This is a genomic window from Vibrio sp. 1159 (assembly GCF_033340395.1).
Taxonomy (GTDB): Bacteria; Pseudomonadota; Gammaproteobacteria; order Enterobacterales; family Vibrionaceae; genus Vibrio; species Vibrio alginolyticus.
This window is the reverse complement of sequence record NZ_JAWOWL010000001.1, coordinates 1-57,671: the sequence shown is the minus strand read 5'-3', so window position 1 is coordinate 57,671 and position 57,671 is coordinate 1. Positions and strand designations below refer to the sequence as shown.

The 57,671-nt window shown below is 46.1% G+C and carries 50 protein-coding genes (1 of these 50 running past the window's edge); 19 read left to right on the top strand and 31 right to left on the bottom strand.

The genetic code is table 11. The annotated features are described in order from the left end of the window. Window positions 1-1,244: the 3' portion of an ATP-dependent DNA helicase RecG gene (recG, locus tag R7127_RS00250; RefSeq protein ID WP_318148271.1), read on the top strand. It extends 838 nt beyond the left edge of the window; only the last 1,244 of its 2,082 coding nucleotides appear in the window; its start codon lies beyond the left edge, outside the window; the stop codon is at window positions 1,242-1,244. A gap of 233 nt (window positions 1,245-1,477) precedes the next feature. Next, window positions 1,478-2,866, top strand: a complete 1,389-nt coding sequence (locus R7127_RS00245) for a uracil-xanthine permease family protein (RefSeq protein ID WP_046874138.1) — start codon at window positions 1,478-1,480, stop codon at window positions 2,864-2,866. A gap of 73 nt (window positions 2,867-2,939) precedes the next feature. Here R7127_RS00245 and envZ read toward each other — a convergent pair whose 3' ends face one another. The 5 genes from envZ to R7127_RS00220 all read right to left on the bottom strand — a co-directional run bounded on the left by envZ (window position 2,940) and on the right by R7127_RS00220 (window position 8,174). Next, window positions 2,940-4,232, bottom strand: coding sequence for a two-component system sensor histidine kinase EnvZ (gene envZ, locus R7127_RS00240; RefSeq protein WP_258680409.1), 1,293 nt, complete (start codon window positions 4,230-4,232; stop codon window positions 2,940-2,942). Between the two features lie 102 nt (window positions 4,233-4,334). After that, entirely contained in the window at window positions 4,335-5,054 is a 720-nt protein-coding gene (gene ompR, locus R7127_RS00235) for a two-component system response regulator OmpR (protein WP_005379333.1), read from the bottom strand. A 129-nt stretch (window positions 5,055-5,183) separates the two neighbouring features. Beyond that, entirely contained in the window at window positions 5,184-5,579 is a 396-nt protein-coding gene (locus R7127_RS00230) for a DUF1090 domain-containing protein (protein WP_017635004.1), read from the bottom strand. Between the two features lie 105 nt (window positions 5,580-5,684). Continuing rightward, entirely contained in the window at window positions 5,685-6,176 is a 492-nt protein-coding gene (gene greB / locus R7127_RS00225) for a transcription elongation factor GreB (RefSeq protein ID WP_053307281.1), read from the bottom strand. A 117-nt stretch (window positions 6,177-6,293) separates the two neighbouring features. Then, window positions 6,294-8,174 carry an ATP-dependent zinc protease gene (locus R7127_RS00220; RefSeq protein WP_270007201.1) on the bottom strand — a complete coding sequence of 627 codons (1,881 nt, stop codon included), beginning with the start codon at window positions 8,172-8,174 and terminating at the stop codon, window positions 6,294-6,296. Window positions 8,175-8,403: 229 nt separating this feature from the next. Here R7127_RS00220 and R7127_RS00215 point away from each other — a divergent pair, with 229 nt between their 5' ends. Further along, entirely contained in the window at window positions 8,404-10,725 is a 2,322-nt protein-coding gene (locus R7127_RS00215) for a Tex family protein (RefSeq protein ID WP_301949466.1), read from the top strand. A gap of 104 nt (window positions 10,726-10,829) precedes the next feature. On the opposite strand, the gene R7127_RS00210 is transcribed toward R7127_RS00215, so the two are convergent. Further along, window positions 10,830-11,294, bottom strand: coding sequence for a hypothetical protein (locus R7127_RS00210; RefSeq protein WP_005379316.1), 465 nt, complete (start codon window positions 11,292-11,294; stop codon window positions 10,830-10,832). A 124-nt stretch (window positions 11,295-11,418) separates the two neighbouring features. Continuing rightward, a complete protein-coding gene (bioH, locus tag R7127_RS00205; protein WP_005384724.1) occupies window positions 11,419-12,186 on the bottom strand; it encodes a pimeloyl-ACP methyl ester esterase BioH in 768 nt (255 codons plus the stop codon). Between the two features lie 84 nt (window positions 12,187-12,270). Here bioH and R7127_RS00200 point away from each other — a divergent pair, with 84 nt between their 5' ends. The 4 genes from R7127_RS00200 to cysQ all read left to right on the top strand — a co-directional run bounded on the left by R7127_RS00200 (window position 12,271) and on the right by cysQ (window position 15,296). Next, window positions 12,271-12,996, top strand: coding sequence for an amidophosphoribosyltransferase (locus tag R7127_RS00200; RefSeq protein ID WP_033905914.1), 726 nt, complete (start codon window positions 12,271-12,273; stop codon window positions 12,994-12,996). A 97-nt stretch (window positions 12,997-13,093) separates the two neighbouring features. Next, entirely contained in the window at window positions 13,094-13,678 is a 585-nt protein-coding gene (nfuA, locus tag R7127_RS00195; RefSeq protein WP_005379313.1) for a Fe-S biogenesis protein NfuA, read from the top strand. A gap of 176 nt (window positions 13,679-13,854) precedes the next feature. After that, window positions 13,855-14,424 carry an ADP compounds hydrolase NudE gene (gene nudE / locus R7127_RS00190; RefSeq protein WP_005379309.1) on the top strand — a complete coding sequence of 190 codons (570 nt, stop codon included), beginning with the start codon at window positions 13,855-13,857 and terminating at the stop codon, window positions 14,422-14,424. Between the two features lie 44 nt (window positions 14,425-14,468). Continuing rightward, a complete protein-coding gene (gene cysQ / locus R7127_RS00185) occupies window positions 14,469-15,296 on the top strand; it encodes a 3'(2'),5'-bisphosphate nucleotidase CysQ (RefSeq protein WP_005379308.1) in 828 nt (275 codons plus the stop codon). A gap of 302 nt (window positions 15,297-15,598) precedes the next feature. Here the strand turns inward: cysQ and R7127_RS00180 are convergent, their stop codons facing one another. Genes R7127_RS00180 through gspC form a run of 12 tightly spaced genes read right to left on the bottom strand, consistent with a single transcriptional unit; the run spans window position 15,599 to window position 26,907 of the window. Beyond that, a complete protein-coding gene (locus R7127_RS00180; RefSeq protein ID WP_104979931.1) occupies window positions 15,599-16,360 on the bottom strand; it encodes a type II secretion system protein N in 762 nt (253 codons plus the stop codon). 1 nt (window position 16,361) lies between these two features. Beyond that, window positions 16,362-16,853, bottom strand: coding sequence for a type II secretion system protein M (locus R7127_RS00175; RefSeq protein WP_005383002.1), 492 nt, complete (start codon window positions 16,851-16,853; stop codon window positions 16,362-16,364). Between the two features lie 7 nt (window positions 16,854-16,860). Then, complete coding sequence (gene gspL / locus R7127_RS00170; RefSeq protein WP_213964973.1) at window positions 16,861-18,063, bottom strand: type II secretion system protein GspL; 1,203 nt, start codon at window positions 18,061-18,063, stop codon at window positions 16,861-16,863. After that, window positions 18,032-19,042: a type II secretion system minor pseudopilin GspK gene (gspK, locus tag R7127_RS00165; protein WP_005379302.1), complete on the bottom strand. Its 1,011-nt coding sequence runs from the start codon at window positions 19,040-19,042 to the stop codon at window positions 18,032-18,034. Before gspK ends, gspL begins: the two co-directional genes overlap by 32 nt. Continuing rightward, window positions 19,035-19,712: a type II secretion system minor pseudopilin GspJ gene (gene gspJ, locus R7127_RS00160; RefSeq protein WP_054574181.1), complete on the bottom strand. Its 678-nt coding sequence runs from the start codon at window positions 19,710-19,712 to the stop codon at window positions 19,035-19,037. Before gspJ ends, gspK begins: the two co-directional genes overlap by 8 nt. Beyond that, window positions 19,699-20,088 (bottom strand): type II secretion system minor pseudopilin GspI, encoded by a 390-nt coding sequence (gene gspI, locus R7127_RS00155; protein WP_017635009.1) that lies wholly within the window; start codon window positions 20,086-20,088, stop codon window positions 19,699-19,701. The genes gspJ and gspI overlap by 14 nt, the downstream gene beginning before the upstream one ends. Then, entirely contained in the window at window positions 20,075-20,674 is a 600-nt protein-coding gene (locus R7127_RS00150; RefSeq protein WP_248487229.1) for a prepilin-type N-terminal cleavage/methylation domain-containing protein, read from the bottom strand. Before R7127_RS00150 ends, gspI begins: the two co-directional genes overlap by 14 nt. A 29-nt stretch (window positions 20,675-20,703) precedes the next feature. Continuing rightward, window positions 20,704-21,147, bottom strand: coding sequence for a type II secretion system major pseudopilin GspG (gene gspG / locus R7127_RS00145; protein WP_005379298.1), 444 nt, complete (start codon window positions 21,145-21,147; stop codon window positions 20,704-20,706). Between the two features lie 59 nt (window positions 21,148-21,206). Further along, a complete protein-coding gene (gspF, locus tag R7127_RS00140; protein ID WP_005382993.1) occupies window positions 21,207-22,424 on the bottom strand; it encodes a type II secretion system inner membrane protein GspF in 1,218 nt (405 codons plus the stop codon). Continuing rightward, window positions 22,424-23,926: a type II secretion system ATPase GspE gene (gspE, locus tag R7127_RS00135; protein WP_005379296.1), complete on the bottom strand. Its 1,503-nt coding sequence runs from the start codon at window positions 23,924-23,926 to the stop codon at window positions 22,424-22,426. The genes gspF and gspE overlap by 1 nt, the downstream gene beginning before the upstream one ends. Next, a complete protein-coding gene (gene gspD / locus R7127_RS00130; protein WP_005379295.1) occupies window positions 23,926-25,944 on the bottom strand; it encodes a type II secretion system secretin GspD in 2,019 nt (672 codons plus the stop codon). The genes gspE and gspD overlap by 1 nt, the downstream gene beginning before the upstream one ends. A gap of 36 nt (window positions 25,945-25,980) precedes the next feature. Then, window positions 25,981-26,907: a type II secretion system protein GspC gene (gspC, locus tag R7127_RS00125; protein ID WP_115385654.1), complete on the bottom strand. Its 927-nt coding sequence runs from the start codon at window positions 26,905-26,907 to the stop codon at window positions 25,981-25,983. A 253-nt stretch (window positions 26,908-27,160) separates the two neighbouring features. Here gspC and hslR point away from each other — a divergent pair, with 253 nt between their 5' ends. The 4 genes from hslR (at window position 27,161) to R7127_RS00105 (ending at window position 32,727) form a co-directional block, all read left to right on the top strand. Next, the gene (hslR, locus tag R7127_RS00120) at window positions 27,161-27,547 is read left to right on the top strand and encodes a ribosome-associated heat shock protein Hsp15 (RefSeq protein ID WP_005379292.1); all 387 of its coding nucleotides are present in this window, start codon (window positions 27,161-27,163) and stop codon (window positions 27,545-27,547) included. Between the two features lie 31 nt (window positions 27,548-27,578). Beyond that, window positions 27,579-28,454 carry an Hsp33 family molecular chaperone HslO gene (gene hslO, locus R7127_RS00115; RefSeq protein WP_005379290.1) on the top strand — a complete coding sequence of 292 codons (876 nt, stop codon included), beginning with the start codon at window positions 27,579-27,581 and terminating at the stop codon, window positions 28,452-28,454. 336 nt (window positions 28,455-28,790) lie between these two features. Beyond that, window positions 28,791-30,419: a phosphoenolpyruvate carboxykinase (ATP) gene (pckA, locus tag R7127_RS00110; RefSeq protein ID WP_053307278.1), complete on the top strand. Its 1,629-nt coding sequence runs from the start codon at window positions 28,791-28,793 to the stop codon at window positions 30,417-30,419. A gap of 190 nt (window positions 30,420-30,609) precedes the next feature. Then, complete coding sequence (locus tag R7127_RS00105) at window positions 30,610-32,727, top strand: AsmA family protein (RefSeq protein WP_005379285.1); 2,118 nt, start codon at window positions 30,610-30,612, stop codon at window positions 32,725-32,727. Here R7127_RS00105 and R7127_RS00100 read toward each other — a convergent pair. The 3 genes from R7127_RS00100 to R7127_RS00090 form a co-directional block, all read right to left on the bottom strand. Further along, on the bottom strand, window positions 32,713-33,630 hold the full coding sequence (locus R7127_RS00100; RefSeq protein WP_005379283.1) for a bifunctional GNAT family N-acetyltransferase/hotdog fold thioesterase: 918 nt from the start codon (window positions 33,628-33,630) through the stop codon (window positions 32,713-32,715). The genes R7127_RS00105 and R7127_RS00100 overlap by 15 nt on opposite strands. A gap of 106 nt (window positions 33,631-33,736) precedes the next feature. Beyond that, window positions 33,737-34,171 (bottom strand): D-aminoacyl-tRNA deacylase, encoded by a 435-nt coding sequence (gene dtd / locus R7127_RS00095; RefSeq protein WP_005379282.1) that lies wholly within the window; start codon window positions 34,169-34,171, stop codon window positions 33,737-33,739. Further along, on the bottom strand, window positions 34,143-35,087 hold the full coding sequence (locus R7127_RS00090) for a virulence factor BrkB family protein (RefSeq protein WP_005379281.1): 945 nt from the start codon (window positions 35,085-35,087) through the stop codon (window positions 34,143-34,145). The genes dtd and R7127_RS00090 overlap by 29 nt, the downstream gene beginning before the upstream one ends. A gap of 34 nt (window positions 35,088-35,121) precedes the next feature. Between R7127_RS00090 and R7127_RS00085 the strand changes: the two genes are divergently transcribed. Further along, window positions 35,122-35,763 carry a DUF2959 domain-containing protein gene (locus tag R7127_RS00085; protein ID WP_005382972.1) on the top strand — a complete coding sequence of 214 codons (642 nt, stop codon included), beginning with the start codon at window positions 35,122-35,124 and terminating at the stop codon, window positions 35,761-35,763. A 31-nt stretch (window positions 35,764-35,794) separates the two neighbouring features. On the opposite strand, the gene R7127_RS00080 is transcribed toward R7127_RS00085, so the two are convergent. Both R7127_RS00080 and typA read right to left on the bottom strand, forming a co-directional pair. Then, window positions 35,795-36,337: an AAA family ATPase gene (locus R7127_RS00080; RefSeq protein ID WP_031779018.1), complete on the bottom strand. Its 543-nt coding sequence runs from the start codon at window positions 36,335-36,337 to the stop codon at window positions 35,795-35,797. A gap of 72 nt (window positions 36,338-36,409) precedes the next feature. Beyond that, on the bottom strand, window positions 36,410-38,239 hold the full coding sequence (typA, locus tag R7127_RS00075) for a translational GTPase TypA (protein WP_005379276.1): 1,830 nt from the start codon (window positions 38,237-38,239) through the stop codon (window positions 36,410-36,412). Window positions 38,240-38,769: 530 nt separating this feature from the next. On the opposite strand from typA, the gene glnA reads away from it, so the two are divergent. From glnA to add, 6 genes are all read left to right on the top strand, one after another. Beyond that, entirely contained in the window at window positions 38,770-40,179 is a 1,410-nt protein-coding gene (glnA, locus tag R7127_RS00070; RefSeq protein ID WP_005379275.1) for a glutamate--ammonia ligase, read from the top strand. Window positions 40,180-40,374: 195 nt separating this feature from the next. Next, window positions 40,375-40,956 carry a DUF4124 domain-containing protein gene (locus tag R7127_RS00065; RefSeq protein WP_047103732.1) on the top strand — a complete coding sequence of 194 codons (582 nt, stop codon included), beginning with the start codon at window positions 40,375-40,377 and terminating at the stop codon, window positions 40,954-40,956. A gap of 132 nt (window positions 40,957-41,088) precedes the next feature. Beyond that, the gene (glnL, locus tag R7127_RS00060) at window positions 41,089-42,135 is read left to right on the top strand and encodes a nitrogen regulation protein NR(II) (RefSeq protein ID WP_017821940.1); all 1,047 of its coding nucleotides are present in this window, start codon (window positions 41,089-41,091) and stop codon (window positions 42,133-42,135) included. A 57-nt stretch (window positions 42,136-42,192) separates the two neighbouring features. After that, window positions 42,193-43,596, top strand: coding sequence for a nitrogen regulation protein NR(I) (glnG, locus tag R7127_RS00055; RefSeq protein WP_258483343.1), 1,404 nt, complete (start codon window positions 42,193-42,195; stop codon window positions 43,594-43,596). A gap of 102 nt (window positions 43,597-43,698) precedes the next feature. Further along, complete coding sequence (locus R7127_RS00050) at window positions 43,699-46,245, top strand: EAL domain-containing protein (protein ID WP_053303413.1); 2,547 nt, start codon at window positions 43,699-43,701, stop codon at window positions 46,243-46,245. Between the two features lie 147 nt (window positions 46,246-46,392). After that, complete coding sequence (gene add, locus R7127_RS00045) at window positions 46,393-47,397, top strand: adenosine deaminase (protein WP_005379257.1); 1,005 nt, start codon at window positions 46,393-46,395, stop codon at window positions 47,395-47,397. A 68-nt stretch (window positions 47,398-47,465) separates the two neighbouring features. Here add and hemN read toward each other — a convergent pair whose 3' ends face one another. From hemN to R7127_RS00020, 5 genes are all read right to left on the bottom strand, one after another. After that, window positions 47,466-48,857, bottom strand: coding sequence for an oxygen-independent coproporphyrinogen III oxidase (hemN, locus tag R7127_RS00040; RefSeq protein WP_054729102.1), 1,392 nt, complete (start codon window positions 48,855-48,857; stop codon window positions 47,466-47,468). 184 nt (window positions 48,858-49,041) lie between these two features. Next, window positions 49,042-49,530: a DUF2489 domain-containing protein gene (locus R7127_RS00035; RefSeq protein ID WP_005379254.1), complete on the bottom strand. Its 489-nt coding sequence runs from the start codon at window positions 49,528-49,530 to the stop codon at window positions 49,042-49,044. A gap of 7 nt (window positions 49,531-49,537) precedes the next feature. Next, a complete protein-coding gene (yihI, locus tag R7127_RS00030; RefSeq protein WP_005379252.1) occupies window positions 49,538-50,080 on the bottom strand; it encodes a Der GTPase-activating protein YihI in 543 nt (180 codons plus the stop codon). Continuing rightward, window positions 50,080-50,718 carry a class I SAM-dependent methyltransferase gene (locus R7127_RS00025; RefSeq protein ID WP_064353517.1) on the bottom strand — a complete coding sequence of 213 codons (639 nt, stop codon included), beginning with the start codon at window positions 50,716-50,718 and terminating at the stop codon, window positions 50,080-50,082. Before R7127_RS00025 ends, yihI begins: the two co-directional genes overlap by 1 nt. A gap of 838 nt (window positions 50,719-51,556) precedes the next feature. Then, on the bottom strand, window positions 51,557-52,174 hold the full coding sequence (locus R7127_RS00020; RefSeq protein WP_005379248.1) for a c-type cytochrome: 618 nt from the start codon (window positions 52,172-52,174) through the stop codon (window positions 51,557-51,559). Window positions 52,175-52,333: 159 nt separating this feature from the next. Between R7127_RS00020 and yihA the strand changes: the two genes are divergently transcribed. Continuing rightward, complete coding sequence (gene yihA / locus R7127_RS00015) at window positions 52,334-52,993, top strand: ribosome biogenesis GTP-binding protein YihA/YsxC (protein WP_017635019.1); 660 nt, start codon at window positions 52,334-52,336, stop codon at window positions 52,991-52,993. A 747-nt stretch (window positions 52,994-53,740) separates the two neighbouring features. Here the strand turns inward: yihA and polA are convergent. Together polA and R7127_RS00005 are read right to left on the bottom strand one after the other, a co-directional pair. Continuing rightward, window positions 53,741-56,527: a DNA polymerase I gene (polA, locus tag R7127_RS00010; protein WP_005379246.1), complete on the bottom strand. Its 2,787-nt coding sequence runs from the start codon at window positions 56,525-56,527 to the stop codon at window positions 53,741-53,743. Between the two features lie 619 nt (window positions 56,528-57,146). Beyond that, window positions 57,147-57,581, bottom strand: a complete 435-nt coding sequence (locus R7127_RS00005) for a GNAT family N-acetyltransferase (protein ID WP_005379245.1) — start codon at window positions 57,579-57,581, stop codon at window positions 57,147-57,149. Window positions 57,582-57,671 lie beyond the last annotated feature (90 nt).

Genomic DNA, 57,671 nt, shown 5'->3' with positions numbered 1-57,671 from the left:
TTGAAACCGATTTAGAAAAACCCCACCCAATGATGCGCCTAGTGCAAGGTGATGTGGGATCGGGGAAAACATTGGTTGCCGCTCTGGCCGCCGTTCGTGCCATTGAGCACGGCTATCAGGTGGCACTCATGGCACCAACCGAACTATTGGCTGAGCAACACGCGATCAACTTCGCCAACTGGTTTGAAACAATGGGCATTCAAGTCGGTTGGTTAGCGGGCAAACTCAAAGGTAAAGCAAAGGAAGCCGAGCTGGCTCGCATTGCCAGTGGTGAAGCGCAAATGGTAGTGGGTACTCACGCGCTATTCCAAGAGCACGTTGAATTTCATCACCTTGCTTTGGTCATCATTGATGAACAGCACCGCTTTGGTGTCCATCAGCGATTAGAGTTACGTGAAAAAGGTGCTAAACAAGGCGCCTACCCACATCAGTTGATCATGACGGCAACGCCCATTCCTCGTACATTAGCGATGACCGCATACGCTGACCTGGAAACTTCCGTGATTGACGAACTGCCTCCGGGTCGAACGCCGATTCAAACCGTCGCCATTCCTGACACAAAACGTGACGACATCGTCGAGCGTGTCCAAAATGCCTGCTTAAACGAAGGTAAGCAGGCATATTGGGTGTGTACTCTGATTGATGAGTCGGAAGTATTAGAAGCACAAGCCGCGGCTGATACCGCTGAAGAGCTTCAACGTAAGCTACCGGACGTAAAAATTGGTCTAGTACACGGCCGAATGAAGCCGGCAGAGAAACAAGCGGTGATGCAAGATTTCAAAGACAATAAACTGCATTTGCTGGTCGCAACGACGGTGATCGAAGTTGGCGTGGATGTGCCAAACTCTAGCTTGATGATCATCGAAAACCCCGAACGTCTTGGTTTGGCACAATTACACCAGCTAAGAGGTCGTGTGGGCCGAGGCTCCGTTGCTAGCCATTGTGTGCTGCTGTACCACTCTCCACTGTCGAAAACCGCGCAAAAACGTCTGGGAGTACTACGTGAAAGTAACGATGGCTTCGTCATCGCACAGAAAGACTTAGAGATTCGTGGTCCAGGCGAACTATTGGGTACAAAACAGACTGGTCTTGCTGATTTCAAAATCGCAGACTTAGTTCGAGATCAACGTCTGATTCCCGAAGTTCAGCGCATTGCGCGTCATATTCATGACAATTACCCGACTAACGCAACAGCAATTATTGATCGCTGGTTGGGTGAGCGGGATATTTACTCCAAAGCATAGTGATTAAAAGCGAGCCAAATGGCTCGTTTTTTAATACGCTAAAAACCAAAGCAATCGTTTGCTTTTTAGGTAGATCTCTCTATAATCGCGCACAAATTTTTAAGTGTGTTGCATCACACTCCACCAACCTGAGTTGACTCTGATTAACAGCAATCACAGGTAACGACGTCAACTCCACCCTGCTCTCCCATTCAGCGAGATCTGGGAATATATTGCGACTAGCGAGACAAACAATGACAACTTCAAACCGATCTTCGGAACTGGTCTATCAACTCAATGATCGACCACCTTTGCCTCAAACCATTTTTGCCGCACTTCAGCACTTATTGGCGATGTTCGTCGCGGTTATCACTCCGTCACTGATCATCTGTCAGTCTTTGGGTGTACCAGCAGACCAAACGAATACCATCATCAGCATGTCTTTATTTGCGTCAGGCGTGTCTTCGTTTATTCAAATTCGCACCTTTGGCCCAATTGGCTCTGGTTTACTCTCTGTTCAAGGCACCAGCTTTAACTTTTTAGGTCCTATTATTGGTGCAGGCCTATCGCTGAAAGCCGGTGGAGCAGACATCAGCACCATGATGGCAGCCATTTTTGGTACGATTTTAGTGGCATCATTTGCAGAGATTTTCCTATCTCGCGTATTAGAGCATGCCCGTCGCATTATCACTCCGCTCGTTTCAGGCATTGTCGTCACTCTTATCGGCCTCACACTGATTCAGGTCGGCTTAGTATCAATGGGCGGTGGCTACGCAGCATTAAATGAAGGAACCTTCGGCAGCTTAGACAAACTGGCGCTCGCTGGAACGGTACTTGGCTTAATTGTGATATTAAACCGCTCTAAAAACCCATACATCCGTGTGGCTTCGATTGTGATTGCGATGCTAGTAGGCTACATCATGGCGTATTTTATGGGGATGGTAGATACTTCTCAGCTGGGCACAACCGAGATCGTAGCACTGCCCGTACCAATGCAATATGGCTTATCGTTTGACTGGTCTCTGTTCATTCCGCTGGTGCTGATTTTCTTTATTACCGCACTAGAAGCCATCGGCGATATTACCGCCACATCCGAAGTGTCTGGCGAGCCAGTAAAAGGCCCTGTGTACATGAAACGCATTAAGGGGGGTGTACTAGCAGACGGCTTAAACTCTGCAATCGCAGCCGTGTTTAACAGTTTCCCGAACTCAACGTTTAGCCAGAATAACGGCATCATTATGCTAACAGGGGTTGCGAGCCGTTACGTGGGTTACTTTATTTCTGGCATGTTAGTGATTCTTGGCTTGTTTCCTGGTGTCGCTAGCTTTGTTCAGCTGATTCCTGAGCCAGTACTTGGTGGCGCAACGATTGTCATGTTTGGTACGATTGCTGCCGCTGGTGTACGTATTATCTCTCGTGTTGAGCTCGATCGCCGCGCAATTCTGATCATGGCCTTATCCTTCTCAATGGGGCTTGGTATCGCGCAAAAACCAGAGATTCTGCAATTCATGCCAGAATTTATTAAGAGTATTTTCTCCACTGGCGTTGCTGCAGGTGGTATCACAGCGATCATTTTAAACCTACTTCTGCCAGAGAAACTGGAAGACGAAGATGAACTTCCTCAAGAAGTAAAAGAGTCTTAATAAGATTGTAGAGAAAAGCAAAGCCCAACCTGTTTAGGTTGGGCTTTTTGTTTTAAATGGTACAGTCACCGACTTACTTGGTAGGAAAGCTGATTTGAGCGATTAAACCGCCTTCACTGCGATTACGCATCACCACAGAGCCTGAGTGCTGGCTGATTATACGCTTCACTATCGCCAGCCCAAGCCCTGTACCTTCACTGCCGCGAGCTGTATCACCACGCGTAAAGGGTTCAAATAATTTTGCGATTTGAGAATGCTCGATACCCGGTCCGTTGTCTTCTACCGATATCCACACTAGCTGCTTATCTGCTGTCACACCGGTACTGATTTTGACCCAGCCATTGCCGTAACGCAGTGCATTGACAACTAAATTACTGATCGCCCGTTTAATCGCAATGGCGCTTCCTTTGGCTGGTGGCAGGTTAGGATTAAGATCCGTTTCAATTTCAGCCTCATAGCCACCCTCTGAACTGGCGACATCACTGGCAATCGTACTGATATCCACAGGTTCAAACGATTCTTTGTTCACCGGTTTGAGGTAGTCCATAAACTGACTGATGATCTCATTACATTCTTCCGTATCGCTAATGATCCCCTCCGCAAGATAGCTGTCCTCGGGAGACATCATTTCTGTCGCTAAGCGAATGCGCGTCAGCGGTGTTCGTAAGTCATGGCTAATCCCCGCCATTAATAGGGCGCGATCTTCTTCGAGCTCCTGAATGCCTTTGGACATTTGATTAAACGCTCGGGTTACAGAGCGAATTTCCGATGCGCCTTTTTCTGCCAACGGTGGCGGGATTTCACCTCGACCGACGTCTTTCGCGGCTCTCTCTAAAGCCAAAAGTGGGCGATTTTGTAAACGAATAAACAACCAACCACCAGCAATGATCAGCAACGCCATAATCAAGCTGTTACGAAATAGCGGTGCAAAATCTTCTTCTTGCAGCTCAGATAAAGGAATACGAATAATGGAGTTCGGCAACTTTTCGATGTGCATCCACAAAATGTAACTTTCATCGCCAAGCAATAAGCGCACTTCGGTGGGCGAACCTAGCTCTTGGCTCATTTCTTCAGACATCAAATCAATCGACATTGCGTGATGAAATTCAATCGCCTTATCGCTATCGAGACTATGAACCGTCACCCCTAGTCTTTCTAATAATTGACGTCTTAACGGTGCATCAGACTTTAAAGGTCCTTCATCATCAAGCACTAAATTGAGCTCATGGGCGAGAATTTTATTGAACTGCTGCAAACTCGGCATCAACGCGTAGTTAAAAACGGCGTAATAAGAGAAAACTTGGCTCGCGAGAAGCAAAGAGATGAACAGCAGAATAGATTGTGTCAGTGAACTTCGGATGCGCATGGAACGTTCCTAGTGGTCCTAATCGCGAAATTTCAGCCTTCAAAGGGAAGGTAATGAAGGCTGAAGTTGCTATAGCCAAGTGCTAGCTATGGAGTGAAGAGGTTACACCTCTTTGCCGTCTGGGACGAAAACATAACCTAGGCCCCATACGGTTTGAATGTAGCGCGGCTTGCTCGGATCGTCTTCTAACATGCGACGTAAACGTGAGATTTGTACGTCAATAGAACGTTCCATTGCAGAATATTCACGGCCACGCGCCATGTTCATCAATTTGTCTCGTGACATTGGCTCACGTGCATTCATCACGAGCGCCTTTAGGACAGCAAACTCTCCAGAGGTGAGTGGCATTGCCTCATCACCGCGGAACATCTCGCGAGTGCCTAGATTGAGTCGGAACTCCCCGAACTCCACCACTTTTTCTTCCGTGCTTGGTGCACCCGGCAACTCTACAGTTTGGCGGCGTAATACGGCCTTGATGCGAGCCAACAATTCGCGTGGGTTAAACGGTTTTGGCAAATAATCATCCGCCCCTACCTCAAGACCCACGATGCGGTCCACTTCATCACCTTTCGCGGTGAGCATTAAAATTGGCAACATATTGTTCGCGTGGCGTAGACGACGACAAATTGACAAGCCATCTTCACCAGGCAACATTAAGTCTAGCACCATTAAGTGAAAGTTTTCGCGCGTTAGTAGGCGATCCATCTGTTCGCCATTGGCGACACTTCGTACCTGAAAACCTTGCTCAGAAAGGTAACGCTCCAATAGAGCACGTAAACGAGCATCGTCATCAACCACTAAAATTTTATGATTTTCTTGCATTGAAACATCCTTTCAGAAGCGTCTATTGTCGAAAATGTATCACTGTTTTTCCTAACGTGCTCAAGCAAATTGTTACTCTTTTTATCTTAAGCGCGTTATTCTCTCTCTAGCAGGTATTTTCAGCACCTACTATTGACCATAATTCCATTCCAGTTCACGTTTGGCCTCAAGCAGCTCTTGCTGTGCCTCAGCAAGCTTGTGACGTTTTTTCTCAATTTTGTCTGCTTTCCCTGAATGCTGAGCTTCGACTAATTCTTCCTCTCGCTCCTCAACTTCTTTAGTCTTTTCTTCCACTTCTGCTTGCAGCTCTTGCCGCAGCTCACCTTCCGAGCATTCATTCTGGATAGCGGAAAGTGCTTGCTCCAAGCCTTTAATGCGATGTTCATTACCTTGCGCTTTTGCATACTCGAGCTGCTGCTCTACCGCTAACTCTTTAGCGTCACAGCCTTTCACTTCATCTTGAGCAAAAACTGAAAGTGAGAAACCTATTGTTAGTGCAGCACTACACATGACTGCTTTGTTCATTTTACTTCTCCGAGAAAGGCACCATGCCTTTATACCAAATATTCTGACGTTGAGACCCAAGTCACTCCTAGTGAGCTTCATGAGACTTGAATCGGTGATAAAGCCTCAGTCTTCCGAGGCCGGTTGAATATATTCAATTGAGTTGATGAACCACTCTTTTTCACCTTCTGGGGTGCGTACCGTGAACTCTTCATCCACTTGTTTTTTCAACATCGCTCGCGCCATAGGTGAATCGATAGAGATGTAGTCTTTCGCATCGCCATAAATCTCTTCAGGCCCGACAATACGAAACTTTTTCACTTCTCCTGCCTCATTTTCTATTTCCACCCATGCACCAAAAAAGACTTTGCCTTCTTGTTGCGGAGAATAGTCAACGATCGTGACTTCTGGCAGGAATTTACGAAGGAAGCGGACACGACGGTCGATCTGACGGAGTAAACGTTTATTGAAGGTGTAATCCGCATTTTCTGAGCGATCGCCTAGGCTCGCCGCCCAAGTGACGATCTTGGTGATTTCCGGGCGCTTTTCATTCCAAAGGTAATCATGCTCTTGTTTGAGTTTGTTGTAACCTTCTCGTGTAATCAGCTTAGTTTTCAAATTAACTCCTATCTCAACTAAAAAATGCTGCTCTTTGGCAGCATTAAGGAGATGATATACCCAAAGATCCAATGTTGTTCAGGCTTTGGGTATCAAGGTGATAAGGCGGCCAGAGTGTTACTTTTCGTAATCCGGTTTTTGCGTCACGATGTAATTCGTATCACTCGAAACAACCGCGCCATGTTTTAGAAAGTTTTTACCTAAAATCATGCTGTAATGGAAGCGACCTCGGTCCTGTAAGTTGACTCGGATCTTCTTCTCTAATTCGCCAAGCTTAACATGCATTTCAACCACAGGGCGTACGTTCGCTTTCTCACCTTTCTTAGCTTTAATACGCATGACATCAACAACAGGCTTGGTAAACGCCTGTTTCATGCCAAGATCGTTCTCATAGGTAAAGCTCACCATGTCTTTGCCGTCTTTCTTAAACTGCTTGATGTTCTTAGCATTGATTGAGCTTACATCTGCACCCGTGTCTAACTTCACAGGGAAAGACATCCCCTCAACTTCAGCTACTTCGATATGGCCAGCTTTGAAAAGTGGCCTTGCATCTAGTAGATGGTCTGCGCGAGTGTTCAGCAACACACCACCCTTGGCTATGTCATGACCAAAGACGAAAAAAGGTTGAGTGTCACCCTCATCAAGCACATCGAGCGCAAACTTCATTGATGTGTCTTTTCTACCGAGAAGAAAGTCTCCTTCGACAACAGGGCGAACCGCGCTGCCAACCTTGAGCTTTTTCAACACTGGTTTGGTGATTTTTTCTTCTTTCCCCTCATCGTTCATTAAATAAAACGTGACGGATTCATCCTTACCTTTTTCTGTTACTTCAAACCCATTTACACGCAGTAATGGCGTTTTCACAGTAAAAGTGGGGTAAGCAGGGACGGTATAACCATCAATGGTGACCTGTTCTTCTGGTGAAACGACAAGAGGTTTTGATTTGAGTGCGCTTTTGAACGTTTTTTCTACGCCACCCAGTAGATTTTCTCTGTCCGTATCAATAACAAAGTGCTGACTCGCGACGTCCCGACCTAAGCGAATTTGCGAACTGAACTTACTGCGATCACGCAGATACACCAACCAACGTTGAGTTTCATTTTCGCCGACTTTGACGGGTAAATAGACTAAAGGGCGCTCGCTTTTGGTCGTTTTCAGCATTCGTACCAAGGGTAATGTCATTGGATGACGCTTGCCATTCTCGCCCTCTAACATAAAAGAGACTTCGTTATGCTTTTTGTCTACCTTGATGTCCAGTGCATGGACGTTGGTATAACGGCTAGAAGTTGAGATGCTGATCTTATATGGCACACCTTCGACTTCAACCGTCTCTTTTTTGCCAATCATTTTTGCGCGTGGCTGTTCTTGAAGGTAATCGTAACCAGCGAAGACCCATGCGTTATCATCGAGATAGGTTTTACCAATCAAGATAGGAGAAGAGAATTGCGTACGCTTGGTCAGGTTCACTTCCGTATCAACGGTGTGACCAGCGATTGTCATCGGCATTTTTATTGTCGGGCGTAGGATGGGCTTTTTGCTTGTTCGACTGCGAATCGCGCTCACTCTTTCCAGATCATCGGTAATCTGTATTTCCTTCCCTGTATAAGGGTGAGGAACCGTAAAGCTAACCTTTACTTGATATGGCTTAAAGCTGTCGGCGTCCCACTTTGCCTTCGTACCACCTAAGTCATCGACAATCGCCCAAAGTAACTCGTTATCTTTCAAATCTTGGTAATCTGGGTGTGAGCTACTGACATGGATATTCTCCGCATGCATCGATGTCGTATCTGCACCAGTATCAATCTTGCCAATAAATGGCACCGCTTTTAGTTCCGGAATGTCACTGTAGTAGACGCTCTCCACACGCCCTAGTACCAATTTGTTATCGAGCTGATAAACGGGAGCTTGTGTGGTTCCTGAGATAGACTGCGCCCAACTAAGCGGGGCGACAAGTAAGGCACTCGCAAGCGCTAACGCCAAAGACATTTTTTTCATCATGATTATCCGTATAAGCCGAGGTACATTTAGTGATATCAACAACCGTGGAATTAGGTTAGTCGATAACTGCGGATATAAGTTCTCAATTTAATTACAGTTTTGACATAAATCTGACTGATGTCCACCAGCGCCCGGTAAATTTTTGCCTCGTTAATTTAAAACATTGCAAATTCTTCGAACGACCCCAATGTTCTATACAACCAAAACCGAATTAAAAGAGAAAACACGGATGAGCCAAGCTATCTGTCGCATGATTGCTCAAGAACTGAATGTTCGCCCAGAGCAAGTCAACGCCGCTGTCACCCTAATTGATGATGGCAACACTGTCCCTTTTATTGCACGTTACCGCAAAGAGGTGACGGGGGGCCTTGATGATACCCAGCTGCGTACTTTGGACAGCCGTCTGTCTTACCTTCGTGAAATGGATGATCGCCGTCAAACCATCCTCAAATCAATCCAAGAGCAAGGCAAACTGACGCCAGAGCTAGAACAAGAGATCGCGCAGGCAGACAGCAAAACTCGTCTTGAAGACTTGTACCTACCTTACAAACCCAAGCGTCGTACGAAAGGTCAGATCGCGATTGAGGCTGGTCTTGAGCCGCTCGCAGATCAGCTTTGGAATCACCCACAAACCGAGCCAGAAAGCGAAGCAAGCAAATACCTTGATGCAGACAAAGGCGTGGCAGACACCAAAGCTGCATTGGATGGCGCTCGCGCGATCATCATGGAGCGCATCGCAGAAGACGCAAACTTACTGGAAAAAATTCGCAACCACTTAAATCGCAATGCGGAACTGGTCTCACGAGTCGTTGAAGGCAAAGAGCAAGAAGGCGAGAAGTTTAAAGATTACTTCAACCACAACGAGCCCCTAAGCAAAGTGCCATCGCACCGAGCACTGGCGATGTTGCGTGGCCGTAACGAAGGCTTCCTGACATTGGCGATGAACGCTGATCCAGAACAGGAAGAAGGCGCGCGTCAGTCTTACTGCGAAACGATTATCGCCGACCATTATGGCGTAACGCTAAGCAGCGCACCTGCGGATACCTGGCGTAAGCAAGTGATCAGCTGGGCATGGCGCATCAAAGTATCGATGCACATGGAAACCGAGCTAATGGGCGCAATGAAAGAGCGCGCTGAAATCGAAGCGATTGAAGTATTCGCCACTAACCTAAAAGACTTGTTGATGGCAGCACCGGCTGGCCCTCGTGCAACACTTGGTCTCGATCCGGGTCTGCGTACAGGTTCAAAAATCGCGGTTGTCGACTCAACAGGTAAAGTGCTTGCAACCGAAACCATCTACCCTCACCCACCACAAAAACAATACGACAAGTCAGCACAAATCGTTGAGCAGTTGGTGCGTAAGTACAACGTGGATTTGATTGCGATTGGTAACGGTACGGCTTCACGTGAAACCGACAGCTTTGTCGCAGACGTCATCAAACGTGACAACCTGAAAGTTCAGAAGATCATAGTAAGTGAAGCGGGGGCTTCGGTTTACTCAGCGTCTGAGCTTGCAGCAAAAGAGTTCCCGAATATGGACGTATCACTGCGTGGTGCAGTGTCGATTGCACGTCGTTTGCAAGATCCATTGGCTGAACTCGTGAAAATTGATCCGAAATCTATTGGTGTGGGTCAATACCAGCACGATGTAAGCCAATCTATGTTGGCAAAACGCCTAGATGCGATTGTGGAAGACTGTGTAAACGCGGTTGGTGTTGATGTGAACACCGCTTCTGCGGCGCTACTGACGCGCGTAGCAGGCTTATCAAGTACCATCGCGCAGAACATTGTCGACTTCCGCGATGAGAACGGCCGCTTCGAAGCACGTACAACCTTAAAGAAAGTACCTCGTTTAGGTCCTAAGGCGTTCGAGCAGTGTGCAGGCTTCCTACGAATCATGGATGGTAAGAACCCACTTGATGCGTCTGCGGTTCACCCAGAAGCGTACCCAGTGGTCAAAGCGATTTCTGAGAAGAACAACAAAGATATCAAAGCACTGATTGGTGATTCAAGCTTCCTTAAAGGTCTGCATGCGGTCGATTACACCGACGATAACTTCGGCGTTCCAACCATTACAGACATCATCAAAGAGCTGGATAAGCCGGGTCGTGACCCACGTCCAGAATTCAAAACGGCGACGTTTGCAGAGGGTGTAAACTCGGTATCTGACTTGGAACCGGGCATGATTCTAGAAGGTGTGGTATCGAACGTAGCCAACTTCGGTGCCTTCGTTGATATCGGCGTTCACCAAGATGGTCTCGTACACATCTCTGCACTGACAGATCGTTACGTGTCTGACCCACGTGAAGTGGTGAAAGCGGGCGACATCGTCAAAGTGAAAGTGATGGAAGTTGACGTGCAGCGTAAACGTATTGGTCTATCGATGCGTATGAACGACGAACCGGGTCAAGACAACCGTAGCCAACGCTCATCAGCAGCGCCGCGTCGTAATGACCAACCGCAGCGTCGTCAGCCTCGCCGTGATGATTCGTCATCGAACAGCGCGATGGGCGGTGCATTTGCTGCAGCGTTTGCTAAAGCGAAAAAGTAATCTTACCTAGGCTTCACCGCTAACGAGCTTTCATAACTAAAAAGAAAACGCTCCAATCAGTCAACCTGCTTGGAGCGTTTTTGTTTGAGTAGGATATTGAGTCGTCATAATACTGCTATCACTTCTGACGGGGTATGGGGAGCGACTGCATGACCATAATGAAACTTGATCACCTTCCTGCGCTTTTCCATTAATCCTTCATTGATCGCAGCATCCAAAATGCGCTTTGGTAAGCGAAAGCGGATCGCGTAGCCTTTCCCCTGGTCTTCACTATACGATTTGAGCGCAAGCAAACTAAAAAGCCGTTCTAGTGTATCTTCCGGCTCTTCTTGATAACGCGTGTCGACTTCCGTTTCCATATCATAATCAGGATGCTCTGAAGGATCCCAAGAAGACTGACGTCGGCGCTTGTCATCACCTTTTACTTTTCGCTCTGCATTGGTTTTGGCCAATGCGACCGTTGGCGTTACAGGCTCTCGGACTTTATTGTCGCGAGCTGCTTGTTCCGTCTGCACATTCACGGATGGGGCGATCAGTGGCACACTTACGTTGGTCGGTGACACAATCATTGCGAACCCTCCTCAGAGTCGCCCAACTCGTCAATATGGCTTAGCTTTATTGGCTAATAAAACCTCACCAGCCTTTATATCGACCACTTTTTAAACAACTTGAGGTATTTCCGCTCGTACTTGCTCAATCGTGAGCAAACTCTCGGATTTGAACACAAAATTCGTCATGTTCGGTGATAAAAGGCGCATGAGAGGACTGATTAAAAACAAACTGCTGGGTATGAGGCAACTGTTCACTTAAATCGTTAGCTACTTTAATTGGCACCAACCCATCTAAACGGCCATAAAGACGCAACATTGGAACAGAAAGAGACGTCAACGCATCGCGCAGATCCACATCAGCAAGGATGTTTAGCCCAACCAACAGCGATTCAGGGTTTGGCTGAGGGCGCGATAGTACCGCTTGCTTGAGCTGTTTAACGTCTTTACGCGCTGATGGGCTGCCCATCGCTTGCAACGCCATAAAGCGCTCAATGGTCAGTGAGAAATCTTCTAGCAACTGAGAGGTGAACGCACTCAGTACATTCGGTTGAATGCCACGCCACGGTTTTTCTGCGGCAAATTTAGGTGAGCTGGCAACCGTAATCAACTTAGCCACGCGCTCGGGCATATTTAATGCCACATGCGTCGCCACTAAACCTCCGAGGGACCAACCAAGCCAAATCGCTTTCTCTGGCGCACCTTGCACCACCAAGTTAGCAATATGGTCTAAATCTTCAGCATGAGATTCGGCGCTATGTCCGTACCCCGGAAGGTCAACCACATGAACTCGGAAATAAGGTTGAAGAGACTCGACTGTCTGCTGCCATACCGCACCATTCATGCCCCAACCATGCAGTAACACCAAATCTGGTCCCTGACCAAATGACTGCCAGTGTAATTTCGTGCTCATGCTCTCAATCTCTCCCACTTATTTTATTCCCTACGGCTTCAGCCAAGCGTTAGGCTGAGTAAAATATCACCATGAATAAACGCTATGTTATCTCATCACTGGCAAAACATCATGCATCGCGTATTGAGCAGTCAATGCGGCCTGTGTCGGTTCCCTATTCAAACACCAAGCCACACAAATACTCTGCGCTGGTGCGAGCACTGTTTAAAATACCTAACTCCGGTAAAACGATGTCAACGCTGCGGTTTATCATTACAGAAAGAAGAAATGAGTACGGATAGTATTTGTGGTGAATGTCTTTCAAAGCCACCGCCATGGCAAAGGCTATACACGTTAGGCGATTACGACTTTCCCCTTTCACGGGAAGTACAACGCTTTAAAGATCACGGAGAGTCTTGGCATGTAAAAGCATTAACCGAGCAACTGGCACAGCGCATCACCACGCCAGCTCCAATCATTACCAGTGTGCCATTGCACTGGCAGCGTTACCTGCGCCGGGGTTTTAATCAAAGTGATGTTTTAGCCCGACACCTCGCCAAGCAATTGCAGACTAATTTTGATGCGAAGGTCTTTCGTCGAGTAAGGCTCGCCCAATCACAGCGTGGTAATACCAAAACAAGCCGTGAACAAAACTTAAAAGGCGCGTTTATTCTCAATAAGCGCCCTCACTCTTCCCATGTTGCCATCGTCGATGATGTAGTCACCACAGGCAGTACCGTCCGACAATTATGTCATTTACTACTTGAAGTTGGCGTAGAAAGCATCGATATTTACTGCATCTGCAGAACACCTGCTCCTCGTTCTCTCTAGATCGCTTCGCCATGCCTTAGCATCAAAAAGACTAGACCCATACGTCAACAAGAGTAGAATAGCAGCAGTAACCTACAAATTTACTCGGGTATTCGTCGTGTCAAATATTACTATTACAGAAACTGCGCAAACGCATTTCGCTAACCTTTTAGGTCAACAACCTGAAGGCACTAACATTCGTATTTTCGTTGTGAACCCAGGTACACAAAACGCTGAGTGTGGCGTGTCTTACTGTCCACCAGAAGCAGTAGAATCGACCGACACTGAACTCTCTTACAGCGGTTTTTCAGCTTACGTTGATGAGCTAAGCCTGCCATTCCTTGAAGACGCTGAAATCGATTTTGTTACCGATAAAATGGGCTCTCAGTTAACGCTAAAAGCACCTAACGCTAAAATGCGTAAAGTTGCGGACGACGCACCACTGGTTGAGCGCGTTGAGTACGTTATCCAAACTCAAGTGAACCCACAACTTGCTGGCCACGGTGGTCACGTAAACTTGGTTGAGATCACTGAAGACGGTGTTGCGATTGTTGCATTTGGTGGCGGTTGTAATGGCTGTTCTATGGTTGACGTAACACTAAAAGAAGGCATCGAGAAAGAGCTGCTAAACCAGTTCATTGGTGAACTAACCGCAGTTCGTGATGCTACAGAACATGACCGTGGTGATCACTCTTACTACTAAGAGTAAACACTGTCAGAAAATGGGAGGCTTCGGTCTCCCATTTTTGTATCGATACTGAGGTGATGGTGAGATGCTTAGCTCGACTCGTAAAATCCGCTAGAAACTCAGGCGGAGTTCTCATATATTAAGAATCTTACGCATCTCGTAAACGCCAACGACACCAAGGAGCCAGCGTCATGCCGAAACGAACCCCACCAGAGATACTCTCATGCCAGACGGTTGCAAAATCCAAACTGTTTGCTGTGGAAGCGCTCGACCTTCGTTTTTCCAATGGTGAGCATCGTACTTATGAGCGTATGAAGCCAAGTGGACGAGATGCTGTAATGGTAGTCCCTGTAACAGAACAAGGCGATTTATTACTGGTGCGTGAATACGCCGCAGGAACTGAACGTTACGAGCTAGGTTTCCCAAAAGGGCTGATTGACCCAGGAGAAACACCACACCAAGCTGCGGATCGTGAGTTAAAAGAAGAAATCGGCTTTGGCTGTAATCAGTTAACCCCGTTGAAACAAGTTATCCTCGCGCCATCTTACTTTTCGAGCAAAATGACTCTATTTTTAGGACAGGCGCTTTATCCAGAGAAGCAAGAAGGCGATGAGCCTGAACCACTGGAAATTGTGCGTTGGCCACTTGCGCAAGCCGAAGAGTTATTAACTCACATGGATTTCTGTGAAGCACGAAGCATCACAGCGCTAATGTTGGCACTGAAACACTTACCAAACACCACTCACAAGCATAACCAATAACGGTCATTAGAACCGAATAACACTGTGAGTAAGGACTATCACTTATGCCAATGACAAAAGATCTATCTCACCTACTTCCTCAAGTCATCGAGATTGCCCGCAGTGCTGGGCAAATGATCCTCGAAATATATGAAAAGAAGCAATACGAGGCCTACACCAAAAGTGACGAAACTCCCGTAACAAGTGCGGATATTGCAGCTCACAAGTTCATCACTGAACGCTTGAGTGATCTGACGCCTGACATTCCCGTGTTGTCAGAAGAAGACGCAGACATAAGCTTAGAGCAACGCGCTCAGTGGGAACGTTATTGGTTAGTCGACCCTCTTGATGGTACTCAAGAATTCATCGCTCGCAGTGGTGACTTTGCCACTATTATTGCGTTGGTCGACAACAATCGACCAACCATGGGCGTCGTTTACGGCCCTGTATCTGGCGTGACTTACTACGCTTATAATGGCAAAGGCGCCTGGAAAATTCCCGACATGTCGGACAGCGTCAAAATCCATACACACAAACACGAACAGCCAGAGCAAAGCATCGCAATTGCTATTAGTCGTCGCCAAGACATCAATCGTATTACTAACCGTATGAGCAGCGCCTGGAATTACGACTTAATACCGCTCGGTTCTGCAGCATTGAAAGCATGCCTCGTCGCGGAAGGGGCGGTAGATTGCTATCTCCGACTAGGTCCAACAGGTGAGTGGGACACCGCTGCGACACAATGCATTGTTGAAGAAGCTGGCGGACGTATTCTCAGCACGCAATTAGAACCGCTGTCATATAACGAGCGGGAAACACTAGAAAACCCGAACTTTATTGTTCTTGGTGATGCGGATTTACCTTGGAATGAGATTTTACAACGCAAAGATTAAGCGCCCTATCGGTAAAATTTAGAGCACAAAATTCTAGCAATAGAAAGGCCACGAATATCTTCGTGGCCTTTTCTTTTTGACCTTCTGTACAGCACTTGGAGTATTTGGCCTACTATATTCCAATTACTTGCAAAGCTGAACAAAAGAAACAAATCGATTAAAAATCATGGCTTTAAACTTTCACTCATTCCCAATCAAGATCGAATGTACAGCGAATAGAGGTTTTAGCTTACGATGATCCAAAAGCAAAAAGAGCTGCACAATAGCAGCTCTTTTAAGATATTGGATTTTGTCACGATAGGTTAGAAGCGCCCTTGGTAATTAAACTCATATTGACCTTGAGCATTCGGCTTACCCAACCATTTCAGTTGCTCCCCCATGCTGGATGGGAACTCTGCACCAGGTTTGAACCACGCTTTGGTTGAGTACCGTTGATTAGGCATCAGTTCAGCGGAAAACGCCGCAGAGACTTGTTTGCTGCTCTGCTCACCAGTTGCCGTCAATACACTATCCTGACAGTTTATATCGGCAATCACAGGACCGAGATCTAAGCTGCCAACGGGGCTTTGAATACCACTGGCATTCCATACTAAAGTGCCTTCACCGTTCTTACACCAAGGCGCAGCATAAGTCGCATGACGAATATTCAGCTCAAGCTGCCCATCAACACCAACAGGCACAGGGAGGCGCGCTTGCTCAACAACTTTTACCGCCGGAATCGAGGCAACTAAGTTATTGGCATAAGGGCCATCACTTAAGCTATAGCCGACAAAACCGCGCCCACGGACGTCTATTTCACTACCACGACCAAAGCGCACAGCAAACTCAGCTTTACCTGTCAGTAGACTCGACCATTGGAAATCCCAATTAACTTCTCCAAGGTTCTGGCGCTGCCAACGAATACTAGAAGCTTGACCTTGCCATACCGAACCGTTGGTTCCTTGAATGTCCAGGCCTCTCACTGTTGGTGCTTGTTGTAACACCCAAGAGACTGGTAATCCCATTAAAAGACTGACTGAAAAAAAGACGATAAAGATAACAACGTAAAGTACTGCTCGCTTCACCTTAACCTCGCTTAAACTGAAGGCGGTTTACATCGATCATGCCCGCTTGCTCTGTTCGGTCGATATCTAAAAATTCGACTTCAATACCCTGTTGCTCTTTCAAGTAACGTAACCAATCCACTAGTTGATTAAACGCGAGTGGTTTGATCCACACTTGAACGCTCTCATTACGAGGTTGTACTCGAATCAACTCAACTTTATAACGACGAGCTGAAGAAGAAACCAACTGATTCAACGGTTGACTAGAGTAGCTCACACCGCTGCTTTTTCGCAGTGCAGTGATGCCATCCGCTTTATCTTGTACCCAAGCTAGCAACTGTTTTTCGCTTTGAATACGTGACTGAGCTAGCTCCGCACGTTGGCTCATTGGCTGTAATAAACCCCAATAAATAATACCGATAACGGCAATAGCGCCACATCCCATGACCAAACGCTGCTCACGCTGCGAGATGCTGCTCCACCAAACCTGAGCTTGAGAAATTAAGTTTTTCATCATCACCTCACAAACGCTTCAAAACAAAGCTGCCAACCACAACGTTATCGCTACGGTTCAACTGACCTTGCTCAACATTAAACTTCTCTGCCAATTTCACACGAGCCTGCTCAAAAGGTTGGAAGTCTGAACTACGAGCCTGAATACGTACTTCGCCACGTTGTCCGTCGTATTTAAAGCTAGTGATCTCCAAGTCGCTGACCTGACCAAGCGTCGCGGGTAATGCCGCCAACCATGACAACATTGCCTGCTGACCACTTCCACCAGATAAGCGGCGCTCTTCATCATCCATTTGTCGTTTGAGGTAACTAACGGTAGGAATGCGTCGTTTATTTGGGAACACTTGGCGGAAAATACGCTCACTCTCCTCACGATACGCTTGAGCTTGTGCTTCGTACTTGTGGACCACGAGCAACTGCTGCGCAACCATGACGACGATAAGCACCCCCGCAGCAATGGTGGTTTTTTGCCAGAGCTTCCAGTATTTACCCCAAGAAGATTTCGGCTTGAAGATCCCAGTCAGCAAATTGACTTTGCTTTCTGTCACCCCCTTCGCCAGTAAAGCCATCGTCATTTCTTCTGGTTGCGGATCCCATATTTCAGGTAACGCAGATTCAGGGACCGAGCTAAAGCAATCGAGCTTCCAACCTTCATGATTTTGTAGATAAGAAGAGAGGTAAAGGTCTAACCAAGAAGCGTCGACAACCGCGCCCTCTGTCGCAGAGTGACGAATTAGCCATTGCTCGCCAATCATTGCAGCACTGCTGTGCTCTCCACGAACCGGTAATGCAAGCACATCGGGTAAAATGCGTTTAATGGCGATACCTTGGCTTGAAAAACGTTGCAGTACAGTCTGAATCCAAGCACGTTCAACTGCGCAAATCTGCGCTTTGTCCGCTTGTTTACCCAACACGCTAAAGTGCAGGCCATCAACGTCCTGAGCAACTTCGTCTTCCACTAAGTACGGTAACATCGCCTCGAATTGGCGTGTTGCACCAGGCGGTATATCCACTTGCGTCAGGACCACATCATTACTCGCCAACAGCGCCACAACTTGGCGCTGACCAGCATATGAGACCAATTCATCTAAGTGTTCCCACCCGGCGATTTCACCGCTAGCAATCACTTCCTGTTGATCTGTCGACCACACCACCCAAGGAATGGTACTTTGTTGTTCGCTACTCAGCCGAACGGTCAGAAACTCGCTCACTGATCCCTCCAAAACGACGGCGAACTACGGTCACCGTTTCTCTATTTGTACTTTGCAAAAGGCTTCGGATACGTACACGTGATTCATCCACCAACACTTGTGCATCCAATTCAAAAAAGGCGCTATCCACACCCAAATAGCCTTTGGCGTTTTTCTTTACATCTTCACTTAAGCCAGCCATTTCTGACTCTGCTAAAAATTCATCAATGCTATCCCACCCATCAAATGGGCGTTTTTCAATTAGCTGAATCGCATCACTACTGCTTAAGTTTGGTGAGAACATTGCCACCAAAATCGGAGCTTGCTCAACATCAATCGTATTCACGTTTAAACGCCAGTCATCACTTGGTAATGCACAGACCAACGGCTCCAATTTTTGGAAAATTTCACCACTCACCTGATAGACAGCCCGTAACTCGGAAGCATCTGCCATCCAACCATTTGATGCTAAATAGGAAGGCTTCATCGCTTCATATGTGCTGTCTTCAACCCCAGTAGTCGAACGGACAGAGTCGTCAGCATCAATGTATTCCCAAGTAGAGTCTGCAATGATTTCTGCTTGATATGGCTCGACATCCAACTCTTCTAATAGGCGCTGCAATACATTCACTAAATATGGTCTTGTAATTTGCTGACCCGTTGGTTGCACACGACTCAATACATTTAGATTAAAGCACGCTTGCTTGTCTCTAATTCGTCCCGCCGCTTGACCATAATCTAACGGATAGACTTGCTCTTTTATCGCCCACGGTTGACTCATATTAATCGTGTCGGTGTCTTTATAACTTTGCTCGATACCCACTTTTGCTAGCGCCTCGACGCCAAGGCTGTACCAGTACGCTTGCTGGTAATTGATTTGATTAGCGCCTCGCTGAAACTGCAAGAACAAACGTTCCGACATGCTGGCGGCAACCGTCGCCATAATCGCCAGCAACATCAACACTATAATCAAAGCAACACCGCGCTGACGGTTAACCATTATTGCTGTCTCCTGAACTTTCCTCTTTCTGACTCAATGTGCCATCAGGAGTGAGATAAGTGCGGGTAATTTCTCCATAGTCTTTGAGAGTGAGAACAACAGAAACCGCTTTCGGCAGCGCTTTTTCTTCAGCCCACTCTTTTTTCCATTGCTTACCATCATAGAAACGCATATCAAATGACTCGACCTGCGTTAGCAATGGAGTAACAGTACCTTGTTGCCCAACCGGCGTATCAGGATAGCGCCACCATACTCGCTGCAGTGTTTCTTCTTTTAAGCGATAGCCAACCTTGGTTACTTCTCCACGAGGGAACTGCTGCTGAGGGTTGTGCCAACCTAAACGGGCAAACATCAGTCCTTTGGTATCGGAGTCCAACAGGTAATCGGACCAAAAAATTAGCCGGCTAGCAGGCTCTTCACCATTAGTACGCGTTTGACGCATCGCCATTTGACGAAAATCGTTATCCATCATCACCATGGCACGCTGAATTTCGTTTAAGCGTTGGGTTCGTTCTTGTGATAGCGCATTGCTACGCTGTACTTGCGATACCACTTGGTACGCAGCGACACTTAAACTGGCAAAGATGGCAATCGATACCAACACTTCAATAAGTGTAAAACCTTTTACCCTTTGGCGCGTGTTTGCGCGGGGATGATTATTGCGCCACATAGCTTCGTACCGTTACTACAGGGCTCGCGCTTTTCTCTACCGAGACGCTCACATCAAATGCTTTCAGCAATGGCTGCGTCGTGGCGACTGGCGTGACTTTCCAGAACCAAGTGCGTCCTGCCAGCTCTTCTGTGCCGTTTTTCGCTTTGAGTTCTCCGGTATTCAACATCACATTTGCCATCTGATTATCCACAACCATGGCTGCAAACATTTTTTCTTCTAAATAACTGATTGTATTAATATGCTGGCTCACGGAGCGAATGACACTGATGGCAGCGGTGGCGAAAATTGCCAGTGCGACCAATACTTCCAGTAAGGTCATGCCTCTCGTCCGGCGATGACTCAAATTGGGGCGAGCTTGCTTAAAATTGCGCATTCTCATCCTCTTTCACTTCTTCGCCCGGAGCTAATAACAAAATTTGTCCACTTTCTTTGCCAATGACTCGCCAACCGTCATTAAAGGCATCACCATTTTGCGGAAAAAAAGACAGGGTAAATGGCGTGACTTCGGCGCTGGAAAAGATAAACACTTGCGGTGGCTCAATTTTCTTTTCGTCCTCTTCTTCTGCGAACATGTCTTCATCAAAAAGAGAGCCTGGTTTGAATAAGCGCTCATCATTATCCCAAGCACCACCTCCGAGTTCGAGTTGTAGCGTAATATCTTCTTCTAGCTTGGTTTTGCTCGGAATCTGCTTTAATTTCAGAGGCTGCCAACCTTCTGAGGTTAAACTCAGTAAAGAGTAGGTCGATTTGGCATCATCCACTCGAACGCCAAAATCTTTACCGCTCAGCACCGCTTCTTCATTGAGCAGCTGTAAACGCTGAAAAAAGCTTTGAGCATACTGTTTGGAAAGATCTTTTTGGCTAGTCGGTAATGTCGAGATCACGGCCACAGCCGTAAGAGATAGCAAAACCAGCACCAATAGAATTTCTATCAATGTAAAACCGTTATGTTTTCGCATTTGTTTCATTAGTGCTGGCTTAGGCTCAATTATTGGAAGTCTTGCATGTTCCAGTTGCCAATATCTGCAGCTGGACCTTCTCCACCTTCTTGGCCATCTGCGCCTAGAGTGAAGATATCGATTGTACCGTTATCACCTGGGCTTAAGTATTGGTACTGGTTGCCCCAGGGGTCATTAGGAAGACGTTTGATGTAACCACCATCACGGTAGTTGCGTGGCTCTGGGTTAGATGGCTTGCTAACCAATGCTTCTAGACCTTGGTCCGTTGTTGGGTAAACGCTGTTATCCAACTTGTACATATCTAGGGCATTTTCCAGCGCTACGATGTCCGTAATCGCTTTTTGTTGGTCAGCCTTCTCTTTGTTACCCAATAGGTTTGGAACAACGAAACTTGCCAAAATACCAAGGATAACGACAACAACCATCACTTCTAAAAGTGTAAAACCCTGTTGTTTACTACGCTTAAACTTCATTTTTTTCTCCGAAAGTTAGATTAAAGCCATGCCGTTAGTAGACACGTCTTAATTCGAAATTATCCGCTCATCAAATTATTCATTTCTAGCATTGGCATCAAGGTCGCCATCACAATGAACAACACTAATCCAGCCATTAATGCAATCAGCGCAGGAGTAAACACACCCAGAGCAATATTGACTGTTGATTCAAAGTTTTGATCTTGGTTATCGGCTGCCCGCGTCAACATGCTCTCTAATTCACCACTTTGCTCACCACTGGCGATCATGTGTAGCATCATTGGTGGAAACAAGCGGGTTTGGTCCAACGCCTTACGCAAACTAGCGCCCTCTCGGACGTTATCCGCTGCAAGCAACACTTGCTGCTTCACATAACGGTTAGACATAACATCTACCGCAACGCGCATACCCTCGAGAATTGGAATCGCACTGGAAGTACAGATCGAAAGTGTTCGCGCGAATCGTGCGGTATTCAAACCTCGAGAGATCTTACCTATTAGCGGTAAGCTCAAGATTTTTCTGTCCCAAGCTAAGCGAAAGTCTGGCTTTTGCAACGCCAGTTTGAGGCCATAGAAAAGCGCCACCAGCACAACGAAAATAATCAGCCCCCAATCTTGCACAAACTCACTGGCTGCCAGTAAAAATTGCGTCGATTGAGGTAACTCTTGGCCCATCTGAATGATGGGTTCAATGATTTTAGGAACCACTGTCGCCAATAAGAACGAAACGATGACAACCGCGAATACCACCAAAACTACAGGATAAATCATTGCTTGAAGCAATTTAGATCGCATCTTTTGGCGGTTTTCGACATAGTCTGCCAAACGCTCTAATACGGTATCGAGGTGACCTGATTTTTCGCCCGCCGCAACCATGGAGCGGTACAGTTCATCAAACACGTGTGGGTAATCGGCAAAACTGTCGGCGAGCGGATAACCCTCGGTTACTTTCGAGCGAACCGCAGCCAACATAGAACGAATCCTCGGCTTTTCAGCCTGCTCAGAGACCGCACGCAAACACTCTTCCAAAGGCATTCCTGATTGGACTAGCGTAGACAATTGCCGTGTGATGAGTGCCAGCTCAGATGTCGAGATGCCGCGCTTAAAGCTGACTGAACCTGAAGACTTAGCCGATTTAGCTTTCGTCTCGACCACTTCAATCGGGATCATCCCTTGCTCTTTGAGTCGCTGGCGCACTTGTCGGGCGTTGTCCCCTTCTATAGTGCCTTTTTTATGCTTGCCTTTTGCATCTAGCGCTTTGTACTCAAATGCCGCCATTAGGTTTCCTTCGTCACTCGCATCACTTCTTCAAGTGACGTAATGCCACGACGCACTTTGCTTAAACCATCGCTGCGAATACTTGGCGTATGGGCGCGAACGGCTCTCTCAATTTCTTGTTCACCAGACTCTCGATGAATCAATTCTTGCACTTGCTCATCGACCATAATGAGCTCGTGGATACCTGTTCGACCTCGGTAGCCTTTTTGGTTACACGCTTCACAGCCTTTTGCTCGGTGCAGTTCTAACGGTTCATGCGCTTCCATACCAAACAGTTTTTTCTGTTCCGCATCGGCTTCATACGGCTCTTTACAGCTTGGACAAAGCGTTCGAACTAAGCGCTGCGCTAGCACCCCTAATAACGAAGAAGAAATAAGGAATGGCTCAATACCCATATCACGTAGACGCGTAATCGCACCCACTGCGGTGTTGGTGTGGAGAGTCGACATTACCAAGTGACCCGTTAAGGACGCTTGCACTGCAATTTGTGCGGTTTCTAAGTCACGGATCTCACCGACCATCACCACATCCGGGTCCTGACGCAGAATGGCACGCAAGCCGCGCGCAAACGTCATGTCGACCTTTGGGTTCACCTGAGTTTGACCGATGCCATCAATATCAAATTCGATCGGGTCTTCAACCGTTAGAATGTTGCGTTCGTTGCTATTGATCTCTTGCAAGCCAGCGTACAAGGTGGTGGATTTACCAGAACCTGTCGGGCCCGTCACCAAGATGATACCGTGAGGGCGGCCAATCAAGTGACGGAAGTTGTCATGCACTGAAGGGGTCATGCCCAAACTATGTAAATCAAGACGAGTCGCGTTTTTATCCAACAGACGCATTACCACGCGCTCCCCATGAGAGGACGGCATCGTCGATACACGCACGTCCACCGCACGACCACCGATACGCAACGAAATACGGCCATCTTGAGGCACACGCTTTTCTGCGATATCTAGTTTAGCCATAACCTTCACACGAGAAACCAGCAAAGGCGCTAGCTTACGACTTGGGGTCAGAACTTCACGTAATACGCCATCGACACGGAAACGAATCGAAAGGGTTTTCTCGAACGTCTCAATATGAATATCCGACGCACCTTCTTTGATCGCTTCACCCAACATGGCGTTGATCAATTTGATGATTGGCGCATCGTCTTCCGATTCTAATAAGTCTTCATCATGCGGCAGTTCTTCAGCCAAAGAGAAGAAATCATCGCTATCAGCACCAATATCTTCCATCAACTGACGCGCTTCAGACGAGTCGCGTTGATATGCTTCAGTCAGCTTTTTATCAAAGGCTTCTTTATCGATAGGTTGCGGTACGAAGCTTTTCTTTAATACACGACGGACTTCAACCAGAGCCGCAGGGTTAAGCGGCTCGACATAGTAAAGAATAGGTGGACGCTCAGGATGCTCTGTCTCCAGCACCAGTTTAAAGCGGTTGGCAAAACTGAATGGCAGACGACGCATACTTGGCGCTGTGTCTAACATATCAACCATTAGTTGTTTTCCATTTGATCAATAAACGCTTGGATCTCTGTTGGGTGCTGACGCTCCTGGCCAAAGGCTGGCATAACCGGGATCTTCTCGTCAGCCATCAACTTCAAACCTTGATCCGCTTTGTAAAGCTGTTCTGCGCGAATAAAGTTGTATTTACGCTGCGTAATACCGTCGGCCGTCACACCATCGCGAATAATCGTCGGCTTGATGAACACCATCAAGTTACGTTTTTCTGTTTGCGTGCTAGTTGACTTGAACAGATGGCCAAGTACCGGAATGTCACCCAATAGCGGCACTTTAGACTCACTTTCAAGTGCGCGTTCATCGACCAAACCACCAAGAACCAACATCTGACCATCTTGGATCATGACAGAGGTGTTTAACTGTCGTTTAGCAAAGCGAACGTCAACCGCACCGTTTGCGCCTAATACGTTGGAAACTTCTTGTTCAATGTTTAACTGTACAGAGTCACCTTCGTTAATTTGTGGCACTACTTTGAGTTTGATACCGACTTCTTTACGGTCAACCGTTTGGAATGGGTTGTCGTTGTTTGAGCCAGCCGTAGAGCCCGTAATAACCGGAACCTCTTCACCCACAATAAATGATGCTTCACCATTATCCATTACAGTGATACTTGGAGAAGATAGAATGTTTGAGTTGGAGTCAGAAGCAACAGCACTAATTAGCGCTGTCCAGTCACCCATGACAATACTCATTGCCGCACCATTTACTCCGCTAAGTGCTGACGCTAGCGTAGAGTAGTCACCTGATTCAGTAACATCATATGGCGTTCGTTCGCCATTAGAGTTGGTATAGTATTCAGTTCGGGTTTGATCTTTTGCTTCTTCTAGCCCAACCATCACCTGACCAATCGGGGCTCCTGAGTTACCGTACTGAATTACAGCACCCGTTTCTAATGAACCCCACTGAACACCTAGGTTAATACCATCACCTTCAGACATTTCGACAATTAACGCTTCAATAAGAACCTGAGCACGACGAATATCGAGTTGAGAAATGACGTCTTGTAATGCCATCATAATATCTGGTGGCGCTGTTAAAACTAACGAGTTAGTTGCAGCGTGAGCAGCAATGACGACCTCACCACGCGATGCACCTGATGTTTTCTGACCAGCTTGCTTTTCAGCTTGCAGGTTATCGGAAACACCTTTCAATACATCCACCAAGTCTTCAGCTTTCGCATTTTTCAGGTACACAACTCGGTTGTTACCTTTTGTCGCCATTTCAACATCAAGTTGACGAATCAAACGTTTCAAGCGGGCTCTTACTTTTGGATCACCAGAAATTAAAATCGCGTTAGTACGTTCATCGGCCACAATTTTAGGTTCAAGGAACTCTGGCGTGCTTTTCTGATTCGCACTTTTATTCAGTGCTTCGACAATGCGTACCATTTCAGCAGCAGATGCATTACGCAGCTCCACCAATTCAATTTCTTTATCGCCGGCTTGGTCAACACGCTTGATGATCTCTGCTAAGCGATTCACTACTGCCGCACGACCAGTAATCAAGATAATATTCGCTGGATCATAATGAACCACGTTACCGGCACCGGCGTTATCAATCAGCTGACGAAGTAGAGGAGACAACTCACGGACCGACACATTACGCACCGCGACAACTCGAGTGATAACACTATCGCCTTGCGCGCTACCATCACCTAACACAGGGATTGCTGAGGTTTTTGAGTCTTTTGCTTTGATAACCTTAAGTACCCCATTGTCCATCTCTACGACTGCGTAACCGTATACTTCAAGGACATTAAGGAAAAAGCTGTAATATTGCTCTTCGTTAAGTACGTCATAGCTGCGGACATCGATCTTACCGCGTACTGAAGGATCAACAATGATGGTCTTTTCGAGGTTACGACCCACTATGTTGATGAATTCTTGAATATCAGTGCCTTTAAAGCTCGCACTAAATTCGTTTGCCATTGCACCTGGTACGCAGAGTAAACTTCCTGCTAGTAGCCAAGCACTTTTGCTGAACCAATGTTTCACGTATGTCTCCCTGAACTTACGCCGGTTGCCTAAGTCTTACAATTGGATATAGATATCGTACTGTTGGCCGTCTCGCTCAACAGTTAAATTTAATTCTTGCGGATCGCTCATCACTTGCATCAGTTGTACTGAAGAAGACGGATCACTTAAATCGATCCCGTTCAGTTGAACCGCAATATCACCAGGTTGTAGCCCTACATCATTAAATAATGCGGCATCACGACCAGGTGATACTCGATAACCAACAATGTCTCCGTCTTTTTTGACGGGTGAAATGGTGATGTATTTAAAAACGCTTTGTGGATCTTTCGCAATTTCTTCGCGGATTTGCTCTAATTTCTCTCCAACGTCAGACGTCGCTGCTTCTGCTCGCTGAGCTTGCGCCCTAGCTACCTGCGGCGATTCAGATAGCTTCTTATATTCTATACCTTGCATCATTAAGGTCTCGTCTCGACCTTGGTTATCAATGATGACGCGATCCACCAATACCGCTTTTAGCGTCGCACGTGTCCCTTCGATTTCTTCACCCAAACCGTACGTAGCTTGCTTACCTCGGTTAGCAATAACAGCAAGGCTGGTATTGGCATCACTGCTGGCAACCGCACCGACTAGGGTGAGGTTAAGGCGCGTCTTAGGGGCGTCTTTAACAATAGGCTGTTCTACAACTGCCGCTTTTTGCTCAGTGAATTTACCGAATAGGTTGGCATTCTGAAGGGCATTAAAATCTATCGCGTCGCCTTTATTGCTCGCAGTAACGCTACTCGCCGATGGACGCCATTGCGGCACTTCCGACGATTGAGGTATGGCTAACCACACAATTTTGCCAAGTATCCATCCGGTTATCGCAATAAACAGACAGGTAAGCAACAAGCTAAGTTTGGCTTGAATGGTATAATGATTGGACTTGATCTGAGCCAGTAGCGGTCTGCTTGATAATCCTGCACTTAGCTCTAAACGTTTCACTGAATGGATTCCTTTATTCTAACGTCCGTCATTTAAGCTATAACGATAGCTATCGACTTTAAATTGCTAAATTTGCAATAAAATTATTACTCAACAAAGAGCAGTGAACTATATCACAAGTTGTCTTTCATACCTTTTTCTTATGCAGTTTTTGCCAACTCCCTTGAAAAAAATACGCCTTGACTCCATCTGTAGGTGAATAATCCATCACTCATTGCCGTATTCGGGCAGTGATTAGATAGCGTAGTGTTCTATGAGTTCCCTAAATGAAGCCGTTAGGCTAGATAAATGGCTATGGGCCGCAAGATTTTACAAAACCCGCTCCATCGCGCGTAACATGGTCGATGGCGGTAAAGTCCACTATAATGGCCAACGAAGCAAGCCGAGTAAAATCGTTGAAGTGGGCGCTGAAGTCAGACTTCGTCAAGGCAACGAAGAAAAAATCGTGATCATCGAACAAATCTCAGATCAACGCCGAGGCGCTCCCATCGCACAAACCTTATATCGCGAAACCAATGAGAGTATCGCGAAACGTGAGGAACACGCGACTCAACGTAAGCTTAATGCCCACAACCCAAGTCCGGAACGCCGCCCAGATAAAAAGCAGCGCCGAGACATCATTAAGTTCAAACACCAATAAAAGCCGGAATTACCAACGAGGAAAGCACTCCATGGCAAATAATGTTTTAAACCGCTACCTATTCGAAGATCTTTCAGTACGTGGCGAGTTGGTACAATTGGATGAAGCGTACCAACGTGTTATCTCCAGCAAGGAATATCCGGCAGCAATAGAGAAACTGCTGGGTGAGCTACTCGTTTCAACTACTCTTTTAACTGCCACTCTTAAGTTCGAAGGTTCGATCACCATCCAGCTACAAGGCGACGGTCCTGTGTCTCTTGCCGTTATCAACGGTGACCATAACCAACGTGTTCGTGGCGTAGCTCGCTGGGAAGGCGATGTTGCCGATGACGCAAACATTCACGATCTAATGGGTAAGGGCTACCTTGTGATCACCATCGAACCGAAAAACGGCGAGCGTTACCAAGGCGTCGTTGGACTAGAAGGTGACACTTTAGCAGAAGTGCTAGAAGGCTACTTTGCAAACTCAGAGCAGTTAAAAACGCGCCTATGGATCCGCACTGGTGAGCATGAAGGCAAAGCACACGCAGCAGGTATGTTGATTCAAGTGATCCCTGACGGCACTGGCTCTCCAGATGATTTCGAACATCTAGAGCAGCTCACTGACACAGTAAAAGATGAAGAATTGTTTGGTTTAGAAGCGAACGAGTTATTGTATCGACTATATAACCAAGACAAAGTACGTCTGTACGAGCCGCAACCTGTCGAGTTCCATTGTGGCTGTTCTCGTGAGCGTAGCGGTGCCGCAATCATCACCGTTGAGAAAGCTGAAATTTATGACATTTTGGCAGAAGTTGGATCAGTTTCTTTACATTGTGATTACTGTGGCACAACTTATACGTTCGACGAATCTGAAGTCACTGAACTGTATGCACAAGCTTCTACGGACAAGAAAACCCTGCATTAATTTACATAGCTTATCAAGCACGTAATTTACCCTACAAAAGGCCAGCTTAATGCTGGCCTTTTTGTGATCAACCCCTCGTAATAACTAGCCTCAAGCGTAATAAAACAACTGCTTAATTTTAAACAATTAATAATGATTTTGCCCTAGCGCAAAGGATTGCGTGCACGATAGACTATTCCCACCAATATGTGACGGGTTACCTAAAACCTTATTGAAATCATGGGTAAATTTTGAGCTATCTCCCTGTTTTCTCCCCGCCCCGTTGCTAGCATGGTGAGCAGATTAAAATTAAAACATTCTTACAAAATCCCTACAAAATCCTTATAAGGAGCACCTATGACCGTTATGGAACATACTAAGGCTGCAACACTTGATCTAACCAAGCACGGACTGCATAACGTAAAAGAGGTTATTCGCAACCCAAGCTACGAAATGTTGTTTGAGGAAGAAACGCGTGAAGACCTAACCGGTTATGAGCGCGGCGTGGTTACTGAACTAGGTGCGGTTGCCGTTGACACTGGCATCTTTACTGGTCGCTCACCAAAAGATAAATATATCGTCAAAGACGCTACGACAGAAGAACATATGTGGTGGACGTCTGATCAAGTGAAAAATGATAACAAACCAATCACTCCTGAAGTGTGGGACGAGCTAAAAGAACTGGTCACAAACCAGCTTTCTAACAAACGCTTGTTTGTTGTTGACGGTTACTGTGGTGCAAACCCAGATACACGTTTGAGCATTCGTGTTATCACAGAAGTCGCATGGCAAGCGCACTTCGTTAAAAACATGTTTATTCGCCCGACGGAAGAAGAGTTAGCGATATTTGAACCAGACTTCGTAGTAATGAATGGCGCAAAATGCACTAATCCAAAATGGGAAGAGCAAGGCCTGAACTCAGAAAACTTCACCGTATTTAACCTAACCGAGCGCATGCAACTTATCGGTGGTACTTGGTACGGCGGTGAAATGAAGAAAGGTATGTTCGCCATGATGAACTACTTCCTTCCACTAAAAGACATCGCATCAATGCACTGTAGCGCTAACATGGGCAAAGATGGCGATGTAGCGGTATTCTTCGGTCTATCTGGTACGGGTAAAACGACCCTGTCGACTGATCCTAAACGTGCGCTAATTGGTGATGATGAGCACGGCTGGGATGATGACGGTGTCTTCAACTTCGAAGGTGGTTGTTACGCAAAAACCATCAAACTTTCGAAAGAAGCGGAGCCGGACATCTACAACGCAATTCGTCGTGATGCACTGCTAGAAAACGTAACAGTACGTGGCGATGGCTCTATCGATTTTGATGATGGTTCGAAAACAGAAAACACACGTGTTTCTTACCCTATCTACCATATCGATAATATCGTTAAACCAGTATCAAAAGGCGGTCACGCGAATAAAGTGATCTTCCTATCAGCCGATGCATTTGGCGTACTGCCTCCAGTATCTAAATTGACACCTGAGCAAACTAAGTACCACTTCCTGTCTGGCTTTACCGCCAAACTAGCGGGAACAGAGCGCGGTATTACTGAGCCAACACCAACTTTCTCTGCTTGTTTCGGCGCGGCGTTCCTAACGCTCCACCCAACAAAATACGCGGAAGTACTGGTAAAACGCATGGAAGCAGCGGGCGCTGAGGCTTACCTAGTGAATACTGGTTGGAACGGCACTGGCAAACGTATCTCTATTCAAGATACACGCGGAATTATTGATGCCATTCTTGATGGTTCGATTGAAGAAGCACCAACTAAGCACATTCCAATCTTCAACCTTGAAGTACCAACGTCACTACCAGGTGTGGATCCTAGCATTCTAGACCCTCGCGACACGTACGTTGACCCACTTCAGTGGGAAAGCAAAGCGAAAGATTTAGCAGCGCGCTTTATCAATAACTTTGATAAGTACACAGACAACGCTGAAGGTAAATCTCTGGTTGCGGCTGGTCCTCAGATTGATTAAATCGAGTAACAGCGACGTCGCGTAAACGCAGTGAAAAGTTGGCATTAACTTATCACCTTTACGTAGGCCAAGTTACAAAAATTGCTTCAAGCCCCTCTTTTGAGGGGCTTTTTATTGAATACCACAGAATATTGATACAAGCTAAAGCCTATCTAGTTTTATTTCATAACACACGTAGGTTCTAGCAAAGATGAAAACAGCGCGTCGAGTTCTACTTCTGTTACTGGTTATCTTAGTTGCCATTCCAGCCGCTACGATTGCGCTGCTAACAACATCTTACGCGGACGCAACCTGGCGCTTGCTGTCAAACACCTTTTCTCTTCCCTTCCGGGCCGGAAGCGTGCGTTATGGCTTTCCCTATCACCTAACTTTACAACGCGTGAACACCAGCGGAGACGATGCGTCTTACATCGAGCAAGTCGATTTATGGATGAATCCCGATGTTTATCGCGATGGTAAATGGATCGTTGATAGTTTATTGATTGATGGTATGAGCTTGCAGTATGGCGCACCAAAGCTCCCACCTTTAGACAACGTTTTATTCCATCAAATCGCGCTCAAAAATATTGATTACGCCGACGAGCAGTTCTCTGCCAATGGCATTGACCTTCAAATTCAATCACCACAATGGAATGGTCATTTAATACCATATGGCGAAGTTCAACTTGCAGCTGACCAACTCTATTGGAATGGCGAAGCCTTTAATCAAGTCTTAGTCGATATAGACTACAAACCGCAAGACAGTACGCTTTATGGCACCTCTTTTAACTGGCGTAACAGTCAAATATCTGGGCAAGGGGAGCAGTATCCTCAAGGCTGGTCTTTAGTAAATGTGACCATCAACAAGCTGAAACTGAGTAATACGCAGCGCCAATCACTGCTTGCAAAACCTTGGCACGATCTACCATTTAGCATTAATCATATTAATAGCTTAGATTTGCTTAACGCCGATATTGAATGGGGCGACTGGCACTGGCAGAACTTGGATCTTTCTGTGGAAAACGCCACGCTGCCACTGTCTCTCTGGAAGACAAAAGCTCAAGTGTCATTGCAGGCGGATAGCGTTCGATTCCAGCAGCAAACCGCAATAGAGCCACGTTTGAGTGCCGCTATCGAGCCAGGAGTAATCCAGCTCAACGAGCTCAGCTTAGATTGGCAGCAAGGTCGAGTGCAAGTTTCTGGATTGTTCACGCCAACACAATGGAAGCTCAAAGAAGCCTCTATTCAAGGCCTCAAGTGGGCAACACAGCCAGAAGACAACCTAAATTGGTGGCACGCCGCCACCAGCGAGTTAGAGCATGTTGCAATCGAACGACTCGACATTGAGCGCAGCCAAATTATCCAGCTATCTCACGAACCTTATTGGCAACTTTCCGGTTTAAATATCGAAGGGCAACAGCTTGATATTAAACAGTCTGCTCAACGTTGGGGCCTTTGGCAAGGCGAATTGGAAGTCAGCGTTGTCAACGCCAGCTATGACCAAATACTCACGTCTCACGCAGCACTTGCCATGCAAAGCAAGGATGGCTTTTGGCAATTGACTCGCCTTTTTGCGCCACTCGAGCAAGGCTACGTAGAAGGCATCGGACAAATAGATTTGAGTACCCCGAGCCAACCTTGGGCGCTCAACGTCAATGCTGATGGTATTCCCTTATCGCTCTTCCACGATTATTTTTTACCCGACACACTGGCTATTGATGGTTTTTCCGATCTCAGCCTCGATCTACAAGGGTTATCAGGTGATCGCAACATGCTGGCCTACAGCTTATCGGGTGAAGTGGAAGCCAATCTCCGAGATACCCGCTTGAAGTCCCAAGCGGATCATTCGCTCAAAGCCATTACCTTAAGTCCACTGCGTTTAAGCGCGCAACGAGGGGAAGTTGCCATAACGCCGGTCACCATCTCAGGAAAAGCCATAAGTGGTAAGGTTTGGGGAACATTTGATATGGCCAACAACCCGCTAAGTGGCATTACTTATCAATTGGAAGAGTCGTGCGGAAACATTGAAGGCGATCTACTAAGTGGCGAAACCCACCGTAATGAGTGCGTGAACGCATCAAAACTGGCCGAGCCTACTGATATTGAGACTCCACAGAAAAATGAACCTTCCATCGAGCAGCCAATCGTAATTGATAACATCAATTTGGAGACTCAAGAGGAAGAGCTTTACGAAGAAGTTATCGAAGAAGATGAAGTACCCGACACGAATTCCGCAGCAGAACAAACCCTCTCACCGACAGAGCAAGAAGGTGAAACAGATAAGCGCCCAGCAGATCAGTCGGCGCTTACCCCATCAGCAACTGAGTAACTGCGAGTAGTTCGGTATCAGCATATAGGTACCGACAAAATCAACAGCTGGCGTGTCACCACTATAAATCACTACGTGAATAACGATGCGTGCTTTGCGTCCCGACTCCAATCGGTCTAGGTCACCACTGATCCCATCCAACGAAGTACTCGCCACGGGGTTTTGTTCGACTGGTTGACGATAGCGAATCGAGCTGTCGGCCAACACAATATCACCGTGCAGCCCACGCTCTTTAAGCAGCAGCCACGTCATCCCCCACCCTGTCAGGGTTGCTAAGGTAAAAGCTGACCCAGCGAACATGGTGTTATGCGGATTAAGGTTAGGATTAAGCTGCGCACAGCATTCAAACTGGTAACCCGTGTACTGGTTAATTTTGATCCCCATTTTGTCGCTAATTGGGATTTGTTGCTCCCAGCGCTGTTGAAGCTCAGTACACCATTCAGGGCGACGTAACACATTGGCCATCGGATCCAGTTGCTTCACCATTTGCTGATGGCGCACAGGGCCACGCTCATCGGTCAGCTCACCTCGACGCTCAAAGCCATTTTTTTCATAAAAGGCGATGGCATCTTCACGGGCATTACACACCAAGCGTTTCGCTCCTTCCTGGCGTGCTAACGACTCTAGTGCAACCAAAACCAGCGAACCCATCCCTTTGCTACGGCGATTATTTTTAACCGCCATATAGCGGATCTGGCCATCATTGTCCGGCGTAATGTATAAACGGCCAATCGCCATAGGACGACCTCGACCATCAACAATCATGCGGTGATGACTCATTTCGTCGTATTCATCGCGCTCTGAGCCGATCGGCATACGCCATGGCTCACGAAGCAGTTGCCAGCGAAACTGATAATACTTGTTTATCTGATTATCGGTTTTGGGAGTAATGAGTTTGAACATATCAATCCTTTGAAAGCACAACACTAATCAGTGTCGGAAAAATTACTCCAAGCCAATTCCATGAGCTTGGAGTTAAAGCTTAGACTATGGCGCCTGTGTTACCAGATTAGACCTGCAACCAAAACGTCACAGGACCGTCATTCACCAAGGACACTTTCATATCGGCAGCGAAGCGGCCACGCTGTGTGGGTAAGACTTCTTCACACAAGTCAGAAAAGTAATCATACAAGCGCTCTGCATCAACAGGATGCGCACCGCGAGAAAAGCCAGCTCGCGTGCCTTTTTTTGTATCCGCAGGCAGCGTAAATTGAGAAACCACCAGCACTTTACCTTCCACCTGTTTAACGTTCAGGTTCATCTTGCCTTCGTCATCTTCGAACACACGGTAGGTTGTAACACGCTCCATTAAACGCTTTGCTTTAGCTTCATCGTCGTCCTTCTCTACGCCCAATAAGACCAGCAGACCACGATCAATTTCTCCTACGACTTCACCATCCACGCGGACGGCTGCTTCACTGACTCGTTGAATTAGCGCTATCACTACTCTCGCTTCCTTCATCTGTTAACTGAGATTCAGCGGTCGAGTGTATCATGTCTAAATCTTCACTCCAGTGCTCTCGCTCACCAAGCGCAGCCGTAACTTCCGCCCCCAATAACACGATCATCCAGCATAAATACACCCAAACAAATAAGATAGGAATCGCCGCTAACGCGCCGTAGATGAGCTGATAAGACGGAAACTGAGTGATGTAGAGTGCAAAGCCTTTTTTACTCAACTCGAACAGTATCGCGGCGACTGCTGCCCCCATGGCACCATGAGCGAGGTGTACTTTTTTATTCGGCACTAGAATATACAAGCCAAGAAAAGCAAAAAAGGACAGCAACAACGGTAGCCAACGCAGAAATAAATTAAACGCACCAGATAATGTCTCGTTCTCTAAAATTTGCAGCGAAGTCACGTACGACGTCGCCGCAATACTCGCACCGACCATGATCGGCCCTAACGTGAGTACCATCCAATACATAGAGAATGAAAAGACTAAACGGCGCTTGTCTTTAACTCGCCAAATGTAGTTTAAGTTCTTATCAATGTTGGAAATCAGCATGACCGCTGCGATGAATAAAAACCCACCGCCAACCGCGCTCATTTTGCCCGTATTCGCCACAAATTCCTGTAATGCCGTATGTACAGCTTCTCCAGAAGCTGGCACAAAATTCTCAATAATGTAGCCTTGCAGCACCTCACCAACGTTCGCAAAAACGGGAAATTTCGACAATATTGATAACAATACCGTCAGCATTGGCACGATGGATAACAAGGTAATGTAGGCAAGATAGCCCGCGTTCACATTCACACGGTCATGCGTTAATCGCTTAAGAAGATACTTAAAAAACGCGACGCAACTTGGCAGTAGATTGATTAATCTCGCCTTGTAACTCTCTGATAACTGGTTCATAGTTCATCCCATAATTAGCGCCGAGGACATAAGAATGCCTTATTTATTAGCAATTGTACTATCAATTTTCACTTTAACAGGGTGTCAATCTGCTTATTACTCAGCAATGGAGCAGGTTGGGTATCATAAACGAGATATTATGGTCGACCGCGTCGAAGATGCCAAAGAATCTCAACAAGATGCACAAGAAGAATTCACCAGTGCACTTGAAGCCTTGTCTGCGATCACCAACTTTGATGGTGGTGAGCTAGAAAATGTCTACAACAACATCAATGACAAATATGAAGATAGCGAAAAAGCGGCTCAAGACGTACGTGACCGTATTGCTGCGATTGAAGACGTATCCGGCGCACTGTTTGATGAGTGGCAAGATGAGCTAGAGCTGTACTCGAGTGCGAAACTGCGTCGTTCAAGCGAGCAAAAACTACGTGAAACCAAAGCCTCGTACAAAACCATGCTTAGCGCTATGAAGCGTGCAGAGAAAAAGATGACACCGGTACTGGATACGCTACGTGACAACACGTTGTACTTAAAACACAACCTTAACGCCAGTGCGATTGGTTCTTTGCAAGGTGAGTTCTCTAGCTTAGAGAAAGACATCCAGTTTGCGATCAAACAAATGAACGAAGCGATTGCAGAGTCCGATAAATTCCTACAAAAGCTCAATCAAAAGTAAATGATTTAGACCTCCTCCTAGTGAGGAGGTTTTAGTCGGCGACCTCACCGAGTAAACCGATGACTCTTCGAACAAAGCCTACCCTCTCTGGTACAGTTCCCCATGGCACTTCTACCACTTCATAACCCAACTCAGTATAGACACTCACTAACGACTGATGAATCTCCAATGCTTCTTCAAAGCTGTGCGGACGCACTTCATCTTGTACGTAAATGGATGCTTCAGGTCGACAAGTAAACACCTGACTATGGTACCCAGCGCTTTCGGTTAAGAAAGCTTGATCAACCTTACAGCCGCCCACTTGTAGGTATGCAATGATGTCGGGGATGGCGCGATCAACAAACGCAACATCATGACAACGCGCATCACTCTTTTGTTTGTCCATCAACCCAAGGCATAACTTGGCAAACTCAGGCAAATTCGTCCACGGCAAAATACCATTTTCTAACTGGCTTTGCTGCTCAATCAAGTCGCGGGACCCTTCTGGAAACGTGGCGTAACCACACGCGTCTAGCGCATTCAGCAGTGTTGTTTTTCCCGCACCAGGCCCACCGGTAATAATAATCGGGTTCATATTCAACTCCAGAAAACAAAAAGCCCCGAGCATAACTCGAGGCTTCTTCTTAATTGAATCGCTTAACGAAAATTATTTCGCGCCACGAGAAGCACGCTTACGGTCGCTTTCCGTTAGGAACTTCTTACGGATACGGATGCTTTCAGGCGTTACTTCTACTAGCTCGTCGTCATCGATGAATTCTAGTGCTTGCTCAAGAGTCATCTTGATTGGCGGAGTAAGAACCTGTGCGTCATCGGTACCAGATGCACGAACGTTGGTTAGCTGCTTACCTTTCAGTGCGTTTACCGTTAGGTCGTTGTCACGGCTGTGAATACCGATAACCATACCTTCGTAAACTTCAACACCGTGACCGATAAATAGACGACCACGCTCTTGAAGGTTGAACAGTGCGTTAGTTAGCGCTTTACCCATCGCGTTCGCGATTAGTACACCGTTTACACGTTGACCGATGTTACCGCCTTTGTGAGGGCCGTAGTGATCAAACGTATGGTAAAGAAGACCTGAACCTGAAGTCAGTGTCATGAATTCCGTTTGGAAACCGATCAGACCACGTGATGGCATAACGAAGTCCATACGCACACGACCTTTACCGTCTGGAGACATGTCTTTCAGCTCACCTTTACGTAGGCCGATGTTCTCCATGATGCCGCCTTGGTGCTCTTCCATTACGTCGATAGTTACCGTTTCGAACGGTTCCATCAACTGACCATCCTCTTCTTTGATGATTACTTCTGGACGAGATACCGCAAGCTCAAAGCCTTCACGACGCATGTTTTCGATCAGGATAGAAAGGTGAAGTTCACCACGACCTGATACGCGGAATTTATCTGGATCGTCTGTTTGCTCAACGCGTAGTGCAACGTTGTGTACCAATTCCTTCTCAAGACGCTCAAGGATGTTACGTGACGTTACGAACTTACCTTCTTTACCCGCGAATGGAGACGTGTTTACTTGGAACGTCATTGTTACTGTTGGTTCATCAACAGACAATGGTGGTAATGCTTCTACTGCGTTTTGTGCACAGATAGTGTCAGAAATTTTCAGCTCGCCAAGACCAGTGATTGCGATGATATCACCCGCGTTAGCTTGTTCCACTTCGTGACGCTCTAGGCCAAGGTAGCCCATTACTGTACCCACTTTACCGTTGCGAGTTTTACCGTCAGCACCAATAATGGTTACCTGCTGGTTTGGCTTAACGCTACCACGAGTTACGCGAGCCACGCCGATAACACCAACGTAAGAGCTGTAGTCTAGCTGAGAAACTTGCATCTGTAGTGGACCATCAAGGTCAACATTTGGCGCGTCAACAACATCAACGATAGTTTGGAATAGTGGTTCCATATTCTCGCCAGTTTCGCCTTCTTCTAGAGAAGCCCAGCCGTTAAGTGCTGATGCGTAAACTACTTTAAAGTCTAGCTGGTCATCAGTTGCACCTAGGTTGTCGAATAGATCGAACACTTGGTCCATAACCCAATCAGGACGTGCACCAGGGCGGTCAATCTTGTTGATTACAACGATTGGTTTTAGACCGTGAGCAAACGCTTTTTGTGTTACGAAACGCGTTTGAGGCATTGGACCATCGACTGCGTCAACGATAAGTAGTACTGAGTCTACCATCGACATGATACGCTCAACTTCACCACCGAAGTCCGCGTGTCCCGGAGTATCTACGATGTTGATACGGTAATCGTTCCAGTCGATTGCTGTGTTTTTAGCAAGAATGGTAATACCGCGCTCTTTCTCGATGTCGTTCGAGTCCATGACTCGCTCTTCAGCTTCACCGCGAGACTCAAGCGTGCCTGATTGTTGTAGCAGCTTGTCAACCAACGTGGTTTTACCGTGGTCAACGTGCGCGATGATCGCGATATTTCTTAATTTATCAATCTGTGGAGTAGCCATGGATATTGATTCACTTAGATAGATGAAATGCCCCCACGCTGAGAACGGGTGCTCTCTGGCGACATTTGCTGATTAAAAAAACGGCCATAATGTACCAGATTTTAGCAAAAAGCCTAGAAATATGTGATCTACTCCCGAGCATTTCTGCGATTTTTACGCTTAATGCCCATTTTCTTCCTCAGAACGAATTGATTAAACGCAACTTTATTCTAATCGATGCATAATTCAAATTGACTCTTGCTCAAAAACTGGGCTGAATACGCAATGTACCTGTCACATTATGGTGCAACAATGATTTTTGGCACCATAATAGTGCAAGCAAAGATCATTTTGGTGCAAGCAAGTGCACCAAACTAGCATTCAAAAACACAATTGCTTGAAATTAATGGAATATTTTTTTTGGCACGGTTTTGGCTTTAGTTAAAACAGCATCGATTAATGAAAAGTCAAATTGATTAATCAATGCCAGGTTTCATGAATAATTCATAAATCGAGCTTTTACCGCTTATTAACACTGGAGGTTATCCAAGATGTCAGTAGAAAACGTTCTATCGCTGATCCAAGAAAACGAAGTTAAGTTTGTTGACCTACGCTTCACTGATACAAAAGGTAAAGAGCAGCACATTTCGATCCCTGCTCACCAAATCGACGCAGACTTCTTCGAAGAAGGTAAAATGTTCGATGGTTCATCAGTTGCTGGCTGGAAAGGTATCAACGAATCAGACATGGTAATGATGCCTGACGCATCTTCTGCTGTGCTTGACCCATTCACGGAAGACGCAACACTAAATATCCGTTGTGACATCTTAGAGCCTGCAACAATGCAAGGCTATGACCGTGACCCACGCTCTATCGCAAAACGCGCTGAAGACTTCATGCGTTCTACAGGTGTTGCAGATACTGTACTTATCGGTCCTGAGCCAGAATTTTTCCTATTTGATGACGTGAAGTTCTCGACGGACATGTCAGGCTCTTTCTTCAAGATCGACGACGTAGAAGCGGCATGGAACACAGGTTCTGACTACGAAGAAGGTAACAAAGGTCACCGTCCAGGCGTTAAAGGTGGTTACTTCCCAGTAGCTCCAGTAGATTCATCTCAAGACATCCGTTCTGCTATGTGTCTAGTAATGGAAGAAATGGGTCTTGTTGTTGAAGCGCACCACCACGAAGTGGCAACGGCGGGTCAAAACGAAATCGCAACTCGTTTCAACACGCTAACAACCAAAGCTGACGAAATCCAAATCTACAAGTACGTTGTACACAACGTTGCTCACGCGTTTGGTAAAACAGCGACGTTTATGCCTAAACCACTTGTTGGCGACAACGGCAGCGGTATGCACGTTCACCAGTCTCTAGCAAAAGATGGCGTAAACCTATTTGCTGGTGACAAGTACGGCGGTCTATCTGAAATGGCGCTTTACTACATCGGTGGTATCATCAAACACGCTCGTGCAATCAACGCATTCGCTAACCCATCAACCAACTCGTACAAACGTCTTGTACCAGGCTTCGAAGCACCAGTAATGCTAGCTTACTCAGCGCGTAACCGCTCTGCTTCAATCCGTATCCCAGTGGTACCAAGCCCGAAAGCACGTCGTATCGAAGTTCGTTTCGGTGACCCAGCGGCGAACCCATACCTATGTTTCGCAGCAATGCTTATGGCTGGTCTTGACGGTATCAAGAATAAGATCCACCCAGGCGAAGCGATGGATAAAGACCTTTACGATCTTCCAGCTGAAGAAGCAGCAGAAATCCCAACTGTTGCATACTCACTAAAAGACGCGCTAGCAGAGCTAGATGCTGATCGTGAGTTCTTAACAGCGGGCGGCGTATTCTCTGACGACTTCATCGATTCATACATCGACCTTAAGTCTCAGGACGTAGAGCGTGTAAACATGACAACTCACCCTGTTGAGTTCGAACTTTACTACTCTGTGTAAGGTCGACACTGTGTAAAATGTAAACACAGCAATAAAATATTAGGCTCGCCTCGCAGGCGGGCCTTTTTTGTATTCGCCACTCAAGCTTCGACGTTTAACATGAGGGGATAATAAAAATACGCTTAGAATTTTTCCTTACAGGTCAAAGAGCTAAGCCATTGAAACGTGAAATCATCGAACAAGAGAAGGTGAGCAATGAAAGTTCAGCTTATTCCATCACTGTGTGCACTCAGCGGATTGTTAATCGCCTCTATCGCCTTCGCGCAGGTCGCGTATACGTGGGTAGATGAAAATGGCGTGGTTCACTTTAGTGATACGCCAAACAAAGGAGCAAAAGCGATCGCACTGCCAAACCTTGAAGCCAGCGCACCAGCTCCTGAGGTAGAAAGTACTGAATCGCTCGCACCTCAGACTACGCCATCTACTGCATCACAAAACAAGCCAGAGAAAACAACCGAGAAGCCTCTTCCATTAGAACTCTCGATGCTGACTCCCAAGCACAACGAGACCATCCGCAGCAATCGAGGCATCATCAATATTCAATTAGAAACCAATCGCAAGCTTGGTATCGGTGAGCAATTGCAATTGTTACTCGATGGAAAACCTTATGGTGCACCACAAAACCATATAGTGTGGCAGTTAAACAATATTGACCGAGGCACTCACACACTTGCTGTGCACGCGAAAAGAAGCGGCAAGCTTATTGCATCTACTAGCCCTATAACGGTGCATTTACATAGAGCAAGTGTTAAGCCGACCGTAAAAGGGGCAAAATAGAATATCTGGTGAAAAAAATCACATCACAGCGATGCTTTTCACTTTTTCTTCTAAGATTTATTCGCCATACTTAACGTTCAATTGCACCATTATTGTGCATCGCACAATCTTAAAGCAAAACAAGGACGTAATGTGGATACCAGTCTTCCTAGTGCCATTCTCAACAATATGGTGACAGCAACGCTGATTCTTGATGATGGATTGGCCATCCGTTATGCCAACCCGGCTGCCGAATTGCTGTTTTCTCAAAGCGCCAAACGAATTATTGAACAATCACTTTCTCAATTGATTCAGCATGCGTCGCTGGATCTCGCGCTGCTCACTCAACCGTTGCAAAGTGGCCAAAGCATCACCGACAGTGACGTCACTTTCGTTGTTGATGGCCGCCCTTTAATGCTAGAGGTGACGGTTAGCCCTATCACTTGGCAAAAGCAGTTGATGCTTCTGGTCGAGATGCGCAAAATTGATCAGCAGCGCCGACTCTCTCAAGAACTGAACCAACACGCCCAGCAACAAGCAGCGAAGCTGTTAGTCCGAGGGCTTGCACATGAGATCAAAAATCCGCTTGGCGGCTTACGCGGTGCGGCGCAATTGTTAGAAAAAATGCTGCCAGAGCCCTCTCTCACCGAATATACACACATCATCATTGAGCAAGCAGACCGTTTAAGGGCGCTCGTGGATCGATTACTAGGACCGCAGAAGCCAGGTAAGAAGACACAAGAGAATCTGCACCAAATTCTTGAAAAGGTTCGCCAGCTGGTTGAATTAGAGTCACAACGCTCAATCATCATTGAACGAGATTATGACCCAAGCTTGCCAGAGATTTTGATGGATACAGACCAAATCGAGCAGGCAATGCTTAATATCGTCAGCAACGCCGCACAAATTCTTAGCCATCAAGAGCACGGGAAAATCACCATTCGCACCAGAACGGTGCACCAAGCCAATATTCACGGCAAACGCTGTAAACTCGCTGCTCGTGTCGAAATCACAGACAACGGCCCAGGTATTCCACCAGAACTACAAGACACGCTGTTCTATCCCATGGTCAGTGGCCGCGAGGGAGGAACTGGATTAGGGCTATCTATTTCGCAAAATTTGATCGACCAGCACAATGGAAAAATAGACGTAGAAAGCTGGCCTGGTCACACAACATTTACTATTTATCTGCCGATCTGAGTGCGCTAATAGACTTCAAGTCGCGTCAGTTTTTCGGTTTGCTGCAAGGATTACTACATGAGTAAAGGATATGTTTGGGTCGTTGATGACGACAGTTCAATTCGCTGGGTAATGGAGAAAACGCTCTCCTCTGCCAACATCAAATGTGAAACCTATGCCGATGGAGAAAGCGTGTTAATGGCGCTCGAACGCGAAGTGCCGGATGTTCTAGTATCAGACATTCGCATGCCAGGTGTTGATGGGTTGGAGCTACTAAAACAAGTACAGCGCGATTACCCAGACCTTCCCGTGATTATCATGACCGCACACTCAGATTTAGATGCGGCAGTGAATGCGTACCAAAAAGGTGCTTTTGAATATTTACCAAAACCTTTTGATATTGATGAAACCTTAACTCTGGTTGAGCGAGCCATTGCACACAGCCACGAAAACAAACGCGAGCAGCTCTCTCCAGAAGACATTCCAGCAGAAACGCCTGAAATTATCGGTGAAGCACCAGCGATGCAAGAGGTGTTTCGCGCCATTGGTCGTCTTTCTCGCTCCTCTATTTCAGTCTTGATTAACGGTGAATCGGGCACGGGTAAAGAACTCGTTGCTCATGCACTGCACCGTCACAGTCCACGTGCTAACAAACCTTTCATTGCGCTCAATATGGCGGCGATTCCCAAAGACTTGATTGAATCAGAACTATTTGGCCACGAAAAAGGCGCGTTTACGGGGGCAAACAATGTTCGTCAAGGACGATTCGAACAAGCCAATGGCGGCACTCTATTTTTAGACGAAATCGGCGACATGCCATTGGACATTCAAACTCGTTTACTACGCGTTCTAGCTGACGGGCAGTTTTATCGAGTGGGCGGTCACTCTCCGATCAGTGTCGATGTACGAATTGTCGCGGCAACACACCAGAACTTAGAAAAGCTGGTGCACGAAGGTGACTTCCGTGAGGACCTATTTCATCGCTTAAACGTGATTCGCGTTCAGATCCCGGCACTGCGTGAGCGTAAGCAAGACATTGAAAAGCTTACACAGCATTTTCTTATCCGTGCGGCTGATGAGCTTGGTGTGGAAACAAAAACTCTCCACCCGTCGACCGTAGAGATTCTTAACCGCCTTGATTGGCCTGGCAACGTGCGTCAATTAGAGAATATTTGCCGTTGGTTAACCGTTATGGCCAGTGGTAGCGAGGTGTTACCAAATGACTTGCCAAGCGAACTACTCGAAGAGAAAAAATCCATTTCAGACTCTGCACATGGTAGTTGGCAAGAACAATTGGCGGATTGGGCGCGGCATTCACTCGCAGCAGGAGATAAAGAACTGCTTTCTTACGCTTTACCAGAATTTGAACGTATTTTATTAGAAGCAGCCTTAGAGCACACTAAAGGTCATAAGCAAGATGCCGCTAAAGTATTAGGCTGGGGGCGAAATACACTCACCAGAAAATTAAAAGAATTGTACTGACAATCACTTACGTGGTGCGTTAACAACGAGCGTCGTTTGTCACTCGATATTAATAAAAACATCAGTACAATTGTGGCGCACCACCATCTATGTGATTAGGCGATGTCTACTGCTACGACTCAAATTACACTGCGTACTGCTGTTCTGATTCCATTTGTCATGATCTTCTTACTGGCGATCGGTGTCATTGTCTACGTCCAAAAACAAAGTTACGAAGAAGTGGTCACGGATATCAGTGACAAGCAACTTTCCGTGTTAACCGAAAGTGTCCACGACCACCTCAATAGCTATCTACGTAAGCCTTTTACTGCGGTTATGGCTCTCGCACACAACGTCAGCTATCACAACCTTTATCGCCCTCACGATACCTCAGACATTCAAAACTACCTGCTGAGTGCATTCAAAAATCTTTACCAATCGATACCGCAGTTGGATGTAATCGCATTTGGTTCAGAAAACGGCGACTTTGCAGGCTTTCGCCGCGAACTTTCCGACGATTACACCTTAATGGTGCAAGATCGCCACACCGATGGTGATCTGGTTATTTATGGAACCAACCATGTGAGTAACAACATTCGAACGGTTATCTCCCAATACGATCCTCGCACTCGCCCATGGTATAAGCCCGTTGCAGAGAGCCAAAACGCCACTTGGTCTGAAATTTATACCAATGCTGATGAACGCCAGGATATTACGCTATCAGCCATGACGCCGGTGTACAAACACGACCAATTTGCTGGTGTTTTGGTGACAGACATTCGTATCAATACATTCAACGAATTCCTGCGCGAGTTAAAATACAACACTAAAGCGTCGGTCTACATCATGGACCCAGATCATCGTTTAATCGCTCACTCAGGCCCGGGAAGCGTCATCTCATGGGGCACAAAATTTTCGGATAAAGGGCAGCGTTTGCTTGCCGCTGAAAACGCAGACCCGATCATCAAAATCAGTGCGAGCCGAGTCCGGTCTTTCGATCTCAACAACACCAAGCAACCTTATACTTTTTCATTTGAACATGATGGCCAACGTATTTTCAGTCGGCTAACCCCGTATCGAGACCAAGACGGCTTAACATGGTTTATCGGCACCTCCATTTCGGAGTCTGAGCTTCTCGGCCTGTTACCAAAAAGCCAGCAAGAGAGCTGGCTCGTTGGCATTATTGTAAGCCTATTTGGTATCGCCATCAGTTGGATCATTTTCAACCGAGTTACCAGACCAATTAACGCGACGGCCGCCGCCGCTCAGCACCTGGCAAATGGGGATTGGGATAGCGGCATGCCAAAGCCTGGTTATGTGTATGAGACAACCGTACTGGTCCATGCTTTTAATGAAATGGCGAACAATCTAAGAGCTTCATTCAAAGCATTGCGTGAACAGTTGGTTTATGACTCTCTGACACGCTTATATAGTCGTCAGGGTTTGGTCGAAATCTGTGAAAATCAGTCTCATCTTTGTCACGGCAGTTTATTTTTACTTGGCATCAACAAATTTAGAGATATCAACGACAGTGTGGGTCATCACAACGGCGACCAGTTGTTGGTCAGCATCGCTAAAAGGTTAAAACAGCAGTTTCGTGACAACGCATTATTGGCTCGGATTGGTGGTGACGAATTCGCGGTGTTTCTCTCAAATGTCGACACGGAAACCAAAATTAAACAAACCGAGCGTCGATTACAGCAACTCTTTTCCACCCCATTTATGGTGGAAGGCGAGAATGTAGTGATGAAGATTTCACTTGGTATTGTACAAACCCAGCCAAACGAAACCATGCCTTTATGGTTACGCAACGCCAGCATCGCATTAAGTTACGCCAAACAAGACTCACTGACTGGTGTTTGTCACTACAGCCCAGAACTAGCGAGCGCTTCAAAGTTTCGTACGCAAATGCTGACCAAGATCCAAACTGGCATTGAAAACCGAGAGTTTATTCCTCATTACCAACCGATTGTGGATCTCGTCAGTGGCACAGTGTGTGGCGCCGAAGCACTGGCGCGTTGGCATAGCGACTCAGGTATGGTGTCACCATTAGATTTTATTCCAATCGCGGAAGAAAGCGGCATGATCAAAGCCATTGGCCAACAGATTCTGTTACAAGCTTGTCGCGACACTTACCAAGCGATCGAAAGCAAACAGTGGCCGTCGGACTTCCAACTGCATGTGAATATCTCCGTTAATCAACTATCTTGCCCAAGTTTTGTCGATACGGTGACAAGCGTATTGGATATCACGAAATTACCAGCAAGTAACCTCACACTAGAGATCACAGAATCACGTATCATTGACAGCGCACCGACCACACTAGAAAATATGACTAAACTGCGTGAAATGGGTATTGGTATCGCGATAGATGACTTTGGCACCGGCTACTCATCACTGGGTTACCTCCACTCTCTGCCGTTTACCTGCTTGAAGATTGATCGCACCTTCATCAATCAACTCACACAAGAAAACTTAAACAGTTCAGTCGTCGCTGCCGTCATCAATATCACAGCAGGTCTCAAAACTAATGTCGTCGCGGAAGGTGTCGAGGATAGCAATCAAGCACAATTACTGCGCTCTTTAGGCTGTAATCAGGTGCAAGGCTTCTACTACAGCCGCCCTATGCCACTAGAAGAATGGCCAACACATTTGGTGAACATGAAGTAGAAAAGAGCGAGAATCGTTGATTTCCTAGTCATCCTCTACTGACAATCTACCCAACTGTTATTTATACTTAACTGCAAATCTTACCCATGTATTGTCACAGATGATGTTTGGGCCCTGTTCCAGTTCATAACTATCCGGATCGACAAAATGATAACGAAGAACCTTCCTCTTACTGATTTGCACCGTCACCTCGACGGTAACATTCGTACTAAAACGATTCTTGAGCTAGGCCAAAAGTTTGGCATTGCCCTACCAGCGTACGATATTGAGTCTCTCACTCCTCACGTTCAAATTGTCGAAGCGGAACCCTCTCTTGTTGCTTTCCTTTCTAAGCTCGACTGGGGTGTTGCTGTACTGGGCGATCTAGATGCATGTCGTCGTGTCGCGTACGAAAACGTAGAAGACGCGCTAAACGCACAAATCGATTACGCAGAGCTGCGTTTCTCTCCTTACTACATGGCGATGAAACACAAACTACCAGTAGCGGGGGTTGTTGAAGCCGTCGTGGACGGTGTGCAAGCGGGTATGCGCGATTTTGGCGTGAAAGCCAACCTGATCGGTATCATGAGTCGCACATTTGGCACTGACGCATGTCAACAAGAACTGGACGGCATTCTGAGCCAGAAAGATCACATCGTTGCCGTCGACCTTGCGGGGGACGAGCTAGGCCAACCGGGTGATCGCTTTGTGTCTCACTTCAAGCAAGTACGCGATGCTGGCCTTGGGGTAACGGTCCATGCTGGTGAAGCAGCAGGTGCAGAGAGCATGTGGCAAGCAATCAATGAGCTGGGCGCAACTCGTATCGGTCACGGCGTAAAAGCGATTCACGATCCAAAACTGATGGATTACCTAGCAGAAAACCGCATTGGTATTGAATCTTGCCTGACGTCAAACTACCAAACAAGTACAGTAGAAACGCTAGAAAACCACCCTCTCAAGCAGTTCCTAGAGCATGGCGTTCTTGCGTGTCTGAACACTGACGATCCAGCGGTTGAAGGCATCGAACTGCCATACGAATACGAAGTAGCAGCACCAGCCGCTGGTCTGAGCCAAGACCAGATTCGCCAAGCGCAAATCAATGGCCTTGAGATTGCGTTCCTTTCAGAAGCAGAAAAAGCGGAACTGAGAGAAAAAGTAAAAGATCGCGCTTAAATCCAGCGAAAACATAAAAAATGCCAGCATCTGCTGGCATTTTTTATATCTTGAATCTGTATCTCTGATTAAATAACACGAGAGAATTGTTGCTGACGCGCCTTCGCTCGCAGGTACTTATCGAAGCTCATACAAATATTACGGATCAGCAAACGACCTCGCAGCGTCACACGAATTTCATTGTCATCCACTTCCACCAGCTCATCGTTAATAAAGGTCTGAAGTAGCTGTAAGTCTTCTTTAAAGTACTGATCAAACTTCACTTTAAACTCAGATTCAATGGCTTTTTTGTCTAACTTGAAGTTACAAATCAGCTGCTTAATCACTTCGCGACGGAGCAAATCATCGGAGTCCAGAGAGACCCCTTTCCATAGAGCGTGACGAAGTTCGTTGACTTGAGCGTAGTATTTCTTCAGCTCTTTCTGGTTTTGCGCGTACGCATCGCCGATCATCGAGATTGCAGAAACACCAAAGCCAACCAAGTCACATTCACCTTGTGTGGTGTAGCCTTGGAAATTGCGATGCAAAATACCTTCGCGCTGGGCAGCAGCAAGTTCATCGTCCGGCAAAGCAAAGTGGTCCATACCGATAAATTGGTAGCCAGCATCAGTCAGTGTCGCGATGGTATCTTGCAGAATCGCCATCTTCTCTTCTGCCTTTGGCAGGTCTTCGTCTTTAATCTTACGCTGCGCTGCAAATAGCTGTGGCATGTGCGCGTAGTTAAACACGGATAGACGGCCCGGCTGCATCTCTAGCACTTGTTCTAGAGTCTTGGCAAAAGATTCTTTGGTCTGCTTCGGTAAACCGTAAATTAAATCTAGGTTCGTCGAACGAAAGCCTAACTCTTTTGCGCGCGCAACCATCGCAACGATGAACTCTTCATCTTGCTCACGATTCACCAGCTTTTGCACTTCTTTGTTGAAGTCCTGAACACCGATGCTCAAGCGATTGAAGCCTTCACTACGCAGATGATCCAGCATGGTCAGCTCGATTTCACGCGGGTCAACCTCGATACTGATTTCAGCATCGCTACTAAAAGTAAACTCTTGGCGTAGCAGGCTCATCACACGCGTGATTTGCTTTTCAGAGAGAAACGTCGGTGTACCACCACCAAAATGCAATTGCGTCACGGTGCGACCAACAAGTAATGCAGCACGTTGACGAATTTCGTGTTCAAGCACGTCGAGGTATTCATCCGCTTTGTGCGAGTGGCGTGTAATGACTTTATTACATCCACAGTAGTAACAAAGCTTGTGACAGAACGGAATGTGTACGTACAGCGATAATGGGCGTTCTGGGTATTGAGTGCATGCCATATCATAATCAGAAATGGTGAACGCTTCATGAAACTCCAGCGCCGTTGGGTACGACGTATAACGAGGCCCGGAATAGTTGTACTTATCCAATACCGCTTGATCCCAGACGATTTGCTGTTTCGATTCAGTGTGTTGATTCGACATGGTGGTACTTTCCGTTAAATGCTAGGGCAACGAAAGCCGTCACCCGATATTCAGAGCCGCTATTTTGCCATACGACGATGACAAGCGTGGCAACGCCGACTGGCTTTTTAAGTATAAAACTAAAGAAGTGCTAGCGTGATCACGATACCCCCATTAGTCATAAGGAGACTATTGGGGGTCGCGCTTAAATCATCTGAATATTGATTTGATTATTCAGTGGCTGGACGTTTTTCTGCAACACTTTGAGCTCCTCAATAATCGCATCAGTGAGGCGGCTTTCCGCTTTATGACGCGTCAAGTTCTGTTGCATACGCTCTTTCTTGGCAAGTTGTTGGCGTTCTTCGCCACGCGCCATATCTTTCACGATGTGGTAAAGCTCAGAAATCGCAGGGTACGTTTTATCGAAATCAACGCGGTCTTCACCTTGTACATAATCCATGATGTTATACACACGGATACTGATTTCAGATAAATCGCACTGGCCTTGAATGCCCGCCTGACACAAGGTATGCACATTCTCAAAAATGTTGGCGTTACGTTTGTCTATCGCCAATTTTTGATGCTTCAGCTGCAATTCCTTTTGCTTTTTCAATTGAAGCAGAAGGTAACCTGCATAAGAAGCGAGTGCGATGATAATCACAACACCAGCAATAGCTAATAAGGTTACATTCATAGCTTAATTATCCTTTATAGTCGTCGAAATTAATGTCGTCGAAATCTGCCAGCAAGTCATCATCGTTGCGCGTGCTTTTCTCAGCAGGTGCAGTGAAGTCTTCCTCTTCTTCAGGTTCCAACAAACCTAGTTGGTCCATTAGCTTCTCAATGCGATCGAGTTTCTCATCGACGAATTTCTGTAGACCTGTGCCCAGGTTTTCACCCGCTTCAATACGGTCTAGCAACACGTTCAATTGCGCGTCATTTTCTAGCATCTCTAGTTCTTGCTCTGCCGACAAACGACGCTCTTGCTTCGTCATTTTCTTCGCAGGTTCAACAATCAGAGGTATTTTCTTTTTGCTGCCTAAGCGCGGGTCGCGATTTTGTGCAGCAGCTTGCTTTTTCTGCTCGTTAACTTCTGAGTTACGGTTACCCGTTTTCAGACCTTTACGCTTTTTAGCACGCTTGCGTAAGCGGCCTTCCACATCAGATTCTGTACGGTTACGAGTTACAACAAACTCAGGTGCACCAGCGGCACCCGGTTTTCTAGATTTTTTACTACGGCTCATTACTGGGCTTTCCTCAGTAAAATTACATCATTACCAATAAATTCGAGTTCGAGCTTATCCCGCTCAGCTAGGAACTGGAACGTTTCACGGCTAAAGAACACCACATGAGTTGGATCGTTCTTGTAGTGCCATGATTGAAAGGCTTCAACATCGATGACCATTTTCGTCATCAGGCCTATCCAGCCCCCTGGCTTAACTAAATTCAACCATTGCTTCCACACCAAATCTGGGTGGTAGAGGTGCTCTATCACCTCTGTTGCTGTCATGAAGTCGTACGTTTTTTCTAAAACCGACGTATCAGGGTGGTAGTAGAGATCGTACAACGCCATGTTGTGCCCCGCCTCTTCCAGCATCAAGGAGAGCGTTGGGCCAGGACCACAACCAAAGTCGATACCATTTGATTGTGGAGAAATTCGCTCTGTGATCGGGTCAGCAATACGCGACAAAAAGCTTCGGTAACCCAAATCATCGGGGTTGTTCTCATGCAAATCATAGTGAGCTTTTTCGCTTTCCGCATCCAAACGTTGGTCTGGATTTACGAATACCAAGCTGCACTGCTCACATTGAAGATATTCACGACGCTTATCTTCAAAATAATGGTGAGTGCGCTGATTTTGGCATAAAGGACAGGTATGCATGCTGACTTCCTCAAACAGGGATGCGAAACATACCAGAAAGTGAACTCGGATTGGAGTGTTGTTGAGTATTTTTTCAGCAATTTTTATTAAAAAACTTTGTTTACAACCTATAAAGCTAAATAAGTGCAGTAATCTCAATTCAAGTTACGACTGAGCAAGTCAACGGATATAAAAAAAGCGACAGTCAGACTGTCGCTTTCTAAGTGCCATCAATTGGCGAAACTGTGTTGCACACATTTGGTGCACCAATGATCCCTTTGTTTTTAGAGCTTTCCCTGCCAAAAAGAGTTGTTTTTCATCTTCCTGATGAGTTTTGGCTATCCGTTTACTTCCTGTCTACTGAGCAACTTCCTGTGCCTGATCCGTTTCACTGTCTTAACCGTCAGACGAGATGACCATCCTTATCTGATAGGCTCCCTACCTATCTAAATCCCTTTCTAAATCACCAAGCATCCGAGCTACATCCTTGGAGACCTAAACCGTGGTCTTAAATCCTTACATTCACTCCCTGTGAACGACTTCTACTTTACGCCATCCCGTTATGCTCACAAGTAATGGGTTGAAAAAATAATCCGCCTATTTTTCTAAAAAATCAAAATTATCATTTAATCAAAAGCTTAAAAACACTAACAAGAAAAAGCCAACATCAAGTATGGCAAATGTCTCACAAACTGCCGAGCCAACTATCGCTTTCGCATCCAAACTCGACTGTGATATCTGTCACGAACAAAAATGCCCTAGTGGATTCACTAGGGCATTTTTGTACAAGTTGCTCGAACGATGTAGGGACATCTACCCAACCAGCTCAAGATGCAGGATCTTGAGCGATTTAGGTATATTAGTGCAGACCGCCAACGTATTTAGACAGCACTTCGATATCTTCGTCTGTCATTTTCTTCGCGATGTCGCGCATCATGGCATTCATATCATTGCCACGGTCGCCATCACGGAATTTTTCTAGCTGAGCTTTGATGTAGTCAGCATGCTGACCAGAAATTTTCGGGAAACCTGAAAGCTCAGTACCATTGCCACGAGGACCATGACATGCAATACATGCGGTTAGGCCACGCTCGGCATCACCAGCGGTATAAAGCGTTTTGCCTTTTGCTACTACATCTTCAGGTGTTGAGTTTTCTGAAACTGGTAGCGAAGCGTAGTAAGCAGATAGGTCTGCGATATCTTCATCGCTCAGTGGCATTGCCATACCACTCATTACAGGATCGTAACGACCTTGTTTACCACCACTTGTCATGCCTAGCTTAAGTTCTTTTAACTGCTTCTCAAGATACTTAGCGTGTTGGCCTGCGAGTTTCGGGTACGTTGTTATTGCACTGTTGCCATCTGCTCCGTGACAGGCGACACAGGTTTGTGATTTTGCTTTACCAGCCTCAATATTACCTTGGGCCCATACTGAGCAACTGGCTAAAAGACTCAAAATTAGCGCTAATTTCTTCATGACATTCCATTATAATTATCAAGCTTCCAGTACCACGGAATGTGAACATACCGCGTACACTCATGGTACAATAGGCGACCTTATGCCGAGCACGGTTATTTTACACATTTTCACAAAAAAGTAATCAATCGACTACACAAAGTCGAGATGGAGTTAACAGTGAGCGTAAAAATTCATTACCAAAATACGCATTTCATCACCAGCGCACCCGATATTCGTCACCTGCCGGAAGACGAAGGTGTCGAAATTGCGTTTGCAGGACGCTCAAACGCTGGTAAATCGAGTGCACTTAACCGTCTAACTAATCAAAAAAGCTTAGCCAAGACATCAAAGACACCTGGTCGTACGCAATTAATCAACCTTTTCAAAGTAGAAGAAGGTTGTCACATTGTCGATCTACCTGGATACGGTTTTGCTCAAGTACCGGTAGAGATGAAAAACAAATGGCAGAAATCTTTGGGTGAATACCTACAGAAACGCGAGTGCCTAAAAGGCTTAGTGGTTCTAATGGACATTCGTCATCCAATGAAAGATCTCGACCAACAAATGATTTTCTGGGCCATCGATAGCCACATTCCTGTGCAAGTTTTGCTAACCAAAGCAGATAAACTAAAAAGTGGTGCACGCAAACAAACTCTACTGAAAGTTCGTAAGCAAGTAGAAACTTTCGGTGGTGACGTTTCTGTTGATGTGTTCTCTTCACTGAAAGGATTAGGTGTCGATCAGCTACGTGCAAAACTGGATACCTGGTTTGCACCAGCACTAGCACACCTGATAGAAGAAGACGAACAAGAGATACCAGCGAGCGATGAAGAATAATTAACAATATTTGTTAAATTTCTTCGACACGGCCCTGCCATTTGGTGGGGCTTTTGTTTATCTGAACTAAATAACAGGCAATAAAAATCCCCGCCTTCCTGGCAGGGATAACGGGAGAGAAAAATTGGTAATTATTGTTATGTGACGAAGCATTGCTGAACTGAGATTCGATTTCAATAGGTTAAAAAGCGCTCTTGTTTCCTGTGTATCACCAAACATTCACTCCAAAAACACCCAACAGCGTTACAATTCAGACAGTTAAGCCAAGCAAATCTTCAAAAAGATGTAACTTAGTTTCTTTCAAGAAAAAATAATAGTGTGACTGGCGTAAATTTACAGGATGAATAACGCAATAAATTTGAAGGAAAAATCGAGATTTTGCAGTGACTTAGAAAGGTCAAAAAAGAAGGTTTTTAAAGGCTTACTTTAAGCTACTGATCTAAAAGAATAATTTTCTTTCGCCCAATAAAAAACGCCCCAGTCAAAAACTGACTGGGGCGGCTGAATCAGCCTAATCCAATAACGTGAAACAAAAGGTCTGAAAGATAGAACATCTTACCTCTGTACCCTACGAGTATTAATGTACAACAATTGGTCAGAATTGCAAAGAATTTTTGTAGTTTTTTTTCATGAAATTTTTATTAAGCAACATCAAAGTTAACTTTGCGCTAGCTTTTTTAATCTCAAAAAAAAGCCAGCGTTTGTGCGCTGGCTCATAATTAATTGGTTATTTTGGTCTAAAAGTGACTAATGAGCTTGATCCCAGTTATCACCGTGACCTGCTTCTGCAACCAACGGTACTTTTAGCTCTGCTGCAGATTCCATCAATTTCTGTACTTTACTTTCAATTTCGGACAATGATGACTCTTCAACTTCAAAGACCAATTCATCGTGTACTTGCATTAATAACTTCACACGACCATTGCCTTCTTCCTGAATCCACTGATCAACCAACAGCATCGCTTTCTTAATGATGTCCGCTGCCGTACCTTGCATTGGTGCGTTGATTGCCGCACGTTCAGCAGCTTTACGACGCATCCCGTTGCGCGATTTGATTTCTGGCAAATGCAAACGTCGACCAAAAATCGTTTCAACATACCCTTTATCTGCTGCTGTGCTGCGTGTGTCTTCCATGTACTGCATCACGCCTGGGTAACGTTCAAAGTATGTATCCATGTACGCTTGAGCCTCACCACGAGGAATGCCTAATTGCTTCGCCAAACCAAACGCACTCATGCCGTAAATAAGACCGAAATTAACCGCTTTCGCACGACGACGTTGCTCACTTGAAACGTCTTCAATAGAAACACCCATGATTTCTGCTGCGGTTGCCGCGTGGATATCTTTGCCATCACGGAATGCATCCAATAACGCTTGGTCACCAGAAAGGTGCGCCATGATGCGAAGTTCGATTTGCGAGTAGTCGACCGCTAAGATTTTATGCCCTGATGGCGCGACAAACGCTTGACGAATACGACGGCCAGCTTCGTTACGAATTGGAATGTTCTGTAAGTTCGGATCAGTAGAAGATAGACGACCCGTTGCGGTCACTGCTTGGTGGTAAGAAGTATGCACGCGACCCGTTGATGGGTTGATCATCTTCGGCAGTTTGTCGGTGTAAGTTGATTTTAGCTTCGCCAGACCACGGTATTCCAAAATCAGTTTTGGTAGTGGGTAGTCTAGTGCGAGTTCTTGCAGAACTTCTTCATTCGTCGATGGTGTGCCTGATGGCGTTTTCTTCACAACCGGTAAACCCATTTTTTCAAATAGGATGGCTTGTAATTGCTTTGGCGAGTTCATGTTAAACTCTTGCTCTGCAATTTCGTACGCTTTCTTTTCAAGCTCATCAAGGCGAGCGGTAATCTCGACCGACTGCGCACTCAGCTTCATTTCATCGATAAAGACCCCAGTGCGTTCAATGCGCGAAAGAACTGGCACCAACGGCATTTCAATCTCTTCGTAAACTGTCTTCAGGCTTTCATCCTGCTCGATATTAGCAAACAAGCGATTGTGCAGACGAAGGGTCACATCCGCATCTTCTGCCGCGTATGGCGATGCTTGTTCCAGTTCGATTTGGTTAAACGTAAGCTGATTTTTGCCTTTACCTGCAATTTGCTCAAAAGAAATGCAGCTGTGCTGTAGGAAGCGAAGCGCCAAGCTGTCCATATCGTGTTTACCGCCGACACTGTTGTAGATATACGATTCCAACATCGTGTCGTGCTTGATACCTTTTAGCTCAATGTCGTAACGAGCGAGTACAGACGCATCATACTTTAAGTTTTGACCGACTTTTGCTTTCGCTGCATCTTCAAGAATTGGCTTCAGCTGTTCTAGTACCCAATCACGATCAAGCTGTTCAGGCGCATCTAAATAGTCATGTGCAACTGGCACATAAGCCGCAATACCTTCATCGACAGCGAATGACAAACCAACTAGATTCGCTAGCATGTAATCTAGGTTATCGGTCTCCGTATCAAATGCAAACAGCTCAGCCGTTTGAAGTTTATCTAGCCAAGCATTGAAGGTTTCTTTATCCAGAATTGTTTCATATTGGCTGCGATCGATTGTTACCGCAGAAGTTTCCATCTCGGCTTGAGAAGAAGAAGCTTGTGAAGATCCTGCAAGCTCTACAGCCTCCACAGATCCAGAACCGCCTTCAAGTAGTTCATTCAACCAAGATTTAAACGTCAGTTGGCCATACAGCTTCACTAATTCGTCTTTATTTGGTTCCGCTTTCAGCAATGATTCTGGCGTTTCCTCAAGCTCAACATCCAATTTGATGGTCGCGAGCTCATACGAAAGCATGGCATTTTCTTTGTTGTCGATGAGCTTTTTCGCCATGGTTTTAGAACCACGGAAACCAAGCCCTGCAATATCATCGAGGTTTTCATACAACTTCGTCAGACCACCAATACCTTGCAGTAGTGCGGTCGCGGTTTTATCACCGACACCCGGTACACCAGGAATGTTATCTACTTTATCGCCCATCAGTGCTAAGTAGTCGATGATCAACTCAGGTGGAATGCCAAACTTTTCAACCACACCTTCACGATCCATTACGACGTTCGTCATGGTGTTGATCAAGGTAATGTTATCATCCACTAGCTGCGCCATGTCTTTATCACCAGTACTGATCAATACAGGCATGCCCTTTTGTGATGCTTGGTATGCTAACGTACCGATGACGTCATCCGCCTCGACGCCAGGAACACAGATCAGCGGCAAACCCATTGCACGAATAACATTGTGTAATGGTTCAATTTGACAACGCAGGTCATCCGGCATTGGCGGACGATTCGCTTTGTATTCTGCATACATATCATCACGAAAGGTTTTTCCCTTTGCATCGAAAACCACCGCGATGCGCTCAGACGCAAACTGACGCATCATGCTGCGTAACATGTTCACGACGCCGTAAACGGCATTAGTTGGAATTTCACCATTGCTCATGGTGCCCGGGTAGGCGTGAAAAGCGCGATATAGGTAAGAAGAGCCGTCGATAAGGATCAACGGATTTTCAGGAATACTTGCCATAATTGTCTGTATCCAATTCAGTACTTGAGAGATCTGCCTAGGATGCCATGACTGCTGATCTGAATCTATCTTGTTCGCTCGATCTAGGTCGCGTAAATTTTTCCGACTTTATTCACGAAAACACCACCTCCTGTGGATAACTCTGTTTATAGAAATTATCCACTGGTTATCCAATAACAAAAAACACAAGAAAACACCAACCCAAACCATTGATTAATAACAACAAATTCGCATAACGGCGAGAAGATCAACGATCCTAAAATGATCATCGCATGTGGAAAAGATATTAATAGTGACGTCAAATAGAAATCGTAGAAAAGAAAAAAGCGACCCGAATGGGGTCGCCTAGCAGAAGTGGTAAAGCAAATTCTGTAAATAGAGCAGCTTAACCAAGAAGCTATAAATTACACTGGAAGCAATGTGAGCAATGTCGTGTCAAAAAGAATTCGTGCAAGTTCTCGGAAAAATGTTTCATCACTTCTCAACTTTCAGTTAATTAACTTCTGTTAATAAGTCACTCAACGTCCTTGTGAACTTTCCTCATTCCCTAAGACAGGTTTAATAATAATGATTCTCATTTCGTAGTCAACAGTTAAATGAGAAAAAATCTCATTTATTTTCACATTGCTTTAATGAAATGCACTCGAGATTCTCGAAGATTTACTTTTTCTTCAAACTTTTCAATTATATAGCCATTTCTCAATAACAAGCGAAGCATAGCCGGAAACTGGTTTCGAGATTTCACTTTTAATGTGTTGTAGCCTTGTTCTGCCACCCAATCCTCTTGAGCTTCCAAAAGCAGTTGTGCCACGCCTTCATTTCGAGCTTCAGGGACAACACCACCTAACCAGCTATAGAAAACACCATCCTCTAATTCGTAACCTATTTTGAAGCCGACAATCGTGCCATTTTTTTCTGCAACGAGGATTAAACTGTTTTTCTCTTCTAAACGTTGAGTCATGGAGTCTACCGTTTCTCCTTTCGAAAACTCGGTAACACGCGCCACAACTTGAAGTGCTTCTTCCAATGTGCCTTCACGAATCAGCATTGTCATTATTCTCTTCTCCAAAGTAAATTACCACCTTCTAAAGAAGGTGGCTTTGTGTGAGCCCCCTAAAAGGGGGCCTTTGTTTAGTCCAGCGCC

What these genes read in the sequence shown, in the direction of transcription:
- R7127_RS00245 (WP_046874138.1), top strand. Translation starts at nt 1,478, where the DNA reads ATGACAACTTCAAACCGATCTTCGGAACTGGTCTATCAACTCAATGAT.
- envZ (WP_258680409.1), bottom strand. Translation starts at nt 4,232, where the DNA reads ATGCGCATCCGAAGTTCACTGACACAATCTATTCTGCTGTTCATCTCT.
- ompR (WP_005379333.1), bottom strand. Translation starts at nt 5,054, where the DNA reads ATGCAAGAAAATCATAAAATTTTAGTGGTTGATGACGATGCTCGTTTA.
- R7127_RS00230 (WP_017635004.1), bottom strand. Translation starts at nt 5,579, where the DNA reads ATGAACAAAGCAGTCATGTGTAGTGCTGCACTAACAATAGGTTTCTCA.
- R7127_RS00220 (WP_270007201.1), bottom strand. Translation starts at nt 8,174, where the DNA reads ATGATGAAAAAAATGTCTTTGGCGTTAGCGCTTGCGAGTGCCTTACTT.
- R7127_RS00215 (WP_301949466.1), top strand. Translation starts at nt 8,404, where the DNA reads ATGAGCCAAGCTATCTGTCGCATGATTGCTCAAGAACTGAATGTTCGC.
- R7127_RS00210 (WP_005379316.1), bottom strand. Translation starts at nt 11,294, where the DNA reads ATGATTGTGTCACCGACCAACGTAAGTGTGCCACTGATCGCCCCATCC.
- bioH (WP_005384724.1), bottom strand. Translation starts at nt 12,186, where the DNA reads ATGAGCACGAAATTACACTGGCAGTCATTTGGTCAGGGACCAGATTTG.
- R7127_RS00200 (WP_033905914.1), top strand. Translation starts at nt 12,271, where the DNA reads ATGTTATCTCATCACTGGCAAAACATCATGCATCGCGTATTGAGCAGT.
- nudE (WP_005379309.1), top strand. Translation starts at nt 13,855, where the DNA reads ATGCCGAAACGAACCCCACCAGAGATACTCTCATGCCAGACGGTTGCA.
- cysQ (WP_005379308.1), top strand. Translation starts at nt 14,469, where the DNA reads ATGCCAATGACAAAAGATCTATCTCACCTACTTCCTCAAGTCATCGAG.
- R7127_RS00175 (WP_005383002.1), bottom strand. Translation starts at nt 16,853, where the DNA reads ATGAAAAACTTAATTTCTCAAGCTCAGGTTTGGTGGAGCAGCATCTCG.
- gspK (WP_005379302.1), bottom strand. Translation starts at nt 19,042, where the DNA reads ATGGTTAACCGTCAGCGCGGTGTTGCTTTGATTATAGTGTTGATGTTG.
- gspJ (WP_054574181.1), bottom strand. Translation starts at nt 19,712, where the DNA reads ATGTGGCGCAATAATCATCCCCGCGCAAACACGCGCCAAAGGGTAAAA.
- gspI (WP_017635009.1), bottom strand. Translation starts at nt 20,088, where the DNA reads ATGCGCAATTTTAAGCAAGCTCGCCCCAATTTGAGTCATCGCCGGACG.
- R7127_RS00150 (WP_248487229.1), bottom strand. Translation starts at nt 20,674, where the DNA reads ATGCGAAAACATAACGGTTTTACATTGATAGAAATTCTATTGGTGCTG.
- gspG (WP_005379298.1), bottom strand. Translation starts at nt 21,147, where the DNA reads ATGAAGTTTAAGCGTAGTAAACAACAGGGTTTTACACTTTTAGAAGTG.
- gspF (WP_005382993.1), bottom strand. Translation starts at nt 22,424, where the DNA reads ATGGCGGCATTTGAGTACAAAGCGCTAGATGCAAAAGGCAAGCATAAA.
- gspE (WP_005379296.1), bottom strand. Translation starts at nt 23,926, where the DNA reads ATGGTTGATATGTTAGACACAGCGCCAAGTATGCGTCGTCTGCCATTC.
- hslR (WP_005379292.1), top strand. Translation starts at nt 27,161, where the DNA reads ATGAGTTCCCTAAATGAAGCCGTTAGGCTAGATAAATGGCTATGGGCC.
- hslO (WP_005379290.1), top strand. Translation starts at nt 27,579, where the DNA reads ATGGCAAATAATGTTTTAAACCGCTACCTATTCGAAGATCTTTCAGTA.
- pckA (WP_053307278.1), top strand. Translation starts at nt 28,791, where the DNA reads ATGACCGTTATGGAACATACTAAGGCTGCAACACTTGATCTAACCAAG.
- R7127_RS00105 (WP_005379285.1), top strand. Translation starts at nt 30,610, where the DNA reads ATGAAAACAGCGCGTCGAGTTCTACTTCTGTTACTGGTTATCTTAGTT.
- R7127_RS00100 (WP_005379283.1), bottom strand. Translation starts at nt 33,630, where the DNA reads ATGTTCAAACTCATTACTCCCAAAACCGATAATCAGATAAACAAGTAT.
- R7127_RS00090 (WP_005379281.1), bottom strand. Translation starts at nt 35,087, where the DNA reads ATGAACCAGTTATCAGAGAGTTACAAGGCGAGATTAATCAATCTACTG.
- R7127_RS00085 (WP_005382972.1), top strand. Translation starts at nt 35,122, where the DNA reads ATGCCTTATTTATTAGCAATTGTACTATCAATTTTCACTTTAACAGGG.
- R7127_RS00080 (WP_031779018.1), bottom strand. Translation starts at nt 36,337, where the DNA reads ATGAACCCGATTATTATTACCGGTGGGCCTGGTGCGGGAAAAACAACA.
- typA (WP_005379276.1), bottom strand. Translation starts at nt 38,239, where the DNA reads ATGGCTACTCCACAGATTGATAAATTAAGAAATATCGCGATCATCGCG.
- glnA (WP_005379275.1), top strand. Translation starts at nt 38,770, where the DNA reads ATGTCAGTAGAAAACGTTCTATCGCTGATCCAAGAAAACGAAGTTAAG.
- R7127_RS00065 (WP_047103732.1), top strand. Translation starts at nt 40,375, where the DNA reads ATGAAAGTTCAGCTTATTCCATCACTGTGTGCACTCAGCGGATTGTTA.
- glnG (WP_258483343.1), top strand. Translation starts at nt 42,193, where the DNA reads ATGAGTAAAGGATATGTTTGGGTCGTTGATGACGACAGTTCAATTCGC.
- R7127_RS00050 (WP_053303413.1), top strand. Translation starts at nt 43,699, where the DNA reads ATGTCTACTGCTACGACTCAAATTACACTGCGTACTGCTGTTCTGATT.
- add (WP_005379257.1), top strand. Translation starts at nt 46,393, where the DNA reads ATGATAACGAAGAACCTTCCTCTTACTGATTTGCACCGTCACCTCGAC.
- hemN (WP_054729102.1), bottom strand. Translation starts at nt 48,857, where the DNA reads ATGTCGAATCAACACACTGAATCGAAACAGCAAATCGTCTGGGATCAA.
- R7127_RS00035 (WP_005379254.1), bottom strand. Translation starts at nt 49,530, where the DNA reads ATGAATGTAACCTTATTAGCTATTGCTGGTGTTGTGATTATCATCGCA.
- yihI (WP_005379252.1), bottom strand. Translation starts at nt 50,080, where the DNA reads ATGAGCCGTAGTAAAAAATCTAGAAAACCGGGTGCCGCTGGTGCACCT.
- R7127_RS00025 (WP_064353517.1), bottom strand. Translation starts at nt 50,718, where the DNA reads ATGCATACCTGTCCTTTATGCCAAAATCAGCGCACTCACCATTATTTT.
- R7127_RS00020 (WP_005379248.1), bottom strand. Translation starts at nt 52,174, where the DNA reads ATGAAGAAATTAGCGCTAATTTTGAGTCTTTTAGCCAGTTGCTCAGTA.
- polA (WP_005379246.1), bottom strand. Translation starts at nt 56,527, where the DNA reads ATGGCAAGTATTCCTGAAAATCCGTTGATCCTTATCGACGGCTCTTCT.
- R7127_RS00005 (WP_005379245.1), bottom strand. Translation starts at nt 57,581, where the DNA reads ATGACAATGCTGATTCGTGAAGGCACATTGGAAGAAGCACTTCAAGTT.